Genomic DNA, 57,671 nt, shown 5'->3' on the forward strand with positions numbered 1-57,671 from the left:
AGTGCAGCAATGCATGGAGCTGACCAGTACTAATCGGTCGAGGGCTTATCCTACAAGCTTGCCGGAGACATCCGGTAAGCAGCTAGATCGCATGTTTGTTTCGGATCCAGTTTTCAAGGTGCAAAACCTTGTTATTCGTTTGGTGGCGATAGCGGAGGGGTTCCACACGTACCCATCCCGAACACGACCGTTAAGCCCTCCAGCGCCGATGGTACTTGGACCGCAGGGTCCTGGGAGAGTAGGACGTTGCCAAGCATATGAAAACCACTGTTGAGTGATCGACAGTGGTTTTTTTGTTGTTTAAACTCTCTAAGCAGCCGGTTTCGTAATTCCTAATACCTTAAATTAAAGTAACAGTTTTGTTACGGTTAATGGACCTATAACCGATATAATAAAAGGAGGTAAGAACTAATTTTCTGAGATCTAAAGTTGCATTTTTACACACAATGAGTTGTAAGAAGAACTATAGAGTTTATTTTAGATCTGGATGAATGAAGGGAGGAAGGTTATGCAGCGATTGAAATGGCTGTTCCCGGGATTCCTGCTATGTATGATTATGCTAATCCTGGCCGGCTGTAGCGACACGAAGCCTTCATGGACTTCATTCGAAGGAGCCCTGAATGAGAAAAACTTTCCGGTTCCGAAGGAAGCGAACAAGACCGACCGAACAGCTGACAATCCTGAGATGGATTATGTCCGGTATGCGCTGCCAGGTATTAAAGAGAATCAGGACATTCCTGAGGTGTACCTAAATGAAATTGCGGCCTGGGGTTGGACAGAAGAAACAAAGCAGTCAACGCCGTCCAAACGGGTTTTTATAAAAGATCGGAAAATGGTTCAGCTGTCGGTCCATGATGGATTTTTCACTATTCTGGTCCCGAAACAGCAAAAGGCAGCGGCTGACACCAGCCTAGATATTAACTAAATAGACCTTCAGCTCCAGCAATATGCATGCAACTCTAGACAAGTCTGTGCATATGAACGAGAGCGAAGGTCTTTTTCTTTTAAACCATTAGGGTTGATAGTAAGAAACATCTTCCGTGTTAAATTTGATCATGCCACCTTTGGTCACCCTTTGGAGGCGATAAAGTACATAGATCTTAGGACTGGCCAGCCATAGATGCCAAAAAATCAAACTGAGTGTAAACGGAAGTGGAGACCAGAATAGAAATACCAGAGCAAAACATAACCCAATCCAGGAAATATGTACTTGAATCCTCTGAAAAATACGATAACCGACATGCTGGTCAGGCATATACCCCGTCCAGGGTAGATTCCAATTGTATTTCCATCGCTTGCGAACGCTGGTTCCATTGATAAACAATACGGAGTGCGAAATAACAAATTGCAGCCATGCCATAACAAGTCCGGCCAGAGAAAAAAATAAAATGCTCGACCAGTCAAATACCAATAAAAGAAGAATGAGCATCACGACAGGAAGCAATCTATAGATCCACAAAAAAGATGTGGTAATCGTTAACTTTTTAATCAGACGGTACTGATAATATGTAGCTTGTGTGCCGGTCTCTACGGGCATAGATACAGCCAGCCTCCTTCTCCAACTCTATTAAAATTTTTATGGGGTGCCCGGCGCGGCTGGACACAACATCAACCTATATATTCTAAGGTGTTATCTATGTATGTAAAGGGATTTCAATGATAACGCTTGGGGTCCTAATGGATATAATATCGGCTGATGGGTTGTTTTTGTGAAGATAGGGCAGTGTTCGTTTCAAAACTAAAGGAGTACAGACACCTGCTGCTTGCTGTGCGCATACCTATATGATTAGGGATATCCATGCACTATGAAAAGGTTTAAAATAATAGAAACTGTACCATACTGATAGCAAAACGAGCAAGGTGGGATAGTTATGGAACAAACAAGTACGCAGCGCTGCATTATCTGCAGCCAGGAGAAGCAGGAAGGAATTATGATTGTCTCTGAATTCATTTGCGAGGACTGTGAATCGGAAATGGTGCATACAGAGGCGACAGATGCGAGATATGACTTTTTTATCCATCAGATGAAGCAAATTTGGGTTCAGAAAAATGCCTGATGCTAAGATGCGGAAATTATAGAGAAGGATAAGTAGTGACATGCCAGGGCCTGATGGGCCTTTTTTGTTTGAGAATTTCCATTGAGAGTTTGATTCAAGGTAAGATAGAATAGGGTAGATACCTAGACCGGAAGGAAAGTATAGCAATGACTCTCGAGAAAACAAGCGCACCTCTGTATGAAGCTCTGCTTCATTATCGCGAGGGGAAGAAGAAGTCCTTTCATGTGCCAGGTCATAAAAATGGCCAAGTATATGCGGATACGCAGGAGGCAGAGCTACTGCGTGACGTCATGATGATCGATGCAACCGAGATAACTGGGTTAGATGATCTTCATCACCCCGAAGGGGCGATCGAAAAGGCTCAAACATTGGCTGCAGACTGTTTTGGTGCAGCGGAGAGCTTCCTGTTAGTCGGGGGGAGTACAGCTGGAAATCTGGCGATGATCCTGTCTGTATGCACCGAACCAGGTGACATCCTGCTAGTTCAGCGGAATGTGCATAAGTCAGTAGTGCATGGGTTAATGCTGTCAGGAGCCCAAGCTGTCTTCCTGACGCCACACGTGGATGAATACAGTGGACTTCCTGTCGCGCCTCTGACTACGACTATAGCGGCTGCTTTATCAGCTTATCCGAATGCAAAGGGTGTATTGCTGACTATGCCTAATTACTATGGAATGGGCAGTGATCTGACGCCGGCAGCTGAGCTGTGTCATCAGTACGGAGTCCCGCTTCTGGTTGATGAGGCGCATGGAGCTCACTATGGACTGCATGCAGGGCTGCCTGCCTCTGCGTTATCCTGTGGAGCAGATGGCGTGGTGCAATCCACCCATAAGATGCTGCCGGCAATGACGATGGGCGCCATGCTGCATGTACAGGGGGATTACCTGGACCGGACGCTCATCCGTCAGCGGTTAGCCATGCTCCAAAGCTCAAGCCCCTCTTACCCGCTCATGGCTTCCCTGGATCTAGCGAGAAGGCACGTGCATGTTTTAGGGGCAGAGGCATTTGAAGAAGGACTTCGTGCCGTAGAGGCGATGAAGGAGGGCCTTAAACAGCTTCCGCGTTTTGGCTTCATTGAACCGTCACCATCAGATGGACAAAGAGGCTATACTTCTCAAGACCCTTTCAAAATATCAGTCTATGACCGGGAAGATGTATGGAGCGGTTATGAGCTGCAGAATCAACTGGAGCAGGCAGGGTGCGTACCCGAGATGAGCGATGACCGTTACGTAGTGCTGTTATTTACTCTTGGCTCTAAAATGGAGGATACGATTCACCTGTTACAAGCCTTGACGCATATACATGCACAAATGGTAAAAGCCCGGGTCTTCACCGAAGAGAGCAAAACAGTAGAAGAGGAGACAGGGCAGGCTCCGAACCTAATATTTTCCACGTGGAACAATACAAGCGTCTCTAATTACTCTCTACCTGTACGCTTTAGTATACAGCCGCAGAACGCCGCATATATCGAGGCAATTCCTGTGGAACAGGCAGCAGGCCGTATTTCAGCGGAAATGGTCATTCCCTACCCGCCAGGAATCCCTATCTTGTATGCAGGGGAGAAAATCTCTGCAGGTATGGTAGCCCAGCTTCTGAGGCTGTCCCACCACCGCGTCAAATGCCAAGGCTGTGCTGATGCGTCCCTGCATACAGTCAGAGTCATGCAGCAGCAGATATAAGCACTTAAAATAGTTACGTATCTTCTTATAAAATCATTATGGCAAAATTAGCTAATCAAAAGGTTCCTCTATATTCTGTATAACTCTCACCGCGATAAGAGGCATACGGAAGAAAATGTGGATTGGAAAGCAGGTAGATTCATGCAGGCAAAAGGTAAATTCATCACGTTCGAGGGAGGAGAGGGAGCCGGGAAAACGACAATGCTTCAGCGGCTGGCCGGTTATTTCGAGGATCAGCATTTGCCCTATATCCTGACACGGGAACCAGGCGGTATTGATATTTCGGAGCAGATCCGGTCTATCATCCTCAATCCTGCCCATACTTCTATGGATGGACGTACAGAAGCCCTGCTGTATGCAGCGGCCCGCCGTCAGCATTTGGTGGAGAAAGTGGAGCCGGCTCTGGAAGAAGGCAGTATCGTCATCTGTGACCGGTTTGTGGACAGCAGTCTGGTCTATCAGGGATTTGCTAGGGGACTGGGTATGGAAGAGGTGTGGAGCATCAATCAATTTGCCATTGACCAACGGATGCCGGAATTGACGTTATATCTTGATATTGAGCCTGAGGCTGGCCTGGCCCGCATTGCGGCACATCGTGGTCATGAAGTGGACCGTCTGGATATGGAGGGGCTTGATTTTCATCGTAAAGTGAGAGAGGGATATCTGCTGCTGGCTTCCCGCTATCCCGAGCGGATCAAGGTAGTCAATGCGGATCAGAGCATAGAGGAAGTAGAAGCAGATCTGATTAAACAGATTGAGATGTGGATTTTAGAGGATTTTCGCAGAGAAATGTCAAATCATTAAAGAACGGAGTTTGCTCCGTGGTATGATTAAGAGGAGGGGTTAGGATGAAACTGATTGTAGCGATAGTACAGGACAAAGACAGTAACCGACTTTCCAGTGGACTGGTCAAAGCAAACTTCAGAGCAACGAAGCTGGCCAGTACCGGCGGATTTCTGCGCGCAGGAAACACAACCTTCATGATCGGTGTTGACGACAGTCAGGTAGAAGCGGTTATGAACGTCATCCGGAGCAGCTGTAAAGTACGTGAGCAGCTGGTCACGCCAGTTACTCCTATGAGTGGAACAACCGATTCCTATCTGCCGCTTCCTGTTGAAGTTCAAGTTGGTGGAGCGACTGTGTTCGTAATGCCAGTTGAACGCTTCGAGCACTTTTAATTACATTATATATTAACACTCCTGCATGGGATTCCGATATTGTAGTTATAATGGAAGCAGAGTGCAGTCTGGAGTGAGATCAGCTGATCAGACGGCTTTGTAAGGAAAGCAGGGAATCGCATTGAAAATTAATCCGGGCTATCGTCCGCTGCAGAGCGGACTAACCCACAATGATAATAGTACCAAGACCGTACAGCCCAAAAATTTCTCCGATATCATGCAGCGGCATGGTGAACAGGCGTCGCAGGATGAGCTGAACCGCCGCTTCAAGGAGATTCAGATGCAGGGAGACCGTCTTGCCCGCTCTATGACCGTAAGAGAGCTGAAGGCTTACCGGATGCTGGTCAAACGTTTTCTGGAGGAAACGGTTCGCCGCGGGGTATCCATGAAAGATACGAAGGGATGGGATCGGCGCGGACGCAGCAAGAGGTATAAGCTGATCGATGAGGTCGATGCTGCTTTGCTCTCCATGGCGGAGGAACTTCTGGATACTGAGGAAGGCCGGATCGATCTGCTGCAGCGGATGGGTGAAATTCGCGGGATGCTGATTAACCTGGCGTTCTGAGGAGTACGGCAGGAAAGTGAGGAAATATGTCTTTTCAGGATATTATGGGGCAGGATGCGGCGAAACGGCTGCTGCAAAATTCGCTGCGCAAAGAGGCAATCAGCCATGCGTACGTATTCAGCGGTCCGGCAGGCAGCGGTCAGATGAAAACCGCCCTGACGTTTGCAGAAGCCCTTTTTTGTCAACAATTGAAGGATGATGCCTGCGGTGAATGTCTGGAGTGCCGCAAGGTAGCGCACGGTAACCATCCGGATCTTCACATTGTGCATGCAGAAGGAGCCAGTATCAAAATCGATCAAATCCGGGAACTGCAGCGTATCTTCACCTATCGGTCGGAGAGCGGCAATCCCAAGGTATATATCATTGAGCAGGCTGATAAAATGACGGTACAGGCCGCGAACAGTCTGCTTAAATTTTTGGAAGAACCTCAAGTGCCAGCCGTTGGCATTCTAATTAGTGATAATGGACAGGCTCTGCTCCCAACAATCCAGTCAAGGGCTCAGTGGGTACCGTTTACCCCTCTCAATCCGGATATGATGATGCAGGAGTTGTCACATGAAGGATATCCCGCAGCCTTGTCACGCTGTGTAGTTCATTTGGCTTCTGGACTTGATTCCTGTAGAGAAATTCTCCAGCAGAATTGGTTTGCAGAAATTAGAAACGTAGTGTTACAATTAGGGAAGGAGTCCATGGAGAGGGGCAATTCTTCTCTTATTCTTGCGCAGCAAAAAGTGTTCAAGACAGGACTCGCCGAGCATCTGGACACCTTGTTTCATTTGTTTCACTTGTGGCTGAAGGATATGCTGCATTTCCAGTATGGAAGGCACGAGAGCATTATTTTTATAGATCAATTGGATACCATATCTAAATTGGCCGTCACCCGCAGCACCGAGCAGTGGGTCTCCTATATGGATTTGGCCGTGGAGTGCAGGAAGAAGCTTCGTTACAATGTGAATGGCCAGCTCTGTGTCGAGCAGTTTCTGATGGGTTTGGCCCGTGCATAGCTTGACATAACTCCTTTGGGTGAATAATTGATTATGCGGCTAAATCAGGGTCTTGATATATAAAGAATACTGCTGCGGTACACTTGCAGGTCATGATTGGCAGACGATGTACCTTCATATGCTTCCTCTGCTGAATCTCCATATAGAGGTTACAGGCATAAGGGGGTAAGTTTTTGTATAGTGTAGTAGGTGTCCGTTTCAAAAAGGCGGGCAAAATATATTACTTCGATCCGCTGGATCTTCCAATCGAGAAGGACAACTGTGTCATTGTTGAGACAGCACGCGGAATTGAATATGGTAAAGTTGTGATCGGCCGGAAGGAAGTCGAGGAATCAGACGTGGTTCTGCCGCTCAAGAAAGTGATCCGCATCGCGGGAGAGCAGGATGCCCAGGTGGTTGAGGAGAACAAACAGGCTGCCCGTGACGCTTTTGGTACATGCTTGAACAAGATCAAGGATCATGATCTGAAGATGAAGCTGGTAGATGTCGAATTCACATTTGACCGCAACAAGATTATTTTTTACTTTACGGCAGAAGGCCGGGTGGATTTCCGTGAGCTTGTGAAAGATCTGGCCAGTATTTTCCGGACAAGAATTGAGCTGCGTCAGATTGGTGTACGGGATGAGGCCAAGATGCTCGGAGGGATCGGCCCATGCGGGCGGGTATTATGCTGCAGCTCCTGGCTGGGTGATTTTGAACCAGTGTCCATTAAAATGGCGAAGGATCAGAGCCTGTCACTAAATCCGACCAAAATCTCCGGCTTATGCGGACGGCTTATGTGCTGCCTAAAATTCGAACATGATAACTATGAGAGCAGCCGTGAAGAAATGCCGCAGGTGGGCAAGCTGGTCGTCACCTCTATGGGTGATGGCAAAGTGGTAGGGATCAATGTCGGAAGTCGTTCGGTCCATGTTCAGCTGTTTGAAATCAGTAAAGTCAAGGAACTTCCAATGGACGAAGTAGTCGTTAAGTAGACCATTTTAGGGTTGCTTTCGGGGTGGAAACTTGGATAAAATAAATATTTTTGCGCGCATTCATGAAATGGAAACACAAATGGGGCAGCTGCACAGTGAACTGGGCGAATTGAAGCTGGCAGTGAAGGAACTGCTGGAAGAGAACCAGCACTTGAGTATTGAAAACGAACAGCTGCGCAAAATGCTTAAACGTGATACTGCTGCCGAGGAGCAAGCCGAGAAGGCGCCCAAGGCTTCAACCAAGGTCCAGGAAGAGCAGAGGCCGGCTGAAGAGGTAGTTAGCGAGGGCTACGATAATCTGGCAAGGCTGTATCATGAAGGATTTCATATATGTAATGTTTATTACGGGCATTTAAGAACAGAAGGCGATTGCCTGTTTTGCCTGTCATTTTTGAATAAATAGACAACCGTAGGTCTTGAGCCTACGGTTTTTTTTCAAGTCTGCATAGATAGAAAGAGGATGAATATGAACGTTAAGCTGTATCCATCTGAACGGACGGATGACCTGTTAACCCACGATTTGCGTATCATTCAAAGTGATGAAGTATTCAGCTTCTCCATGGATGCTGTCCTGCTGGCACGATTTGCGGGAATACCGCCCAAGGGTAAAATACTGGATTTGTGTACGGGGAATGGGGTTGTACCCTTGCTTCTGACAACGCGTACTCAGGCGGCTATTGAAGGCATTGAGATTCAACCGCGGCTGGCTGATATGGCCCGCAGAAGCGTGGTTCTGAATAGTCTGGAAGACCGGATTTTGATCCGGGAAGGAGATCTACGCGAACTGGTGCAGGTAACAGGTCATGGACAGTATGATGCCATTACGGTGAATCCCCCGTATATGCCGCTGAATGGCAGTGACATCAAACAAAACACCCATCACGCGATGGCAAGGCATGAGTTGGGATGCACACTGGAAGAGGTAGTCCAAGCCTGCACCAGGCTGGTCCGCAGCGGCGGTAAAGTATCCATGGTACACCGCCCGCAGCGGCTGGGAGAAATTATTTCACTGATGCGGGAGTATCGTCTGGAGCCGAAGCGTATTCGTTTTGTTCACCCCAAGGCTCATTTGGAGGCCAATATGGTTCTGATCGAAGCCCTGCGTGACGGCAAACCGGATGTTCGCCTACTGCCTCCGCTGATTGTCTATAATGATCAGGGAATCTACTGCACCGAGTTGATGAGCATTTACTATGGGGAGGCTCCTGCATCGGCAGAAAAGAAGGAGAATGGAGTATGAGCATAAATGTGCAAAAAAGCTACGGCAAAGAGAACCAGGGAGCTGGTACGCTGTATCTGGTCGCAACCCCGATTGGCAATCTGGAAGATATGACTTACCGGGCAGTGCAAACTCTTCAGCAGTGTCAGATCATTGCCGCCGAGGATACGCGCCAGACCCGCAAGCTCCTAACCCACTTCGACATTACACCTGAGCAGCTGTTCAGTTATCATGAGCACAACAAAGCTGCCAGCGGCCCGGAATTAATACGATATATAATAGAAGGAAAAAATTTGGCGCTGGTTAGTGATGCCGGTCTGCCGGCGATCTCTGACCCGGGATCTGACCTTGTGAAGCTGGCTATAGCGGAGGGGATTGCTGTAGTACCGATCCCCGGAGCCAATGCAGCATTGTCGGCCTTGATTGCATCAGGGTTGTCAACAGAACGGTTTACATTCGCCGGGTTCCCGCCCCGGGAAAAGAAGGATCTCTCAGCTCTGCTGTCTTCATTCACAGCGGCTAATGGGACACTGATCTTCTATGAATCTCCCCATCGGGTGGCGAAGACCTTGACGGTTCTGCAAGAGACATTAGGTGAGCGTCAGGTGGTATTGGCGCGGGAGCTGACTAAGCTGCATGAAGAATTTGTTCGGGGTACGGTAAGCGAGTGCCTGCAGTGGCTGGAGGAGCACCCGCCTCTCGGAGAGTACTGTCTGCTGGTGGAAGGCAAAAGTGCAGTCATCGAACACCAGGAGCAGCAGGGGTGGTGGCAGCAGCTGTCCTTGGAAGAGCATGTATCCAAATATGAAGCAGAAGGAATGAATCGTAAGGAGGCCATGAAAAAGACAGCCTCAGACCGTGGCTTGGCCAAACGGGACGTCTATAATGCCCTGCTGTAATTGAACATGTCAGGTTAACCTGACATGAAGTACATATAGGAAAACCATAACGTTTGATTCCCCCCTGTCACGGGTACAAACTGAAGTACAAAGGCAAAAAAATACCTTCCAGCGATTGCAAGCAATCGCGGAAGGCTCAAAGGAGATATGAAAAAGGTTAGAATTAACAAATAAATGATTACTAGTATTATATACTACTTTTCTTATTTTGTCACAGGTGCAGGGATTTCAGAGATACATTCGTGACATACAATTTTACCTTTGAAATATGTAACATTCTCGGCATTGCCGCAGAAGATACAAGCTGGCTCGTATTTCTTGAGCATGATGCGCTCGCCGTCTACATAAATTTCAAGGGCGTCTTTCTCACCGATTCCCAGAGTACGACGCAATTCAATTGGAATTACGACACGACCGAGTTCATCGACCTTTCTAACAATACCTGTTGATTTCATCATAACTGATTCAGGCTCCTCTCGCCACCAAAATTATAAGTGTCAATATTCGACATTATTTTATGTTTTATGATAATTACTATACCAACGATTCCCAAATCAGTCAACACGAAAAATAATTGTATACAAAATTCGTTTTTCCTTATAGGGCTTGAGGTTGCGTCACTATAGGATATTGTTATAATTGTACCTTTTTGCTGAAAATGTCGATTTGGAAAACAAGGATTACTCAATATTCGACATTGTTCGACATTAAATGTCGTAAACTTGTTGAAAACCGACAAAGTCACGCTTACATAAGTTTAAAAAGGAGTGAATGGAAATGCAGCAGCAGCTGACGGAAGAAAAAGTATTCAAAGACCCGGTACACAATTATATTCATGTTCAGGATGTGGCCATTTGGCGGTTAATCAATACAGTCGAGTTTCAACGGCTGCGGCGCATTCGCCAGCTGGGTACCACCTATCTGACTTTTCACGGTGCTGAGCACAGCCGATTTTCGCATTCTTTAGGGGTTTATGAGATTACCCGCCGGATTATCTCCCAATTTGAGCGCAGTAAGGACAGCGGATGGCCTAAGGAAGAGCGGATGGTCGCTTTATGTGCAGCGCTGCTGCATGATCTTGGCCATGGACCTTTCTCTCATTCCATAGAAGAGGCTTTTCAGATGCATCATGAGGAGTGGACCTGCCGCATTATTTTGGGAGACACCGAGGTCAATGCTGTACTGCGTCAGATCGAGCCAGATTTCCCTGAGAAGGTCGCAGCTGTAATCTGTAAAACCTATGATAAGCCTATCGTCATTAATCTGGTATCCAGCCCGCTCGATGCGGATCGTATGGACTATCTGCTGCGTGATGCTCATTTTACCGGTGTAAACTATGGAACCATTGATATGGACCGTATTCTTCGCATGCTCCGACCTCATGATGGACGTATTGTGGTCAAAGAATCCGGCATGCATGCCGTTGAGGACTATCTCATGTCGCGCTATCAGATGTATTGGCAGGTTTATTTCCATCCGGTAACCCGCAGCTCTGAAATTCTGCTGCGACAGATCTTCCGCAGGCTCAAAGAACTGGTTACTCAAGATTATGAATTTAAATTCATGTTGGATCCAATTCCGGGCCTATTGGCGGGAAATTTGTCAGTAAAGGAATATTTGATGCTGGACGAGGCCTTAATTCAAACTTCATTTGCTCAGTGGCGAAATGAAAAGGATTCGGTATTGAGTGACTTGTGCAGCCGATTTCTGGATCGGAGATTGTATAAATATGTAGAAATAGAGAATATGGACATGGGAATGATCGATGAGGTCCGCGAGGCTTTCCTGGCGGTGGGGCTCCATCCTCATTATGATATGGAAATTGATTTTCCAACGGATCTTCCGTATGATGTGTTTCGACCGGATGGCCATTCCACCGAGAAGCAGATCTTACTGCTGGACCGGCATCAGAATGTGAGGGAAATATCTGAAGTTTCTGATATTGTCCGTTCCATCAGCGGGATTCACCGCGGGAAGTATCATATGTATTTTCCGCACAATAAAGTTGAGGCTGTGAAGTCCCGTCTTCCTGCCGAGATTCGACAGCTGTTCGATAAATAGGCGATTAACATAGATACTCAACGAATAACATAGATATTCAACGAAAAAAGGAGAATTGAAACATGAATCTGTTTGATACCCATACCCATCTGGATGCTTCCCAGTTCGATGAAGACCGTGAGGAGGTCATCCAGCGTGCTTATGACTCTGGTGTGACACGCATGGTCAATGTCGGTTTTAACCGCGAAACGATTCCAAGTACGATGGAACTCGCAGAAACCTATGACTTTATTTATGCTGCTGTTGGCTGGCATCCGCAGGATGCCATTACGATGAAAGAGGGGGATCTGGAATGGATCGCATCTCTGTGCAGTCATGACAAAGTGGTGGCGATCGGCGAGATTGGTCTGGACTACTACTGGGATACTTCACCGAAGGAAATTCAGCATGAAGTTTTCCGAAAGCAGATTGGGTTGGCCCGTGAGCTGAAGATGCCGATCGTGATTCATAACCGGGATGCCCATGAGGATACCATTCGGATTTTACGTGAAGAAAAGGCTTCTGAGATCGGCGGGATTATGCACTCTTTCTCCGGCAGCTGGGATACAGCCAAAATGGCTCTGGATATGGGCTTTCATCTCTCCTTCGGAGGGCCTGTTACATTCAAAAATGCGAAGCAGCCCAAGGAGGTTCTGGCACAGGTTCCTATCGACCGTCTGCTGATCGAAACGGACTCTCCTTACCTCACACCACACCCCTTCCGCGGGAAGCGAAATGAGTCTGCGCATGTCCGTTTGGTGGCCGAGGCTGCAGCCGAAATCAGGGGCATGTCCGTTGAAGAATTGGTGGAAATCACAACCAAAAATGCACTGGAACGATTTGACATTCAGTGAAAACAGGAGTAAAACCAGCAAAAAATGAAGTTAGACGGAGTTAATCAAGAATTTGTTAAGGAAAAAACAAGAATATTACAAAATTTTAACCGGATATTTAGAAAAACGCTCTTGAACGCAGCTTTACAATCCGTATCCAAACAGGATATCATCTTTTCAGTGAATTGTTGTTCATTGGCATGGAGTGAAGTGTTCAGCAATTGACATCCATGAACCATTCTCGCTTAATCTCCGTTAGGAGAACGGGGGAACCGATAGGGATGATGGCTTGAAGATTGGCCGCTTCCGTATTTGATTTCTTTTGTGGGTCTTTGGGGTGAATTTAAGGGCGTCCGCCATGAGCGGGTGACCTGAGATAGGGCGACTCTCACGTCCGAACCCGACAGCTAACCCCGTAAGCGTAATAAGAGAGAAGCAACCTCGGGCATGATAACTCCGTTTGTTCAGACATTCAGGAAGCCGCGAAAGAGCTCTCTAAGCACTCTTTCTTTGGCTTCTTTTGTTTTGGAGAATGGAACTCTGCCGTTCACTCGCAGTCAGGGTGGCCGGGCAGCATGCAGCGAAGAAGGGTTCAAGGTGCAGGGCAGTCTGAGGTTTGGGCAGGTCCTGTAGAAAATTTGTTATAGTCGCGTCAAATCCTATCATGCGTTACTCTTGACGGCGGGGCTATGGAGGAGGACGGAGGAAGTGGGCAACTTTCAACCAGAGGATACCCATGAGTCACGATCATCCAGCAAGTCTTACGCGTTGCGATGGAAGCATGAGAAAATGCGTCAACTTACACTGGCCGCTGTCTTCTCAATCGCACTTACAGTCTTGATCTTGTTAGTTATCAATGGTCAAGGAAAAAAACAGGTGTCCTTTGTTATCGATGGTCAACCAACGACTGTTGAGACTCGTAAATCGCTGCTTCAGGAAGTGCTGGCTGAACAGTCGATTGTCATCAATCCTCACGATAAGGTATCGAAGCCGTTGAACGGCGCGCTGCTGGATGGTGATCAGGTCGAAATTACGCGTGCTGCACAGATTCGTGTTATCGCGGACGGCCAAACGAAGACACAATACACGACAGAAAATACGGTTAAGGATGCCATTGGCACGCTGGGCTATCAGGTATCCGGTAACGATAAAGTATATCCTGCCAAATCTGCGGCTGTGACGGCCAACATGGACATTCGTATTGTCCGTGTGGAGAAGCAAACGGCCCAGAACAAGGTCACTGTTCCCTTCCAGGTAATCAAGACAGCAGACCCAAGCCTCTATACGGGTGACAATCGGGTCATTCAGCGCGGTCAGTCCGGTGTCGTGGTACAGCACATTCAGAAGGTATTTCAGGATGGTAAGCTGATCACCAAGACAATGACCGGCAAGGAAGTTCAAGTAAGCCGTCAGGATAAGGTCATCGCTGTCGGAACCAAGAAGAAGCCGGCGCCAAAACCAGTCGTGCTTGCAGCAGTAACAACGACCAAAGAGACAAAGAAGGCGACAACAGCAGCTGCAACAACCAAGAAAACCAAAGCAGCAACGGTGAAGAAGGTAAGCAGCAGCTCTGACAGTAACGTGATCAGCAGATCTGGTGTCCAGTTCAAGTATAAAAAAGTTTTGAAAAATGTATCAATGACTGCGTACTCTTCTCAGGAGCCGGGAATTGGCACACGTACCGCATCGGGTTCCCGTGTAACGGAAGGACGAACAATCGCTGTAGATACAAGTGTTATTCCAATGGGCTGGTGGGTCTATATTGAAGGACTGGGCTTCCGCCGTGCGGAGGATACCGGCAGCGCCATAAAAGGCAACAAAATCGATGTGTATTATGAGTCTTTGTCAGCTGCGCGTAATTTTGGCCGCAAGTCCGGACGGACGGTCTATGTGATCGGGCCGGTCAAACCAGAACTGAACTAATTCATTTTACATTACTGCATGAATGCTATAATATAATGATCATCAAAATGCGATGCTAAGAAGAGGCGATGTCCTCTTCTTTTTGTTTGGATATAGGAATAAGAAGGGAAGACCGATTGTGATTAAGGAAGTCATTGTCGTCGAAGGCCGGGATGATACAGTAGCGATTAAGCGTGCAGTTGATGCGGATACGATTGAGACCGGCGGTTCAGCCATTAATGCAGCAACCCTGCGGAAAATCGCGTTGGCGCAGGAACGCCGTGGGGTTATTATCTTTACCGACCCGGACCACGCGGGTGAGCGTATCCGTAAAATTGTGGCCAACAAAGTGCCCGGCTGCAAGCATGCTTTCATACCTGAGAAGGATGCGACACGTAAGGGCGATATCGGGGTAGAGAATGCTTCACCGGATGCTATCCGCCACGCATTGGCACATGTTCACTCGACCTATGAGAGAGCCCCTGAATTGATCGACATGAGTGATCTGGTTCAGGCGGGTCTGCTGGTGCACCCGCAGGCATCTGAACGCCGTATGAAGCTGGGTAATGTGCTCGGTATCGGATACTGTAATGGTAAGCAGCTCCATAAGCGTCTGATGACTTTCCAGATCAGTCGTGAGGAATTTGCTGCTGCTGTAGAGCAATTGGAACATGAAGGATGGTGAGCGGTTTGAAAAGCATGGATGATATCGCCACACCGCGGCGAACGAAGGAAATTATTCAGCGGCACGGGTTTTCCTTCAAGAAAAGCCTGGGTCAGAATTTCTTGATCGATCAGAATATACTGAACAAAATTGTAGCAGCTGCAGGCCTGGATGAAACCAAGGGAGCTTTGGAGATCGGCCCGGGTATTGGCGCGCTAACCGAGAAGCTGGCGCGTACGGCTGACCGCGTAACAGCTGTTGAGATTGACCAGCGGCTGCTGCCGATTCTGCAGGAAGTGCTGGAGCCTTATTCTAAGGTTCATGTCCGGCATGGCGATGTGCTTAAGCTCGATTTGCAGGAGATCTTCAGGGAGGACTTTGCCGGCCTCGATAAAGTGAGTGTGGTTGCGAACCTGCCTTATTATGTAACGACCCCTATTCTGATGCGTTTGCTCGAGGAGAAGCTGCCGCTGGAGAATATTGTGGTCATGATCCAGAAAGAGGTTGCGGAGCGGATGGCAGCCTCACCGGGCACCAAAAATTACGGCAGCCTTAGTATCGCCGTTCAATACTACAGCATGCCGGAGCTGGTATGTGTCGTACCGCATACGGTGTTTATTCCTCAGCCGAATGTGGAATCTGCCGTCATCCGTCTCCAGGTCCGGGAAACACCGGCTGTTCAGGTGCAGGACGAGCAGCATTTCTTCGAAGTCGTACAAGCCTCATTCGCCCAGCGGCGCAAGACCATCTCGAACAACCTGAAAAGCCGCTTTTTCACCAAAGAAAACAAGGATCAGCTGGACCCTCTGCTGCAGCAGGCAGGCATTGAGCCTTCCCGCCGCGGCGAGACGCTCAGTCTAGAGGAATTCGCACGGCTCAGCGATGTACTGCTGGCTGCGGGAATCTCCTGATTCTTCATAATTACATTTCGATAAGCCGCCTTCGGGCGGTTTTTTGGCGTTAAGGCAGGTTAGGATGAACCAAAGTGGTTATGGGCCCATACCATAGGGGAGAGGTGATAATCGTTGATGAACATTGGAGACCTGGTCGTCCGGAAATCTTACGGCGCTGATGTAACCTTTCGGGTCGAAGGCATTCAGCACCAGCAGGCCGTAATTAAGGGTACAGAGTTTCGGCTGCTGGCCGATGCCCCCGTGGAGGACCTGATTCAGGTCCCTGCAGACCCCATGAGTGGTAAAACCAAACGCGCACAGATCAAAGCGCATCAATCCCTGTCTTTGCTGCAGCAGGACCGTGAAGAGCAGGTTCAGCGGAATAGAGCTCTGTTGGAGAATGGAGAGTGGCAGGGCACGAAGGAGCTTTCTTATTTTGAAATGCCGGGCAAGGTACTGCATCTGGATGGTGACGCTGCTTACCTGCAGAAAAGCATGGCGCTCTATGAACAGCTTCGCGTACCAGCGGAAGGCCACCATGTGCATGAGTCGGCGATGGCAGACACCCTGTACCGACTGCTCCCGCGGGTAAGGCCTGATATTGTGGTAATTACGGGTCATGATGGTGTACTTAAGCAGCGCCAGCCTTACGACCTTTACAGCTTGAGCAGCTACAAGAACTCACAGAATTTTATAGCGGCGATTCAAGCGGCAAGACAGTATGAGCGGAGTCTGGATGCGCTAACGATTGTAGCAGGGGCCTGCCAGTCGCATTTTGAGGCTCTGCTGCGTGCGGGGGCTAATTTTGCCAGCTCACCGGGGCGGATTCTCATTCATGCCCTGGATCCTGTGTATGTGGCAGCTAAGGCGTCATTTACCTCGATTCGGGAGATGGTCAATCTAGGTGATGTTCTGCACCATACGATTAGCGGCAGTCAAGGTGTAGGCGGTGTAGAGACACGGGGAAGCCACCGGATCGGCCTGCCCCGCTTGAATGATCTGTCTACGTTAAAAGTAACCCCTTCAGCTATATAATGCTGTGCTGCATTCGCCAGGCATCCTTTACAGCCCTCTAATCGAGGGCTATTTTGTTTTGGCAGAAAGGATAGGAATGGCTCCTAAGGTTCATACTAAAGTATCAATCCAGGGCAATCCGAATAGGAGTGAAAAAATATATTGACAATCGTTTTTCGTTGTTGATATAATATTTCATTTGATTTGACAATTGCCCTCCTGTTTGGTATAATGGATGAGAAAAGAGGTGGTCGTTAGCAATGGCTAAAACTACGCTGTTGGAGATTAAACGCAGTCTCGACGAACATGTTGGTGAGAAAATCTTATTACGTGCAAATGGTGGACGTCGTAAGACGATTGAGCGAACTGGAGTCTTGGAAGAAACGTACCCTTCTGTTTTTATTGTAAAGCTCGATCAGGAGCAGCAAACATTCAAGCGAGTATCTTACAGTTATGCGGATATACTGACAGAATCAGTGGAAGTGATGGTCTGCAATGCAGATCTTCAGCTGCCTTTGGAGTATATGGAGTCATAACGTTTGGACAAGCAGTTCTGCACGTCAGTGCAGGGCTGCTTTTTTTATACATGCAGACGAGAACAGCTGACAGGAAAAGGCGGAATGACTCTGCGGCAGGACGGCATACTAGTGAGGAAGGCCGTATTAACCAATGACGAATAAGGGGGCATATTTCATGAGCCGCAGAAGACGAAGCGTGATGTCGGAGGAACTGAAATACGAGCTGGCCAAGGATCTCGGCTTTTATGACACCGTTCAGCAGGAAGGCTGGGGCGGAATCAAGGCGAAGGATGCCGGTAATATGGTGAAACGTGCCATTCAGCTGGCTGAGCAGGCTGCTTCCCGTAAATCGTAAATGCTGCGGGCAAAAGGCGGAAAGGGAGCTTGTCTCCTTTTTTCGCTTTTTCCGTATACGCCCAATCCCGCAAAATGACTTGACACCGTAGGTCTGATATAATATGTTAAGTTGTCTTGACGCATACATAAGGGTGGGTGAACGCCTTGAAGATATATGAGAAAGCACCGGCTAAAATCAATTTAATGCTGGACGTATTACATAAACGGAGTGACGGGTACCATGAAGTTGAAATGATTATGACGATGGTTGATCTGGCAGACCGGTTGGAAATGTCTGAGCTTCCACGCGACAGCATCATCATCTCAAGCCAGGCCGGCTATATTCCGCTGGATGAGAAGAACCTTGCCTTTCAGGCTGCGAGGCTGATTAAGGAACGCTACAATGTGCGAACTGGAGTCTATATTCATCTGGATAAAAAAATACCGGTTGCCGCCGGTCTGGCTGGCGGCAGCAGTGACGCTGCGGCCGCACTGCGCGGTCTGAATCGTCTGTGGCGGCTGGGCATTCCGGATGCCGAACTGCGTGAGCTGGGAGCCGAACTCGGCTCAGACGTGCCTTTCTGTATTACAGGCGGGACAGCGCTCGCGAGCGGGCGCGGCGAAATGCTTACACCGCTGCCGAATCCGCCGCAGTGCTGGGTCATCCTGGCCAAGCCACCGATCAATGTATCTACGGCGGAGGTATACGGCAGAGTCCGGGCGGACCAGATCACTGTTCATCCTTCTGCCCGGCGGATGGAGGAGGCAATTCGAAATCAATCCTTTGCTTCGGTCTGCCATGAGCTGGGCAATGTGCTGGAGGACGTAACCCTGAAGCTGCACCCAGAGGTACAGCAGCTTAAGGATGCGATGCTGAGACTGGGAGCAGATGGTGTACTGATGTCAGGCAGCGGTCCAACGGTATTCGGGCTTGTGTCAAAGGAGTCCAAGGTTGCACGGATTTATAACGGATTGCGCGGTTTTTGCAAAGAAGTATACGCTGTGCGGCTTTTGACCTAATAATAGTAAAAACATTCCAACCCAAACATCTTCTATTGTATATTTACGTACATAGATGTTATATTTACTTTAGAATATTCGGATTTAGACATCCATGGCATTGGGTCGTTAGATGAGTGTGGTTCCGTGGACAGTAATTGTGACCATTTCCGTTACTGGGCTGCGGCGACCTGATGTGGGTGTTCCAGAGGATCGTGAGGAATTTTGGTGAAAAAATTAAAAAGAAGCGCACGTCTGGTGGAGATGACTCAATTTCTGCTATCCCGTCCCCACACCCTAATCCCATTGACCACGTTTGCTGAACGTTACGGAGCGGCCAAATCCTCAATCAGTGAGGATCTGGCAATCATCAAGGAAGTGTTCGAGGACGAAGGCACGGGTGAACTGCAGACGCTGGCCGGTGCAGCCGGAGGCGTGAAGTATATCCCGCATCTGGCGAAGGAGCATGCCCTGGAGTTTATCCATGGACTCTGTGAGCAGCTGGCACAGCCGGATCGTATATTACCTGGCGGCTATCTGTATATGTCTGATCTGCTGGGTGAGCCTGGTATTATGAACGAAGCAGGTAAAATGATAGCTACAGCGTTCCGCAATCAGGATATCGATGTAGTAATGACGGTAGAAACCAAAGGGATACCGCTGGCCTATGCTACAGGAGCTCAGCTCAATCTTCCGGTCGTGCTCGTGCGCCGTGACCATCAGGTAACCGAAGGGTCGGCAGTAAGCATTAACTATGTATCAGGCTCACACAAGAGTCTGCATACCATGTCACTGTCGCGGCGGGCCATGAAGGAGAAGTCACGGGTGCTGATTGTGGACGATTTTATGAAGGCAGGGGGAACGATCCAGGGGATGGTGGATCTGCTGGCGGAATTTAATGCCACCGTTGCGGGTGTTGGTGTTCTGGTAGAGTCCGGATCGGTTGATAATGATGAGCGTCTGCTGCATGATTATGTCTCGTTGGCGAACCTGACCGTGGTGGATCCGCGGAGCAAACAGATCGCCGTGAAGCCGGGAAACTACTTTGATCTGTAAAACTTTGGACAATTATTTGTCGGATGGAAAAGAATTGTTGGCAATTGTGTCGAAAGTCACAGGTTCCAAAAAAAATTCCTGATTTTAGGAAGTTTTTATAACCGAAAAAGAAGGAATTCTCTGCAGATATGTGGAATTATACACCAAGTCTCGAATGAGAAAAGGTGGTGAATACACACATGCAGATTACGGATGTCAGACTCCGCCGGGTTAACTCAGAGGGGAGAATGAAAGCAATTGCATCCATTACCATCGACGAAGAGTTTGTCGTTCACGACATTCGCGTCATTGACGGGAACAATGGAATGTTCGTTGCTATGCCAAGCAAACGGACTCCGGATGGAGAATTCCGTGACATAGCACACCCTATCTCCTCCGGTACACGCGAGAAGATCCAAGCCGCTGTTTTGGCTGAATATGAACGCGCTGCAACCGAAGAAGTAGCAATTGAAGAAGGTGCCTAAGAACTATTGGGGTTCAAAGGAAAAGAGAGCCATAAAACTGTGGCTCTCTTTTCTTTTCCTCTGGAATGATATATATTCTTTAATGAGTTATTAGAGAGACGGCAGGGTTCCAGCGGTTAGCACAGGAACACAGATGCCCATCGTGATGATACGAACACAGGTAAATCAGGTATAATATGATATAGACAGATATTACAGTATCGAGAATAAGCAGATCGTTGCTTGTTGGACTAGGAGGTCAGATTCTTGAAAAGGTTGGCTGTTGTTCTTGCCGCAGGTCAAGGGAAACGAATGAAATCGAAGCTGTATAAGGTGCTTCATCCTGTATGCGGCAAACCGATGGTAGGGCATGTGCTGAGTACGGTGCAGAACGTGGGTGTCAGCCGCAGTATTGTGGTGGTGGGCCATGGCGCCGAAGCGGTACAGGCCTATTTGGGCGCTGACGCTGAATATGTATTGCAGGAAGAGCAGCTGGGAACCGGACATGCGGTGAAACAGGCGAAAGCTCTGCTAGGCAATGAGGAAGGAACGACGATTGTCATCTGCGGCGATACGCCGCTCGTCACATCCGAGACACTTGAAGGACTGATGCAGCTGCATGAAACCCGCGGTGCGGCGGCCACTGTACTGACAGCCCAGATGGAAAACCCGACCGGTTACGGGCGTGTCATTCGGGATGCCGGCAACGGCGGCGTACTGCGTATTGTAGAGCAGAAGGACTGCAGTCCGGAAGAGCAGGCAGTAACCGAAATTAATACCGGTACGTACTGCTTTGACAATGCCAAGCTGTTCGCTGCGCTGGAGAAGATTACAAACCAGAATGCTCAACAGGAGTATTACCTGACAGATGTCATCGGTATTTTCCGCAGTGAAGGAGAAGGTGTTGAAGCCTACCTGACCAAGGATGTGTCGGAGTCCATCGGTGTTAATGACCGTGTGGCCTTATCGGAAGCAGAAGGGTATATGCGTGAACGCATTGTGAAGAAGCATATGCTGAATGGAGTTACCGTCATTGATCCGTCCTCTACCTACATTGGAGCAGACGTACAGATCGGTTCTGATACGGTTCTTTATCCGGGGACTGTGCTGAAGGGCAAGACCGTCATTGGCGAATCCTGTATCATTGGGCCTTCGAGCGATATTGAGGATTCTGAGATTCATAATGAATCAGAAGTCAAACATTCTGTTCTGAGCGGAGCCATCGTGGGCGCCCATACAACAGTAGGTCCATTCGCTTATCTTCGTCCGGGTGCGAAGCTTGGTGAGCACGTGAAGATCGGTGATTTTGTAGAAGTCAAGAATGCCAGCATTGACGATCACTCCAAGGTCTCCCATCTGAGTTATGTAGGAGATGCCAGAGTGGGCAAGAACGTGAATATCGGCTGTGGTGCGATAACCGTCAATTATGATGGATATAATAAATCTGTTACCGAAATTGAAGATGATGCCTTCATCGGCAGTAATGTGAATCTGGTGGCCCCGATTAAGGTCGGTAAAGGTGCTTTTGTAGTGGCAGGCTCCACGATTACTCATCATGTCGCTGACAATGATTTGGCCATCGCGCGGACACGCCAGGAGAACAAAAGCGGCTATGCCAGCAAAATCCGGGCACGTGCCAAAGCCAAAAAGGACAAAGACCAATCTTAATCGTTTAACAATGAACGATACAGTGTGCCTTACGGCATGCAGTGTAATAAATGGCGGATTACAGTAATCGTCCTGCGGGACGGTGCCGACAAGCAAGCGGGCTTAACGATTCCAATTGAATGAACCAGCACGGAGGGCATTTATCTTATGACTTATTTTGATTCCAAATTAAAAATATTTACTTGTAACTCCAACCCCAAGTTGGCTCATCAGATTGCCGATTATATCGGAATTCCAATGGGCGAATCCCATACCACCTCGTTCAGTGACGGTGAAATTCAGGTAAAGCTCTCTGAGAGTGTACGCGGCTGTCATGTCTACATCGTGCAGTCCACCTGCGCCCCGGTGAATGACAACCTCATGGAACTACTCGTGATGGTGGATGCCCTGAAGCGTGCTTCAGCCAAGAGCATCAATGTGGTAATTCCTTATTACGGTTATGCACGTCAGGACCGCAAAGCGCGCTCCCGTGATCCTATTACGGCGAAGCTGGTCGCGAATCTGATCGAAAAAGCCGGCGCCCACCGCGTGATCTGTATGGACCTGCATGCCATGCAGATTCAAGGTTTCTTCGACATCCCGGTGGACCATCTGCTTGGCGTACCGATTCTGGCTCAGTACTTCCGCTCCAAACAAATTGAGAATCCGGTTGTTGTCTCCCCGGACCACGGGGGTGTGGTTCGTGCGCGTAAATTGGCAGATTTCCTGAACGCGCCGCTTGCTATTATCGACAAGCGCCGTCCAGAGCCGAATGTGAGCGAAGTCATGAACATTATCGGTAACATTGAAGGTAAAACAGCGATCCTGATCGATGACATCATCGATACCGCGGGTACTATTGTGCTGGGTGCCAATGCCTTGATGGAAGGCGGCGTTAAAGAGGTATATGCCTGCTGTACCCATCCGGTACTGTCCGGACCAGCCATGGAGCGCCTGGAGAATGCACCATTGAAGGAAGTTATCGTAACGGATACCATTCCAATCACACATCCAAACCCGACCAGCAAACTGAAAGTCCTGTCGGTCGCGCCGCTCATGGGTGAAGCAATCATCCGTGTTCATGAGGAATTGTCAATCAGTAAGCTGTTTGAAATTGAATAGTTCGACTTGATTACAAAAGGGGTTACATTTCCGTCGCCGGATAATGTAACCCCTGTCGGCGTGCTGCGGCACGCAACGTAGATACAGGCATCGGGACCGTCGGCAGCCGGTTAATAGCCGGGTCTCGATACGAAAGTGAATCGTTTGCGATTAAACAAGGTCTGGCCAATTTCTACAAAATGATCGTTAAAGCGGGCAATTTGCCCGACTTCCACATGAAGCTCCCCTTCATAAACCTGGACAGGGACGCGGTGCTTCAGATGGAACAGAAATTGGCTGTCATAGATTAGAATATCGCCCAGATCACGCAAGGTGGCTTCGCCTTCCCTCTGTCACAAAATATGCATTCCTAAACATAGTTATCTACTATTCTATCAAAAAAAACCGCTCTTGAAAGGAAGTATTGCACATGAAGTGGATTGTAGGCCTGGGTAACCCCGGCCCTCAGTATGCAAAAACAAGGCATAATATCGGTTTTATGGCTATTGATGACCTGGCCCGCCGCCATGGTATTTCGGTCACGCAGAGCAAATGCAAAGCATTGGTGGGTGAAGGGAACGTCGGCGGTGAAAAGATCGTGCTGATCAAACCGATGACATTCATGAATCTGTCGGGCGAATCCATTCGGGCCTATATGGACTATTATAAAGCAAGCCTGGATGATCTAATCGTTGTCTATGATGATATGGATACAGAGATCGGCAAGGTGCGCCTTCGTTATCAAGGCAGTGCTGGCGGCCACAATGGCATCAAGTCGATCATCCAGCATACGGGCACCCAACAGTTTAATCGTGTACGTATGGGTATATCCCGGCCGGAGCCAGGTCATGCGATCATTGATTATGTTCTGGGTACTTTCCCGAAGAAAGACCAGGATCTGCTGGAAAAGACCATCGAGAGCACTTGTGATGCACTTGAATTCAGCCTGAAGCATACGTTTGAGCAGACGATGGCCAAGTTTAACGGTTAATGTAACCGGGCAGAGCAGCGGCTAAAAACATCCTTACAAGGGCATACTAAAGGTATATTCTATGTCAGGAGGCATACTTATGGCCGTAAACTATGTATGCAGGCACTGCAATACCTTTCTGGGGCGGATTGATGCCCCTCATGTGACCGAAGCCCAGCTCGGTTTCCATTTCTTGACCCCTGCCGAACGGAGAGATATAATAGCCTATAATTCGAATGGAGAAATGACCGTCCGGGTGACCTGCGATTATTGCAGAGAATATCTGGAGGTCTATCCCGAATTAAGTCTGCTGGCAAATCCGCTGCAGTAACTGATTATTTTTGTGTGCTGCGAAGCCTGCGTATAGGTCCTTTGCTCAGCACATCATATGGCAGCAGACGGAAATTATGACACAATGAGATAACGACAGGTCAACAGGAAGCAGCGGGAACGCTGCCTGATCAGAGCCTTGGCAGTATATATGCTGAGGCTTATTTTGCGGTTGTGCCTGTCATCGATAAAGTCAAGATAAGAGAGGTGCCTTTTTTTGTTACAAGCACTTATTCAAGCTTTTTCCAAAGATCCCGATTTCGGGTCCATCACTGCCGGTATCGCGTCGGGGATGAAAGAGCAGCTGATCTCAGGTTTATCCGGTTCCTCCAGACAGGTGCTCATGGCGGCGCTGGCTGAGGAATCTACCCGACCGCTGCTTGTCATCACACATAATATGTTTGCCGCCCAAAAGATTGCAGATGATCTGCAGGAAGCGCTTTCACCCGATCGCGTTTTTCTTTATCCTGCCAACGAGCTGGTAGCTGCCGAAGCCGCAGTATCCAGCCCGGAGACACTGGCCCAGAGAATTGATGTACTGACACAGTGTGCCCAAGGCTTCCGCGGTATTGTGGTAGCGCCTTACTCCGGTGTGCGGCGCTATCTGCCCCTTCCAGAGGTCATGGCATCCGCGCCGTTCACGCTCAAGCATGACGATACCCTCGAAGTGGAATCGTTCCTTCTGCGCATGGTAGAGCTCGGTTATGAGCGCGTAGAGCGTGTAGAATCACGCGGCGAGATGAGTGTCCGGGGCGGTATCATTGACTTTTATCCTGTTACCGCCGAATTAGCCTACCGTATTGAGCTGTTCGACGATGAGATTGATTCCATCCGTACCTTTGATCCGGTGGACCAGCGCTCCATCGAGAAAATTCAGGAGGCTGTCATTACGCCATGCAAGGAACTCATTGCCGATCATGCACGGATGGACCGTGCAGCAGAGCGTGCTGCGTCAATGATGGAAGAGCAGCTGGCCAAGATGACGGACCGTCAGGCGAAACAGCGTCTCCGGGAAGAATTGGAGCGGGAGTTTGAGCTGCTGCGGGAGCATGTCTATTTTGCTGAAATTTATAAATATATTGAAGTTTTGTATCCGGAACAGAAAACGCTGTATGACTATATGCCGGAGGATACCATCCTGATCATCGATGAGCCTGCACGGATGCTGGAGACAGCGAAGCAGCTGGAACGGGATGAATCAGAATGGAACCTTCACCTGCTTCAGAACGGCAAGACGCTGCCGCAGCTGCATTTGTCAGCAGACAGTGACGCTGTGCTGTACCGCCGTCCGTTCCAGACCCTTTTCATGTCTGTCTTTCTGCGTCAGGTTCCCCATACTCAGCCGCAGAATATCCTGAATTTCATCGCAAGGGGCATGCAGGATTTCCACGGTCAGATGAATGTATTGAAGTCCGAAATGGAGCGCTGGCAGAAAGCAGGAACTCACGTTATGATGCTGGCCAGCGGGGAAGAACGTCTGGAACGGATGCGCCGGGTGCTTGAGGATTATGGCATTGAGGAGCCTACCATGGCGATCGGTAATCTGCAAAGCGGATTTGAGATGCCTTCGATACACCTTGCTGTCATTACAGAAGGTGAGATGTTCTCACAGAAGCAGCGCAAGGCCCGTAAATCCGGCCGCAACGTGGATAACGCCGAAAGAATTAAGAGCTATACCGAGCTGAAGGTGGGTGACTATGTCGTTCACCAGAACCATGGTATTGGTAAATATATGGGCATTGGTACGCTGGAGGTCGGCGGAATCCACAAAGACTACATGCATATTATGTATGCCGGCGGCGACAAGCTGTCTGTACCGATTGAACAGATTGATCTGATTCAGAAATATGTGGGTTCCGAGGAGAAGGAACCGAAGATTTACAAGCTGGGCGGTAATGAATGGACACGGGTGAAGACCAAGGTGCGCAGCTCGGTTCAGGATATAGCGGATGACCTCATCAAGCTGTACGCTGAGCGGCAGTCAGCGCCTGGGTATGCTTTTGAGAAGGATACTACCGAGCAGCAGGAGTTTGAGGGAATGTTCCCTTATGACGAGACACGTGACCAGATGCGTGCAATTGAGGAGATTAAGAAGGACATGGAGCAGAGCCGTCCAATGGACCGTCTGCTATGCGGAGACGTGGGATACGGCAAGACAGAGGTCGCTATTCGTGCTGCTTTTAAAGCGGCGATTGAGGGCAAGCAGGTTGCGATCCTGGTTCCAACGACCATCCTTGCCCAGCAGCACTATGAGACATTCCGTGAACGCTTCTCCGGTTATCCGTTTAACATTAGTGTTCTCAGCCGTTTCCGGACTCGCAAGGAGCAGAATGAGACGACGAAGGGGCTTCGCAACGGCACAGTTGATATCGTAATCGGTACTCACCGGCTGCTCTCTCAAGATCTGGTATTTAAGGATTTGGGTCTGCTGATTGTGGATGAAGAGCAGCGTTTTGGTGTCACTCATAAAGAGAAGCTGAAGCGGCTGAAGACCAACGTTGATGTGTTGACCCTAACGGCGACACCTATTCCGCGTACGCTTCATATGTCCATGCTGGGTGTAAGGGACCTGTCGGTCATCGAGACACCGCCGGAGAACCGCTTCCCGGTACAGACCTATGTGGTAGAGCACAGCCAGGCACTCGTACGGGAAGCAGTAGAGCGGGAGCTTGCGCGCGGAGGCCAGGTCTATTACCTCTATAACCGCGTACAGGGCATTCACGAGATGGCCGCTGAGATTTCTGCGCTTGTTCCTGAGGCGAAGGTTGGCGTGGGCCACGGACAAATGTCCGAGACAGAACTCGAGAAGACGATTCTCGATTTTCTGGATGGGGAATACGATGTCCTCGTCAGCACCAGTATCATTGAGACCGGGGTCGATATCCCGAACGTAAATACATTGATTGTGCATGATGCGGACAAAATGGGCTTGTCCCAGCTGTATCAGCTGCGGGGCCGGGTAGGACGCTCCAACCGGATTGCATATGCCTACTTCACTTATAAACGCGATAAGGTGTTGACAGAAGTAGCGGAGAAGAGGCTGCAGTCCATTAAGGAGTTTACGGAGCTGGGCTCGGGCTTCAAAATTGCGATGCGGGATCTGTCGATCCGCGGAGCTGGTAATTTGCTGGGGGCGGAGCAGCACGGGTTCATTGCCTCTGTCGGCTTCGACCTATACTCGCAGATGCTCGCGGAGGAGATCAACAAACGCAAAGTTTCTATGTTGGGCGAAGCCGTGCCGGTGCAGCACTGGAATACAACGATTGATTTGGGTATAGATGCCTATCTGCCTGCAGATTATATCTATGACAGCATTCAGAAAATTGAAATCTACAAGAAGGTCGCAGCCATTTCAACCTTCGATGATGCCGTTGAACTTGAAGAGGAGCTGCTGGATCGCTTTGGCGAACTTCCTGCAGCAGTGCTCCACCTGCTTGCTGTAGCAAGATTCAAAGTTTATGGACGCCTGTACGGCATTGACAGCATCAGCCAACGCGGTGATGACGTTACCCTGAAGTTCTATGAAGGACGTGAGAAGGCGGTAGACGGCGCCAAATTATTCGAGATTGGCAATCGCTTCGAAAGACGTGTACAATTTGAACAAGGGTCTGTATTGGCAATCCATTTGAAGGGCAAAGGATTGAACGAAGGTCAGCTGATGGAGCTGATTGAACATTTCCTGGATGCCATCAAGGATGCATTTAATCTGAAGGGAGAATTACAAGATGTTATCAAATAGCAAGAAATCGTGGAAGGTCCTGCTGCTGACACTGGTGGCGGTCCTGACCGTTTCCGTGCTGGCGGCCTGCGGCAGTGACGACAGCAAAAAGAGCAGTTCGTCGTCGGATACCAAGACGGAGTCGCCGGCCAGCAAAGATACAAGCAAGGTGGTAGCCACTTACCAAGGTGGACAGGTCACAGAGAATGAATTTAACCTGGAGCTCAGCACCATTAAATTCCTGTATCCGCAATATGCGGATGTAGCCGCACTCGACGACTTCAGAGAATACTTGGTGAAGCAGGAGATTGCTACGAAGATTCTGGCTGCCAAGGCAACCGATGACCAGAAGAAAAAAGCAGCAGAGTCCTCAGAGAAGCAAATCAGCCAGCTGAAGCAATCCGTCGGCGATGAGCAGTTCAAGAAGCTTCTGGGTGAACAGAAGCTGACAGAGGATAATGTAAAATCCTATCTGACACGTGTGAATACCGTAAATGAGACTGAAGCTGCAGCGGTTACTGACGATCAGATGAAGAAGGAATTCGAAACCAACAAGGATCAATTTACAACGGCGTCAGTACGTCATGTTTTGATCAACTTCACGGATCCGAAGACCAATAAAGAACGTACCAAGGAAGAAACCCTGAAGAAGGCCAAAGAAATCAAGGCCAAGCTGGATAAGGGTGAAGACTTTGCAGCCATTGCCAAAAAATATTCTGAGGATCCAGGCTCGGCAGAAGATGGCGGCCTGTATAAAGACGCTCCTGTAGCCAATTGGGTAGATGCGTTCAAAGAAGCAGCTAAGACGCTGCCGTTGAACAAAATCAGTGATCCGATCGAAACGGAATACGGCTATCACATCATCCGTGTGGAATCGCGTACGGTTGCTGACTACAGCAAGCTGACAGATGAGCAGAAGACAAGTCTGCGCAACTCTGTTGCGAACACGGAAGTACAGAACTTCATTGAGAAGGACCTTCCAGGCATGATTACGAAGCTTGATCTGCCGAAGGCGCCTGCTGCATCGACGGACAAAGGTACAGGCACAACGGGTACTGAAGGTACAACCGGCAGCGAAGGCACCAGCACAGACAGCAGTAAAACAGACAGCAGCAAGACGGACAGCACGAAGGACACCACTTCCAGCGAATCAGGTACAACAGGCAAGTAATTGGCCGGATCACCTGAACAGGCTTTACGGAGAGAGGCGCGGGCAACCGCGCCTTTTGTGGTGCCGGTGCCTGCTGCGGCGAATGAGGAAGTTGGACAAAGATGTATAAGGAACTGGGAACAGTTGAATACTATGGTCAGATATATGAAACGCCTGCCGGCCAGTAAGCTGCCGGGCCATCACGGTTGGATCAAGGAATACATGCGCTCGGCGCTACCTGTTCCTGAACCCGGATGTGCTGCCGAAACCAACCGTGAATGGCGGGGAACGGCCATGAACCGGCGTTTATACCATCTGTTTCAAGACCGCTGGGTAGAGCTTAGTACGGTATCAGACTTCCTTGGATCTCAAAGATCTTCAGTCTGATGCTCGCATTGAGCCCGACTCATGGACAGTAGTTGACTAAATCTTCTGAGAAAGTGAGGCAACATGTGAATGAAAGCTACTGGAATCGTTCGTCGAATTGATGATCTTGGGCGTGTTGTTATACCAAAAGAAATCAGACGCACCCTGCGGATCCGTGAAGGAGATCCATTGGAGATCTTTGTGGACCGCGATGGTGAAGTTATCCTTAAAAAGTATTCCCCTATTGGTGAACTCGGCGATTTCGCTAAGGAATATGCCGAATCATTGTATGAGAGCACAGGCCACGTGACGATGATCTCCGATCGGGACAGTATTATTACTGTAGCTGGTGGCTCCAAGAAGGAATACCTGGACAAGCAGGTCGGTGAAATGGTCGAGAACTGCATGGACAGCCGTAAGACGCTGCTTGAGACAACAAGCGGAACCTACGAGATCAGTAAGGATAATGAGGAAGCTTTGTCGTCATTCGTGATTGCTCCGATTATTGCAGGCGGAGACCCGATTGGCACCGTTATTTTGTTCAATAAGGACGAATCAGTGAAAATGTCGACCCTGGAAACCAAAATGGCAGAAACGGCCGCAGGCTTCCTGGGAAAACAAATGGAACAGTAAAAGGTTTTCTCCCGAATCAAACTCCCTTCTCCAGCCAGGCCCTTATCGGGGGCTGCGGCAGAGGGGAGTTTTTTAGTGTGTGCCATAACGGGTATAATGAATGGTAATGATTATGGGGAAAAGTAGGGAATGACATGAATAATAGCGATACCGGCTCCAGGATGCTGCGGGGGGCTCTTATTCTGACGGCGGCAGCGGTGCTGTCCAAGCTGATCGGGACCCTTCAGAAAATACCACTGCAAAATATCGGCGGAGATGGTGTTTTTGGCATTTATAACACTGTTTATCCTTTTTATACGCTGCTGATTACAGCTGCTGTAGTCGGACTGCCGGCAGCCATCTCCAAATTCGTCGCAGAGGCTGAGGTTGCCGGTGACCGGCGGCAGGGTGAGGAAGTGCTTCGCCTATCTACACTCATGTTGGCAGGAATCGGCTTCATCACAGGGCTGTTCATGTACTTTGGGGCACCTTGGATTGCAGGATGGATTGATAACTCCCATGTGATTCCCTCCATCCGCAGTGCCTCGTTTGCTTTTCTGGTCGTACCGGTCATGACCGGATTACGCGGGTACTTCCAGGGGCTGCAGAACATGCTGCCCACGGCAGTCTCCCAGGTTGCCGAGCAGAGCGTACGCGTAGCGACCATGATGGTGCTGCTGTTCCTGCTGCTGGGTCAGGATGCGTCGTTTGACCAGATTTCTGCGGGAGCCGTCTTCGGATCGGCCGCAGGCGGGGCTGCCGGTCTGCTCATCATGCTGCTGTACTGGCATCGTCAACGCCGAATGAACCGGCTGTTGCAGACATCAGCCGGAACGGCCCGGGCAGAGGCAGCGGCGGCAGGCTCTATGCCGGCAGTCCGGAACCGCTGGCAGCTGTCACGCCAGCTGCTGCGTTACGGCATACCGGTCTGTCTCAGCACACTATCTGTTCCGCTGATGAGTCTGGCCGATACGTTCACCGTACCGCGGCTTCTCAAGCATGATGGCTTTAGTGAGGCGGGGGCTATGGTCCAGTTTGGCATTTATAATCGTGGCATCCCGCTCGTCCAGCTGGTCACGATGATTGCTACCTCGCTCTCGGTGCTGTTCATTCCGGCCATGGCTGAGGCGAGGATGAAGGGCGGAGATGAATGGGTACGCAGACAGGCCTCAGCCTCTCTTCGCTGGTTCTGGCTGATCGGCCTGGCTGCAGCGGCCGGACTGGCTGTTCTGGCACAGCCGGTCAATATCGCGCTGTACCAGGATGATCTGGGCAGCGGCGTGATGCAATGGATTGCCGTGACGGCTGTCGGCGGCACGATCAGCATCATTACCGCTGCCCTGCTGCAAGGGCTCGGTTCCGTACGCGCGCCGGCCCTGTTCATGCTCGCAGCCACGGCAGCCAAGGTGCTGCTGAACGTGCTGCTCGTCCCGCGCCTCGGCATTACCGGCGCAGCCGTCTCCGGCGCAGCCGCCTACCTGCTGTCAGCGCTGCTCAATGCAGCGCTGCTCGCCCGGCTGGTCCGGCTGCGATTGGCCTGGCGCGCCGCCGTGCTCAAGCCGGCGCTGCTGATCGCCGCCATGAGCGCAGCTGCGGCGGCGGTATCACACGGCACCGGCATGCTGCTCGGTGCTGCCGGGCTTGCGGCCGGAAGCCGGACGGCCGCGCTGGCACAGAGCCTGCTGGGCGCAGCGGCAGGCTCTGGGGTAGTGCTGTTCGGAGCCGTGCTGCTCCGGCTCCTTACGGCAGACGAGCTTGCGGCGCTGCCCAAGCTCGGAGTGCCCCTGGCGCAGCTGCTTCGCCGGCTGCGTGTCCTGCGCTAGGCTTCACGAAAGGGAAGCCGCTTTGGATATGCGGGACGGATTTCAGTCCCGCGGGAGTTTCATGCTATAGTGAGAACAGCATGATACCGACAAAAGATAACGGATGCAATGCCTTCGGGCATGACGATAAATAAGCGGTACGGCAAGGCTGACCGCTAAAAGTTAAATGCTGAGACTGGAGGGTTTCGAATGAGTGCGTCATTGACGATTATTGGACTGGGATCGGGAGATCCCGACCAGCTGACTTTAGGTATGCTGAAACGAATGAAGCAGGCAGACAAAATTTATTTGCGGACAAACGACCACCCCGTGGTGGCTGTGCTGCAGGAGCAGGGGCTCGACATCTCCTCTTTTGACCATGTGTATGAAGAGAAGGACTCCTTCCCCGAGGTCTATGAGGAGATTGCAGGTTTGCTGATTAATCAAGCGCGCCTGGCAGCACAAGGTACCGAGATTGTTTATGCGGTACCCGGCCACCCTATGGTAGCTGAAGCAACCGTAGGCATTCTAAAGCGGCGCTGTGCCATTGAAGAGATCGAGCTGACGATTCTGGGCGGGGAAAGCTTCCTGGATGAAGCCTTTATACGCCTCGGATTTGATCCAATTGAAGGCTTCCAACTGCTTGATGCATCGAGCATTGGACCAGAGAGCCTGCAGCCTCGTCTGCATACCCTTATCGGGCAGGTGTATGATACGTTTACGGCTTCGGACGTTAAGCTGAGTCTGATGGAGATCTACCCTGACGATTATCATGTTATCGTGGGGCATGCCCTTGGAGTGACGGGGGAGGAGCAGATCTTCCATGTGCCTCTCTATGAACTGGACCGAGTAGAAGGCTATGGGAATTTATCCCTAGTCTATGTACCGCGCAATGAAGATGACAATCTGCGCCGCCGCTCGTTCGCCCGTCTGCATGAGATTGTAGATATCCTGCGCAGCCCGGAAGGTTGTCCGTGGGACCGGGAACAGACCCATCAGTCTATACGCAAGAATCTCATTGAAGAGACCTATGAAGTGATCGAGACGATTGATGAAGACGACCCGGATCACATGAAAGAGGAGCTGGGAGATCTGCTGCTGCAGATTCTGCTCCATGCGCAGATGGAGGAGGAACTGGGTACCTTTAGTGTCTATGATGTTATTGAAGGACTGCATGACAAGCTGATCTTCCGTCATCCTCATGTCTTCGGTGAGAATAAGGCTGCTGATGCCGAAGAAGCACTGCGCAACTGGGATCAGATGAAGGCCGAAGAGAAGAAGCAGAAGGGAATCGAAGATGGACAGGCTTCAGCGCTGGACGGCATTCCTCGCGATCTGCCCGCACTGATGAAGGCATACAAGCTGCAGAAGAAGGCCTCGAAGGTCGGCTTCGATTGGGATGAGATCAGCGGGGTATTCGACAAGATTGAAGAGGAGCTGGCTGAACTGCGTGAAGCGGTACAGCAGAGGCAGACCACAGAGGAGCAGCAGCTGGAACTGGGAGACCTGCTCTTTGCCACGGTGAATGCGGCGCGCTTCATCGGAACAGATCCGGAAGAGGCCCTCTCGCTCACCAACCGGAAGTTTATCCGCCGGTTTGAGTACATGGAAGAGCGGCTGCGCGAACAGAGTCGCGGATTTGCCGATGCCAATCTGGAGGAGCTGGAGGCCTATTGGCAGGCGGCCAAATCGTCAGAGCGCCGGGATTAAGGGGAAAATAACCGTTTTTTCGGGGATATCGGCAAAAAACATAAGAGTTAGAGCAGGAATTTTGCAGATCAGCCAGAATACATGGTATAGTGGCCAGACAAGCATCACTGGTGCTACCTGCTTGGCAGGCCCGGTCAGTCAGACCGTGTAGTATTTTATTTTTTTGAACTCGGGAGGCTTTTATTACAATGAACAAAACAGACCTGATCAACAACATTTCCACCAAAAGCGGCTTGTCCAAAAAAGACGTTGAAGCTGTGTTGAACGGATTCTTGGGAGAAATTACAGATGCACTCGCCAGCGGCGACAAAGTTCAATTGATTGGTTTTGGTACTTTTGAAACCCGCAAACGTTCCGGACGTACAGGCCGCAACCCGCAAACCGGTAACACCATTGAAATTCCTGAGTCCACTGTTCCTGCATTTAAGGCAGGCAACAAGCTCAAAGAAGCGGTTAATTAATGCGTCTTGATAAATATCTGAAAGTATCCAGACTGATCAAACGCCGTACCGTTGCCAAGGATGTGTCTGATCAAGGGCGTGTCCTGGTCAACGGACGTGAAGCCAAGCCCAGCAGCTCGGTGAAGATCGGTGATGAGATCACCGTTCAATTTGGTCAGAAGCTGGTTACCGTCAGAGTGGAACGGTTAGCAGAGAGCACGCGCAAGGAAGAGGCTAGCAGCCTGTACACCTTGGTCAAGGAAGAGCCGATCGCCAAGGATAATGGCCTGAACTGGTAAGCGTGAGATCTTGAGATCCGTCACTGAGAGCATCCTCTGCATTCGCAGAGGATGCTCTTTTTATATAGCTCTGAAGCATATATAGAATCAGCCGCAGTCGGGGTCCTGCCGGTTCTAAATCTCCTCCTTTATCCATAGTTTAGAAACAGAAGGAGGGGTACATGCCATGATCGACCAAGGAAAAGCCAAACAGCATGATCTGCGCATGCAGAATCGGAAAGGTCTTGAACTTACAGGGGTCCGGAGTGTAGAGAGCTTTGACAGCGAAGCCTTTTTGCTGCAGACCGAGCAGGGTCATCTGACTATCCGCGGCCAGAATTTACATATCAAACATCTCAGCCTGGAAGAGGGGCTGCTGTCTATTGAAGGATATGTACATTCGCTCTTTTACTCGGAGCCCGGTACCCAGAAGAAGAACGGAAAGGGCCTGCTGGGCAAGCTGTTCAAATGAACTTCTATGTCCAGTGGGTAACCCTGCTGTGGATGCTCTTTTCCGGTGCGATGATGGGAGTTGCCTTTGACAGTTACCGGGTACTGTCTGGACGGCTGCAATTTCCCAAATGGAGCATTCATGCGCTGGATATTCTGTACTGGTCCGCTTCCGCCGTGTTTGTGTTCCGTATGCTCTATGCCAGCAACCACGGCCAGCTGCGGTTTTATGTCTTTTTGGGACTGTTTTTAGGGGTTTGGCTCTATTTTTGGATCTTGAGTGTTACAACCCAGCGTTTTGTGGTAATGTTAATTGAAGGAGCACGGCAATTATGGCTGTTGTGCCGACGGATATTCCATTTACTCATCTTAATGCCGCTGAAGGGCCTTTACAGGATTCTGCGGTTATTCTTGGGTTTGGTGTGGGTAATCACTTTGTTTATAGCTAAATTGCTGTTACAGCTGCTGCTGCCTTTCTGGAAGCTGCTGCGCTGGATAGTGAGGCCGCTGTTTGCCTGGTGGGTTACGCCGCAGTGGCTGTCCCGGTTTGGCAGGAGTATGGTTGCAGTGTGGAAACGCTGGTTTTAAGGAGGAGATCCTGATGCGGGCATCGTCTGTGCGTTCACAGTCATCATCTTCAATAACCAAATATGCAGGCGGTCGCAGAAGAATTATGATTTGGCTGGTCTCTATGCTGTTGTTTGCAGGTTGGGCAGCCTGTACCTTCTTTTCCCAGTCTTCACAGCTGGAGGATAAGAAAGCCAAGCTCGCCAAACAGGAGCAGGACAAAGCGGAAATGCAGCAGGCGGTTAAGCAGCTTCAATATGAAGTAGGACGGCTCCAGGATTCGGAATATATCGGGCAGCTTGTACGAAGCAAGTACGGTATGTACAAGCCTGGTGAAGTACCTATTCTAGGCGGCAATAAATAGGCGGAGAGCGGGACAGTGCTCTGTTGACCTTGGTTTCGCCATTTTGTATAATCAAATCACCACAGCGGGATTTTTGCTATTAAAATCGGGTTGTATATTTTTAAGGGAGGATCATTTTATTCTATGGCAATTGAAGTGGGCACCAAGTTAGAGGGCAAAGTGACAGGCATCACGCATTTTGGAGCATTTGTGGATCTGTCTGGAGGTGTCACAGGACTCGTTCATATTTCAGAGATCGCTGACAACTACGTTAAGGATGTCAATGACCACCTGAAAATCAACGATACGGTGACCGTGAAGGTCATCAATGTGGACAAAGACGGTAAGATCGGACTTTCCATTAAGCAGGCTGTTGATAAGCCGGCTGAGTCTCAGCAATCCAGACCGCCAAGAGGTCCTAGACCAGAGCGTACGGGTGGAGACAGAGAACGTTTTGGCGGCGGAGGTCCGGGTCATGGACGCGGTGGCGGCGGTTCGTTTAACCGCGATCGGGGAGGACGCCCATTCAAGCCCGCAGCAAACAAGCCTTCATTTGAGGATAAAATGTCACGCTTCCTGAAAGATAGCGAAGAGCGCATTTCGTCGCTGAAGAAGAACACCGAGGGCAAGCGCGGCGGACGTGGCGCAAAACGCGTATAACAGAGGGCCGATGGCCTACTGCTGATACAGCCGATATCACCATATATAGAATGAACCGCAGGTACCTGAGGGTGCCTGCGGTTTTTTTGTCTGTTTCTGTTTTTGTCCGACATGATCCAACGAGATTCAGGAGCAATCGCTGGCAGATTGGCAGGATTTATGAACAGCTTCTGCTGCGCCAGGAGGCCCTTTTATACGTTCAACCGTTCTGAGACCTGTCCGCTCCGTGATCCCCGTCCTTTCGCGACGGCTTTCATTTTGTCGGAAATTTCTTCGGATGCCGGCTGTTGTTCTGACAAACTTTACCTGAAACAGCAGTTAACATAGACACCATCAAATTGAATCGAATGGGGTGCCTGATTTATGGAGAAATGGAATGTCGTGCAATTCCCGGGATCAAAGCTGGGTAGAGGAGAATCCAAACGCCGTTCAGCCGGCTGGCTGATCCGCATAAGAGAACGTATGATATCCTCGAAGCTGGCCCGGTCGGTCTCCGTGCACAAATGGGCCTTCATGCTGGCCTTCATGGGTTTCCTGCTCGGGAAAGCCACGATTTTGGACGAGCTTACCCCGTTCGCAGCAGCTTATTTTGCCGTTATCGTTTTCCTTCGCCGGGATTTGATTATACCTGTGGCAGTATCGCTGCTGGCCGGGAGTGTCTTTGCGCCTTATCCAACGTTGTTCATCGTTGCAGCAGAAATGCTGATCTTCTATCTGATCTTCCGTGGGCTTGAAGCCTATGAACATGCGGGAATTTCTTATGCACCGCTACTGGTATTCCTCTCCGCCTTCATGGTGAATCTATTCGGAGACCTGATGGCTGCTACGCTGACCTGGTACGACATTCTGATGACGTCAGCAGATGCAGTGCTCAGCTTCATGCTAACACTGGTATTTGTACAAGCGATTCCGTTCTTCACCCTTCGAAAAAAAGCCAGCTCTCTCAAAAATGAAGAGATTATATGCTTGATCATTCTTCTGGCCTCCGTAATGACGGGCGCTGTGGGATGGACGGTGTATTCGCTGTCAGTAGAGCATATCTTCTCCAGATATTTGATTCTGGTATTTGCTTTAGTAGGAGGCGCCCCGCTTGGTGCTTCTGTCGGAGTGGTAACCGGACTGATCCTCAGCCTGGCCGATATGTCGGCAATCATGCAGATGAGTCTGCTGGCATTCTCCGGTATGCTGGCTGGGATGATGCGGGAGGGCCGTAAGAGTGCCGTCTCTCTCGGGATGCTGCTCGGTTGTTCTATACTGGCGATTTACCTGGACGGCACAGGGGATGTATTAAAATCAACCTGGGAGAGCTGTGCAGCGATTGTACTGTTTATGCTGACACCAAAAGGCATGATCGGCTTCGTATCCCGGTATGTGCCGGGAACCCAGGATCATTCCCGGTCCCAGCATGAATATGCGCGGAGGATTCGGGATTTGACGGCAGAACGGGTAAACCGGTTTTCCAAAGTATTTCAGCAGCTGTCCCGAAGCTTCCATCAGGTACCTGGCAGGGATGAGGTGGAGCGGGAAGGGGAAATGGAACATTTTATGAATGCCGTAGCTGAGGATACCTGTGCAGGCTGCTTCAAGCAGGCCCAGTGCTGGGATGCGAAATTTTATCAGACTTACAATTATATGACGGAAATGATGGGAGCTATCGAGAACAACCCGGAGCTGTCGGCCAAGGAAATCCCTGTTCAGTGGAGCAAATCGTGTGCCAAGACAGAGGCGGTTCTCGAGGTCATGAAGAAGCAGTACAACCTATATCAACATAATATGCAGTGGCGCCAGCAGTTATACGATAGTCGTCAGCTGGTGGCCGAGCAGCTCTCTGGTGTATCACAGGTCATGGAGGATCTGGCCCGTGAAATTCAGCGGGAAGGACAGGCTATGCACCATCAGGAGGGACAGATCCGGGAGGCCCTGGAACGGCTGGGCTTGTCTATACACAGTATCGAGATCATTAATCTGGAGGCCGGCCAGGTAGAGATTGAGATTGTGCATGCCTATACCCGCGGATTTGATGAATGCCGTAAAATGATTGCCCCGCTTCTCTCTGATATTCTGGACGAGCATATTGCAGTGCTGCAGGAGGTTATGACGGACCCGCGCCAGGGGTTGGCGACCGTTACATTTGGTTCAGCCAAGTCGTTCGAGATAGCAACCGGGGTGGCAGGCGCCGCCAAGGGGGGTGGAGTACTGTCAGGCGACAGCTTCAGTACAGTCGAGCTGGGCAACGGCTCCTTTGCCGTATCGCTGAGTGACGGTATGGGCAACGGGGAGCGGGCCCGGCAGGAGAGCCGGACGGCACTCGATATCCTGGAGCAGCTGCTTCAGTCCGGGATGGATGAACGACTTGCCATTAAATCCGTTAATTCCATTCTGCTGCTGCGCTCACCGGAGGAAATTTATGCAACTGTCGATATGGCACTGATTGATCAATACACAGCCAAGACGACATTCTTGAAGATCGGCTCAGCACCTAGCTTTATCAAGCGGGGGGATGAAGTCATACCGATCTCGGCCAGCAATCTGCCTATCGGCATCATTCAGGAGATTGAGGTGGACCTCATCTCGCTGCAGTTGGAGCCGGGGGATCTGCTGATTATGATGACAGACGGCATCTATGACGCACCCGGTTATGCGGTGAACAAGGAACTTTGGATGAAACGGATGATTCAAGAGATTCATAGTGATGATCCGCAGGAGATCGCTGACTGCCTGCTGGAGCGGATTATCCGCTATCAGCAGAATCAAATTCATGATGATATGACGGTTGTTGTGGGCAGGGTGGATCATTATGTACCGGAGTGGGCTACGCTGCGGATGCCGGGAATCGACCGGATGGAGCGCCCGCGTACGGTAAGCTGACCTCGAATTTCTATCTGATATTTCTCTGATTGAACAGGACATCCTCTTTCTATTTTTCTCTTGGCTTGGCTTCATGGCGTTTGTTTTCTCTCATTGTTGGCCATGCTGATAAGAGATTTACAGAAACGGTAACCTGGGAGGTAGAGGCTTAATGAAGCAGATTCTTCTAATAACAGACGGGTGTTCCAATGTGGGAACCAGTCCGGTACTGGCGGCGGCAGAGGCTCTGAAACAAGGAATTACAGTGAACGTCATCGGTGTAGTTGACTATGGAACGATTGGCGAGCTGGGCGGTCTGGAGATCGCAGAGATTGCACGCGCGGGTGGTGGAATCAGCCGGGTGGTGGGGACCCGGCAGTTGGCTCAAACCATGCAGATGATGACTCGTAAAACGGTGGTTCAGACGATTCAGCAGGCGGTTAATAGAGAGTTAAGGCAAATTTTGGGCGGGGAGGGTGCCGGTTCTATTGATGAGCTGCCTCCAGCCCAACGTGCCCAGGTGGTTGAGGTCATGGACGAGATGTCCGAGACCAGCAGTCTGGATGTGCTTCTGCTGATTGACTGCAGTGCAAGCATGAAGCCGAAGCTTGCCGCTGTGGAGGAAGGCATCCGCGATCTGATGCTTAGCCTGCAGGCCCGCTTGGGATACAGCCGGATTGCCGTCTTTCATTTTCCGGGACAGCGCCCGGGTGTTGATGTCGTGATGGACATGGACTGGACGTCTGACATCAGCCGCATCAAGTCCTTGTTTGGCAATCTGAGTATGAAGGGGGCTACGCCGACAGGTCCTGCCATTTTACAAGTGATTGATTTTTGCCGATATGTTACACTAGATGAACCAGTCGTCTTGGAACAGGACTACGGCAAAAGGGAAGGGATGCTTGGTGACTACGTCGTCTAATCCGGGCTTTCCACCCGGAACAGTGATTAAGGGCAAGTGGAAAGCGGGACGTTATATGATCCGGCGGATTCTGGGCAGAGGGGCCAACGGAACGGTCTATCTAGTTCAGCAGGCCAAGGATGGGCGCGAGTTGGCGCTGAAGATGGGGAATGATCCAGTCGACCTGCAGTCGGAGATTAATGTTCTAACCTCGCTTCAGATTCAGGGAGCCAGCGCATCCCTGCTCCGGGATGGAGAGTCGTATCTGCTCGATGTGGATGATTTCACTGCGGGCGGGCAAGATATTCCTTTCTATGTTATGCGTTATGTTAGAGGAGAGCCTCTCCATCGTTATGTAGCGCGTCATGGGTCCGCCGGTTACGCAGCTGCAGGTCTGCAGATTCTAGAGAGGCTGTCTGAGCTGCATCAATCCGGCTGGATATTCGGGGATTTGAAGCCGCAGAATGTGCTGGTAAGTGTGCGCGGAACGGCCGAATTGATTGATTATGGCGGCGTGAGCCGGATGGGCAGAAGTGTGAAGCAGTTCACGGAGTGGTATGACCGCGGGTTCTGGAACGCGGGAGGAAGACATGCTGATGTACAGTATGATCTGTTCGCTTTTGCGCTTCTAACTATTCATGTCCTTGAATCGCCGATGCTGAAGCATGCTGCATCCAAACTGCCGCAGCTGAGGAATATCACCGACATCCATGCCATCATTCGCCGGAGTGAGAAGCTGAAGCCTTATGCTGCATGGCTGAACCGGGCGGTTAATGGTGATTTCAAGGATGCACGCCGTGCTGCAGAGAGCTGGAACGGACAGGTGTTTACAGCTGTCCGGAGAAGAGCTTCACAGAGGCGCACGCCGCGGTGGCTGCGTAATGCGTTTGCAGCTTCGCTTGTATTGCTGGTGGGGGCAGTATGGCTTGCACTGCGTCCATAATCTACTATACATTTTATTTTTTCATGGAATACATCGTACTACAATACATACAGCAAGAAGGGGAAAGCAATGGCGGGAGCAGGATGGAGTCAATTGGTGCAGCAGGTGCTGGATACGAATTTGGAGTATCAGCTCTGGTCTGCGGGTGACCGAATCGTAGTCGCAGTTTCCGGTGGGCCGGACTCTGTGGCTCTTTTGCGTGTTCTGGCAGAAATCTCATCCACGCACACCCCGCTGCAGCTGGTTTGTGCTCACGTACATCATGGGCTGCGCGCGACAGAGTCTGATCAAGAAGCTGAATTTGTCCGCAATCTGGCCTTCGAACTCGGAGTCCCTTTTGAGATGATTCGGCTGGATGTACCTGCATACCGGCTTGAGACAGGCAAGGGGTCCCAAGAGGCCGCACGTGAGCTTCGATATGCCTTCCTGCACGAGGTAGCGGAGCGCTATGGGGCGGCTTCCATTGCAATGGGACATCATGGTGATGATCAGGCGGAGACGGTGATGCTGCATCTGCTGCGCGGAAGCGGACTAAAGGGGCTTGGCGGTATAAAATATCACAGATTGCAAAAAAATGTGAAACTTATCCGTCCGCTGCTTCGTATGTACAAAACGGCACTTGTGGCGATTTGTAAAGAGCAGCATTTTCCATATGTGACTGACAGCAGCAACGAACAACGGAAGTATCGCAGAAATGCCATCCGTTTGGATGTGCTGCCTTATTTGGGGCAATATAATCCTCAGCTTCCTCAGACGCTGAATCGTCTGGCCGAATTAGTTCAGGCAGAAGATGATTATATGGAAGAGGCTGCACAGGATTTGTATGTCCGGATGGTGCATTCAGAACACGGAAGGTTAACCTTAGAGGTACCTTCCTTCTTGGGGTTACATGTCGCTTTACAACGGAGGTTGATTAAACTAATATTAAATTATCTGCCTTCGGACAGTGAAAATGTGGATTTTCACAAAATCGATGTCATCCGCCGCGGAATCCTGCAGGCTCATCCTACAACATGGAGTCTGGATTTGGGAACGGGGCTGACCTGTATCCGTGAATATGATGTGGTCGCCTTTTTTGTGAAAAAGGATACCCATCCGGCGGGCTATCAATATGAAATTCCTGTTATAACCGGGGACTGTACACTCCGAATGGATGAAATCGGCCGAACATTGAGGATTTCTGTCATTCAAGGTCATGAATTTCCATCACCTGAGACGGCATCTCCTTATGAAGCTTGGTTTGACGCCAATTATTTAGCCTTTCCACTAAGTATCCGTACATGGATTCCTGGAGATCGGATGAAAGTCATGGGATTAAAAGGGAGCAAAAAGGTCAAAGATATTTTCATCGACGGTAAAATCCCTCCATCCCGGCGTCCCCTTGTTCCACTCCTATGTGATGAGAATGGTAATATTCTCTGGATCCCCGGAATCCGGCGTTCCGAGCATGCTGTGGTTAAGGAGGCTTCAACTACGGTTATATACATGTCATTGGAAGAGACAACATAATCGGTTATTGTGCAGACACAACTTTCATAGCATACATTTAGGAGGTTCAAACCGTTGCAAAACGATATTCAAGAAGTACTGATCAGCGAAGAAGAACTCAGCACCAAAATCAAGGAACTCGGCGCGCAGCTCAGCCGGGAGTATGAAGGGAAAAACCCCCTGGTGATCTGCGTGCTGAAAGGCGCGTTTATATTTATGGCGGATTTGGTTAAAACCATTACAGTGCCGCTCGAAATTGATTTTATGGCCGTTTCCAGCTATGGTGCCTCCACCAAGTCTTCCGGTGTGGTCAAAATCGTCAAGGATCTGGATGTATCCGTTGAAGGACGAGACGTTCTGATCGTCGAAGATATCATCGACAGCGGTCTGACGCTCAGCTACCTGATTGAGCTGCTTCAGAACCGGAATGCGAAGTCCACCAAAGTGGTTACGCTGTTCGACAAACCTACTGGACGTACCGTTGACCTGAAGGCGGATTATACAGGATTCACCATCCCTGACGCATTCATCGTCGGTTATGGACTGGACTATGCCGAACACTACCGGAACCTCCCTTACATCGGGATTTTGAAACCGGAAGTTTACAGCAACTGATCATCCCGCCCGTAGGTACCTGGTATCGTTTCCAGCCTTTGTTGAGAAGGCATGACGGGCTATGGTAAAATAACTTGAGTGTCTTGAGAGGAGGTAGGGGATGAATCGGTTCATCCGGAATTCTGGTTTTTATTTGATTCTTTTTTTAGTCGTGGTGGGAATCGTTCAGTTTGTCAGCAACAGTAACGAAGCCGCCGATCTCCCTAGATATGACCAATTACGGCAAGAGGTTAAAGCCAACAATATCAAAAAGTTGACGGTTCAATTCGACGGTTACGCCTATCTCGTGACCGGTCAATATATTAACCAGCCTGCCAATGCCAAATCGTTAAATTTTTCCACGTATATTCCTCCTACGGACCAAGCCCTCGATGAGCTTGTAAACGCTAGTGAGACCAACAAATTTGAATATGTACAGAAGAAAATGGAAGGCGAGAGCATCTGGCTGACTTTCTTGACCTCCATTATTCCGCTGGTTATCATGTTCATCCTCTTCTTCTTCCTGTTCAATCAGGCTCAAGGTGGCGGTGGCAAAGTCATGAACTTTGGCAAGAGCCGTGCCCGTCTGTATAACGAAGAGAAGAAGAAGGTTACTTTCGAAGATGTAGCCGGTGCGGACGAAGAGAAACAGGAGCTTGTTGAAGTCGTAGAATTCCTGAAAGATCCTCGCAAGTTCGCCGCGGTGGGTGCCCGTATTCCAAAAGGTGTACTTTTGGTAGGTCCTCCGGGTACCGGTAAAACGCTGCTAGCCCGTGCAGTTGCAGGTGAGGCAGGCGTTCCATTCTTTAGTATTTCAGGTTCGGACTTTGTAGAGATGTTCGTCGGTGTCGGTGCATCCCGTGTGCGCGACCTGTTCGAGAACGCGAAGAAGAACGCACCTTGTATTATCTTTATTGACGAGATTGATGCCGTGGGTCGTCAGCGCGGTGCCGGTTTGGGCGGCGGTCACGACGAACGTGAACAGACGCTCAATCAGCTGCTCGTTGAGATGGACGGTTTCGGAGCAAATGAAGGTATCATTATTGTGGCTGCAACGAACCGTGCGGACATTCTGGATCCGGCGCTCCTGCGTCCGGGACGTTTTGACCGTCAGATCACAGTTGATCGTCCAGATGTGAAAGGCCGTGAAGCTGTACTGAAAGTACACTCCCGTAACAAGCCGCTCACAAAAGACGTACGCCTCGATATTATTGCGAAGCGGACTACAGGATTCTCGGGTGCAGATCTGGAGAACCTCCTGAACGAAGCGGCATTGCTGGCAGCACGCCGTAACCGCCGCGATATCTCAATGCGTGAAGTGGATGAAGCGATTGACCGCGTCATTGTCGGTACTGAGAAACGCAGCCGTGTGATCAGTGACCGTGAGAAACGGATCGTCGCTTATCACGAGGCAGGCCATACCATTGTCGGCTACTTCCTGGAGCATGCAGACATGGTACACAAGGTGACGATCGTTCCGCGTGGACGTGCCGGCGGATATGTTATCATGCTTCCGAAGGAAGACCGTATGCTGACAACCAAGCAGGAGCTTCTGGACAAAGTGACAGGACTTCTTGGCGGACGCGTAGCAGAAGAGCTGTTTATCGGCGAAATCGGCACGGGTGCCTACAGTGACTTCCAGCAGGCAACAGGGATTGTCCGCAGTATGATTATGGAATATGGTATGAGTGAGAAGCTTGGACCACTGCAGTTTGGCAGCACGCAGGGACAGGTATTCCTGGGTCGTGATATCGGGCATGAGCAGAACTACAGTGATGCTATTGCTTACGAAATCGACCAGGAAATGCAGCGCTTCATTAATGAAAGCTATGAGCGTTGTAAAGATCTCCTCATCAAGCATACGAGAGAAATGCACCTTATTGCCCAGACGCTCCTTGAAGAAGAGACACTGGATCTGGAACAGATCCGTAATCTCATTGAGACAGGATCGCTGGACGGTAAAGGCGGCAATGGTGACGGTAATCCTACTGAAGGCGGCGAGGCTACCATCGATAATATCGGTGATGTGCGCGTTCGCATTCAAGGCAAAGACGATGCACAGCCGGAGACAGGTACGATTCCGAATGATGCACCGAACCGCCAGGATCCGGATAGTAATGACGGAGAGCCTGGAAGTAACGGCGGCACACCGCCAACGTTATAATCCAGCTATCACGATACAGAAGATACAGGGAGAACCGGGAAACGAAAGTTTTCCGGTTCTTTTGCTGTTTGTTGAAGGGAATCCCATTGGCTGTATCAAGCCCACTTCATTGACAGAGCCTGGTTCGTTGTGTACATTAATTGAGAAATGAAAGCGCTCAGGCGCATACTTTAGGAAGTTGCCTGTTACGGGCGACTCTTTTTTGTTGGCTGAAAACAGCTAGTTCATATGGAAATCATGGAGGAACTGTGGGATGACCCTTAAACCGTATCTTGATATAGCTTCAAGCCTTCGGACAGGATCGGCAGCATTATGCCTTTCAGGTCTTGGAAGGGAGGGGACGTTGTGATTTTAGTTGTCGATATCGGGAATACCAACATTGTGCTTGGCATTTATAAGGGACGCGAGCTGCTCCATCATTACCGGATCAGTACGTCCAGGCAAGCAACCGTGGATGAGTATGGTGTATTGATCCATAACCTGTTCCAGATGGCCCACATCGAGGAGAACGAGATCGAGGGAGTCATTATTTCTTCCGTCGTACCGCCGCTGGTTAACGTCATAGAAGCGACATGTATGAAGTATATTCACAAGAAGCCGCTTGTGGTTGGGCCTGGTATTAAAACCGGTCTCAATCTGCGGTACGAGAATCCGCGTGAAGTGGGTGCTGACCGGATTGTGAATGCAGTAGCGGCTGTTGATCGTTATAATGGCCCGCTGGTTGTGGTCGATTTTGGGACGGCAACAACGTTTGACTGTATTGATGACAAGGGCAATTACCTCGGCGGTGTCATCGTACCAGGCATTGGAATTTCCACAGAGGCACTGTACCAACGGGCTTCAAAATTGCCGCGGATCGAGCTGGAGAAGCCTAAAAAGGTCATTGGCCGCAATACCGTCCATGCGATGCAGGCGGGAATTATATTTGGTTATGCCGGGCAGGTCGACGGAATTGTGGAACGGATCAAGGCTGAGATGGGTGCCGAGCCGCGGGTACTGGCTACTGGCGGACTGGCAGAGCTTATTGCCAGCGAGACGCGCTCTATTGAAGAGGTTCATCCCATGCTGACGCTCGAAGGCCTGCGAATTATTTATGAACGCAACCAGTAACTGACTAGCCTGGTATGGATTTGGTTTGCCATTACAATTGCTCTATACTGGAAGAGTAAGCTCGTGGAGCTAGTCTTTTTCACCACAGGGTAAAGATGATATTAATGTTGATATAGAAGAGAACTTCAAATTTCATTGTGCTGGCAGGGGTACCCCTGCTGAGGAGGATAAACATATGACAGAACAATTACAGGATCGCCTGATTCGCGGGACTGCAATGAACGGTCGGGTACGTGCTTTTGCGGTGCGCACAACTGGACTGGTCGAGGAACTTCGCCGCAGACACGACACCTACCCTACAGCTACGGCTGCATTAGGACGTACACTTACAGCTGGTGCCATGATGGGTGCGATGCTGAAAGGTGAAGAGAAGCTGACGATTCAGGTTAAGGGTGATGGCCCGGTAGGTCAAATCGTGGTCGATTCCAACGCCAAAGGCGAAGTTCGCGGATATATTGATGATCCCCATGTACATTTGCCGGCGAACAGTGTTGGGAAACTGGACGTTGCGGGAGCAGTGGGAACATCGGGCTTTCTGCATGTCACCAAAGACCTTGGTTTAAAAGAACCCTATCGCGGGAGCACACCTATCATCTCAGGTGAGCTTGGCGAAGATTTCACTTATTACTTTGCCGTATCTGAACAGACGCCGTCTGCAGTAGGACTGGGTGTGTTGGTGGATTCCGATAATTCGGTCATCACAGCTGGCGGGTTTATCATTCAGCTGCTGCCAGGATTGAGTGATGACGAGATTACAGCCATTGAGCAGGCAGTGGGTGCCCTTCCTCCAGTGACTTCGCTGCTGGACCAGGGTCTTGAGCTGGATGAACTGCTGCGCTGGATGCTTCCTGATGTACAGGTCATGGACAGTATGGATATCCGGTTCGTATGCCAGTGCTCCCGTGAACGTGTGGAGGCAACGTTGATCAGCCTTGGACAAAAGGAACTGGAAGACTTGATCGAAGAGGAAGGCGAAGCGGAAGTGGTATGTCATTTCTGCAATGAGGCCTATCATTTCAATAAGGAAGATCTGCAGACACTGTTGGAACAAGCAACATCCTAATAACCGGGGAAGAGTGATCCACATGGGGTGACGAAGCAGGAGAGAGTGTTATGGTCCGCAGTGATTGTTCTGACTGTCGGGGTGCTGGTGCTGAGCGGTTGGATCGTAAGGCAGGGACTGCTTGAGGAATCAGAAGATCGCCGTTCTTCCGATGGCGATGCCTTGTATGGAGATCAGCCTGTCGCCAGCATTGGCAATGACTCCATTTCTAACCGGGATTGGGTTCGTCAGCTGAAGAACCACTATGGTCAGGCTGTGCTGATGCAGATGCTGAACCGGAAGGCGGTAGGTCTTGAAGCCCAAGCCCGGAACCTGACCGCATCAGCAGACGAAGTTCAAGCGCAGCTGAAGCAGGCTATGGAGGGCTACAGCTCGGAGACCGATTACTACCGCGAGATGAAGACTCAGTTTGGATTAACCTCAGCCGAACTTCGGCAGGAGGCGGAATATCAGGTGCTGCTCCTCAAAATAGCCACGGCAGACATTGAAGTTAGCGACGAGGAGGTAGGCGAGTATATCGCCGAGCATGCCAGCGAATTTGATTCCCGCGTTCGTATGAATTTATCTGTCATTCGTGTTCAGGATGAAAAGACAGCAGGGCGAGTCCTTGATTCCCTGGCAGATGGGGTGCCTTTTGAAGAGGTCGCCGAAGAAGTACTTAGAGATGCTGATGTCCGGGAACAGGGCGGAGATTTGGGCTGGGTGGATGCAGAAGATCCTTTTCAGCCCAAGGAAATACTGTCAGCCGCAGCCCGGCTGCAAGCAGGGGATATGGCGGGGCCTATTGTACTTGAAGATGGGGATTATGCAGTTGTTTATGTAAAGGAAATCGAGAGGTCTCCAGCCATGAACACAACCGATGCGCGTCATAAAGCCAAGAAGGAGATCAAACTGAGCCGGGCTATGCCTTTGGAACAGGTAGAGGGTAACTTAAGAGTTAAATACGGTGCGAAGGTCATAAAATCGGCACCAGCCTCGTAACAGCAGCAAACTGGAGAATTACCTAAAATACTCTGCGATTGCCAGTAAATCGCGGAGTATTTTTTATTGTGAATATTGACAAGAATAGCGGAGATTGATAAGATTAGATCATAAAAACCTACTGATTTACTCGGGAATATAGGTATTTCGCGGGATAAGTAGGGCTATGATCTTAATAATAATTATTCATTTAGCATTTTGCATAGATTGAATCATTTCATGAATCGATCGGAAGCAGATGCCCATAGCTCGCAGCATGTACAGACCATCTTTCATTTCTCTAAGGAGGGCAATTATCATGGCTAAAGTCGTCAATAACGTTACTGAACTTATCGGGGGAACACCGCTTGTGCGCCTGAACCGGATCGTACCTGAGGACAGCGCAGAAATTTATCTGAAGCTTGAGTATCAAAACCCGGGTTCCAGCGTTAAGGACCGGATCGCAGTCAGCATGGTTGAAGAAGCAGAGAAAGAAGGCCTTCTGAAGCCAGGCGGTACGATTATTGAGGCAACGAGCGGCAACACAGGTATCGGCCTGGCAATGGTAGCTGCGGCTAAAGGCTACAGAGCCATTATTGTAATGCCTGAGACAATGAGCTTGGAGCGTCGTAACCTGCTGCGTGCGTATGGAGCAGAGCTTGTTCTGACTCCGGGATCGGAGGGCATGAACGGTGCGGTGAAGAAGATGGAAGAGCTCCTGGAGGAGAATCCTGAATATTTTGCTGCAGAACAGTTTAAGAATAAAGCTAACCTTAAGATCCACCTGGAAACAACAGGCCCGGAAATTGTAGAAGCGATCGAGTCCATTGGCGGAGGTCTTGACGCGTTCGTAGCCGGTATCGGTACCGGCGGTACAATCTCCGGCGCAGGTGAAGTGCTTAAGAAGGCTTTTCCTGAAGTGAAGGTCGTTGCTGTTGAGCCGGCAGCTTCCCCGATTTTGTCCGGCGGTAAACCAGGTCCGCACAAAATTCAAGGCATTGGTGCCAACTTTATTCCGGATATTCTCAACCAGAACATCTACGATGAAATCGTAACCGTTGAGAATGATGAAGCTTTCGAAACTGCACGCCGTGTTGCAAGAGAAGAAGGTATTCTGTCTGGTATTTCCTCAGGTGCAGCTGTATTCGCGGCACTGAAGATAGCCAAGGAACTGGGTAAAGGCAAACGAATTGTGGTCATTATTCCAAGTAACGGCGAACGCTACTTGAGCACACCGCTGTACAATTTTGAATCTTAATACCAGGAACTGATTATAGGTATAGGAATCCCTTTTCTCGGCAGCGAGATGAGGGATTTCTTGTTATTAGGGGAAAATGCTTTTAAAGCAGAGCCCGCTTTAGTATACTATCAAGCAACACAACTGTTAGCTGTAGACTAGCCAAGATAGGCTTCTCTACAGAGAAAAGGGAGATGAGACGATGATCCTTGTCATCGATAATTATGATTCTTTCACATATAACCTCGTACAATACCTGGGTGAGCTGGGTGAGGATGTTACAGTGCGTCGGAATGACGAAATTGATATTGAAGGCATTCGTGCAATGTCTCCAGACCATATTCTGCTTTCCCCGGGTCCGTGCACACCTAATGAGGCCGGCATAACGCTGGAGGTTATCCAGCAGTTCAAAGGAAAGATTCCCATCTTTGGTGTCTGTCTCGGTCACCAGGCAATCGGCCAGGCTTTTGGCGGTCATGTCGTGCGGGCAGAACGCCTGATGCATGGCAAAACATCGCCCATTCATCATCGTAATCAATCTGTCTTTGAAGGCTTGCCTTCTCCTTTCACAGCTACACGCTATCATTCGCTGATTGTGGACCGGGATACACTGCCCGATACCCTTGAGATCACGGCAGAGACAGAGGAAGGCGAAATTATGGGTCTTCGTCACAAAAAATACGCTGTCGAGGGCGTACAATTCCACCCGGAGTCCATCATTACAGATCATGGACACCAGATTTTGCGCAACTTCCTGAAGCGCAGCCAGATTCAGGTATAGTGGGGATGGGACTAGCACCTATGATGTACCGCCGCAGTTACTGCTGCGGTGAAACCACCCTAAACCTCGGCGAATCTACACTTATTATGGGTATTCTAAATGTCACTCCGGATTCGTTCTCGGACGGGGGGAAATATAACGATGTGAATCGCGCGGTCTCCCATGCGCTCCAGTTAATGGAGGACGGGGCCGATCTGATTGATATTGGCGGAGAGTCTACTCGTCCCGGTCATGAGCAGATCAGCGTGCAGGAGGAGATTGATCGGGTCGTTCCAATTATTGAAGCGATCCACAGGGAAGCTCCGCATATCCCCCTGTCCATTGATACATATAAGGCAGAGGTAGCCCGTCAAGCCCTTCGGGCAGGAGCTCATATAATTAATGACATTTGGGGGCTCAAGGCAGATGCGGATATGGCGCGTGTGGCAGCCGAGGCCGGATGTCCGGTCATTCTGATGCATAATCGCAAGGAACGGAACTACATCTCTATTGTTCATGATATGGTACAGGATCTTCAAGAGAGCATTGACATCGCTGCTCGAGCCGGTATCAGACCGGAACAGTTAATTCTGGATCCCGGGATCGGCTTTGCCAAAAATCATAAGGATAACCTGGTGGTGATGTCTTCACTTGGACAACTCTGCCGTATGGGTTATCCAGTGCTGCTGGCAACCTCCCGTAAGAGATTTATCCGTACGGTGCTGGACCTGCCTGTGGATGATGTCATCGAAGGGACGGCTGCTACGGTTGCTTTCGGGATCGCACAGGGGTGCCAGATGGTTCGGGTTCACGATGTAAGGGAAATCAAGCGAACCGTTCGTATGAGTGACGCCATGTTGTATGCTTCGCCGGATATCGTGATTAGAGACTAGAGATTTGGTTTGGGACAGAAAGGGAGATCAGCATTGGATAAGATGTCTATTCACCGTATGGAGTATTACGGATATCACGGTGTCTTTGAGGAAGAACGCAGGCTTGGACAGCGTTTTTATATTGATCTGGAATTGGAGCTTGACCTGCGCAGAGCCGGTGAGGAAGATGCGCTGGAGTACACCGTCAATTATGCTGAAGTGCATGAGAAGGTGAAGGCGGTTGTAGAAAAGGAGTCATTCCAGTTAATTGAGGCGTTAGGGGAACGTATTGCATCTTCCCTACTGGACACTTATACTAGTGTCAATGCATTGACAGTCAAAGTAACCAAGCCCCATCCGCCTTTTGATATTCATTTTCAGGGCGTTACCGTGGAGCTTCATCGCACAAGGAAGTGAGAAGTGAACATGAACGGTTATCAGACCTCTGAGAAATCAGAGGCTTATATTGCTTTGGGGGCCAATTTGGGGGATCGGCAAGCTACCTTGATGGAGGCTGTAACCCTGCTGGACCAGCATCCTGATATTCAGGTGGAACGCTGCTCCAATTTGTATGAGACCGAGCCTGTGGGCTATATGAATCAGCCTGCCTTTCTGAACATGGCATTGACCGTGAGTACGCGGCTTCAGCCAATAGAGCTGCTGCGGGCGATGCTGGAGATTGAGAATCAGCTGGGAAGGGTCCGGGATGTTCGTTGGGGCCCCCGTACGGTGGATCTGGACCTGATTTGGATGGAAGGACTGCAGCTGGATACACCGGAGCTGATGCTGCCACATCCGAGAATGCGGGAACGGGCATTTGTGCTTGTACCTCTATCCGATATAGTCAGTCCCGATACATCCGGCCTATACAATACTGTGAAGTCAGCGCTTGCTGGACTGGATGGAAGGGAAGGAATACAGCTTTGGACAACATGCAGCTGGCACAGCGGCTCCGCGCCTTCCGTAAATTAAAAGGATATACCCAACAGCAGCTGGCAGAAGAGACGGGCTTGTCGCTCACGGTGCTGGGTTCACTGGAACGCGGAAATCGTAAGGTCGAAGATCATATGGTGGAAGCCATTGCCCGAACCCTGGGCGTGTCGGTTCAGGAGATTAAGGGCATAGATAGATAACATGCTGTTGTATCGATATAGCACAACATTAAACAAAGCCGAAGATCAGAGGGGTGAACATAGGATCATGTTGAAGATTGGCGATATAGAATTGAAGAACCAGGTTGTTCTGGCTCCGATGGCAGGCGTCTGCAATCCGGCTTTCCGCCTCATCGCAAAGGAATTTGGGACAGGACTTGTCTGCGCGGAGATGGTTAGTGACAAAGCCATTATCCATGGGAATAAGCGTACGCGTGAGATGCTGTTCGTCGATGAACGGGAGAAGCCGCTCAGCCTGCAGATTTTTGGTGGGGACCGGAATTCACTGGTTGAAGCGGCCAAGGTCGTGGATCAGGAGACCAATGCGGATATTATCGATATCAATATGGGATGTCCGGTGCCGAAGGTGACCAAATGTGATGCCGGTGCGCGCTGGCTGCTGGATCCGAACAAGATTTATGAAATGGTATCAGCCGTTGTGGATGCTGTAGACAAACCGGTTACTGTTAAAATGCGTATCGGCTGGGACAATGAACACATCTATGCCGTGGAGAATGCCAGAGCGGTTGAACGCGCCGGCGCGAATGCGGTCAGTGTTCATGGGCGTACCCGGGAGCAGCTGTATACAGGTCATGCCAACTGGGACATTATAAAAGAAGTTAAGGAAGCTGTATCCATCCCGGTTATTGGTAACGGTGATGTTCTGACTCCTGAAGATGCGCGCCGTATGCTGGATACCACAGGCGTAGACGGAGTCATGATCGGCCGCGGAGCCCTTGGAAATCCTTGGATGCTGTACCGTACGATTGAGTATCTGAAGACAGGAGAACTTCACCCGGATCCTGCTCCGATGGAAAAGATTCGTATTGCGATTCTGCATATGGATCGTCTGATCAGCTTGAGGGGCGAAGCTGTTGCCGTTCGGGAGATGCGCAAGCATCTGGCTTGGTACCTGAAAGGCATTGATGGCGCAGCCCATGTAAAGGACGCTATTATGGAGGAGACCCAACGGGATGATGTCGTGCGGATTTTGGAGAACTTTGTTTTACAGCTGGATGTGAAAGAAGAGTCAACGGCGGCGGTTCATTAACCGCCGGGTCTCATTGACTTTTACTCTGCTGTACCCTATAATTTCTCAGTATAAATTTCACTTGCATAGATTTGACTTGAAGGCAACCGCTGACAGCATGAGAGAACGTTCTGTTTTCTGCATCCAGGCATATAGTGGTGTTAGACTTTTTACTGGTCCATTTTTTTAAATTATTTCCACGACAGGAGAATCGGTTGAGATGAGCGATAAAGAAGTCATTCTGACACAGGAAGGCCTCAAGAAACTGGAAGACGAGCTTGAGAATTTGAAATCGGTTAAACGCCGCGAAGTGGCGGAACGGATTAAAGTCGCAATCGGTTATGGAGATATCAGCGAGAACTCCGAGTATGAGGATGCCAAGAACGAACAGGCTTTTATTGAAGGCCGTATCATTACCTTGGAGAAAATGCTTCGTAACGCGCGTATCATTAACAGTGACGAAATCGATACCGATTCCGTTGGTGTTGGTGCTACCGTGCTGGTAGAAGACCTGGAATTTGGCGATCAAGTGGAATATACCATTGTAGGTACTGCCGAATCCGATCCGTTAAACAATAAAATATCCAATGAAAGCCCTGTAGGCAAAGCCATCCTAGGCAAACAAAAAGGTGCTGTTGTCGACGTTAACGTGCCTGCCGGCGTGATCCAGTACAAAATTGTAGACATTAAGAAATAAACACTACTGCTTACCGGGAAAAGAGATGAAGAGCTTCCTTAGGGAAGCTTTTTTCACTTCAAATATGTAAGAATTAATCAAGGAGTTGAATCGAACGATGTCAGAGGAAGTTGTAAACCCAGAGAATCAGGATTCTCAAGAGGAATTAAGTGAGCTCCTGCAGATTCGCCGTGCCAAATTGGACGAGCTTCGTGCACTTGGTATCGATCCGTTCGGACGTAAGTACATACGAACTGACGAAGCGGGTGCCGTTCTGCAGAAGTATGACAGCATGACCAAGGAAGAGCTGGAAGAGAAGGGTGTGGAAGTGAGCCTGGCTGGACGTATTATGGCCAAACGCGGAATGGGTAAAGCCAGCTTCGCTCACATTCAAGACCTTAGCGGCCGCATCCAAATTTATGTTCGTCAGGACACAGTGCCTGAGGATAAGTATGCTGCATTCAGTATTCTGGATCTGGGCGATATCGTTGGAGTGAAAGGGACGGTCTTCAAGACCAAGACGGGCGAGACTTCTATTAAGGTAAAAGATCTCGAGGTGCTGTCCAAATCCCTGTACCCGCTTCCGGAGAAGTATCATGGTCTCAAAGACGTGGAACAGCGTTACCGTCAGCGTTATGTGGACCTGATCGTAAATCCGGAGGTACAGCAGACCTTCATCGCACGTTCCCGTATCATCCAATCTATGCGCCGTTATCTCGATTCTCTCGGCTATCTGGAAGTGGAGACACCGACCCTGCACTCCATTGCAGGCGGCGCAGCTGCCCGTCCTTTCATTACGCATCATAATGCACTTGATATGCAGCTTTATATGCGTATTGCGATTGAGCTTCACCTGAAGCGTCTGATTGTTGGTGGTCTGGAGAAGGTATATGAGATCGGCCGTGTATACCGCAATGAAGGGATGTCGACGCGTCATAATCCGGAGTTTACCATGATTGAGCTGTATGAGGCTTATGCCGACTACAAGGATATTATGCAGCTGACGGAGAATCTGATCGCTCACATTGCCCAGGAAGTGCTGGGTACCCAGCATATCATGTACCAGGGTAAAGAGGTTGATCTGACGCCGCAATGGCGCCGTGTGTCCATGGTCGATGCCGTTAAAGAGGTAACGGGTGTCGATTTCAGTGTGCAAATGAGTGATGAAGAAGCGCACCGTCTGGCCAAAGAGCATAAAGTGCCGGTTGAACCGCATATGACATTTGGTCATATCCTGAATGCATTCTTCGAGCAGTTTGTGGAAGAGACATTGATTCAGCCAACCTTCATTACAGGGCATCCGCTGGAAATTTCGCCGCTTGCGAAAAAGAATGAAGAGGATCCACGCTTCACCGACCGTTTCGAGCTGTTCATCGTCGGACGTGAACATGCCAACGCGTTTACAGAGCTGAACGATCCAATCGACCAGCGTCAGCGCTTTGAGGCGCAGCTGCTTGAGAAGGAGCAGGGCAATGATGAAGCTCATGAGATGGACGATGATTTCATCCGTGCATTGGAATATGGTATGCCGCCGACAGGTGGTTTGGGTATTGGTGTAGACCGTCTGATTATGCTTCTGACGGATTCTCCATCGATCCGCGATGTGCTGCTCTTCCCGCACATGCGCAACCGTACACAGGAACAATAAGGCTGTAAAGGATATTGAATAACCAAGGGGACAGTAGGGGATGATTCATCGCCACTGCCCCTTTTTTCTTAATCAGGCTGTCTGCCTGCTGACGATCAGAATGAACTAGAAGGAGACACTGCATATGCCGGCTGGAAGCAAAAGAAAACTTCACTTTACCTCGCCTTCGTTTATTCTCGTGGCAGGCTTTATCGTAATTATAGCGATCGGGACGCTGCTCCTGATGCTGCCTGTGTCCCAGCGGCATCCCGGCACCCTGCACTGGATTGATGCCTTGTTCACATCTACCTCTGCTGCCTGTGTGACCGGCCTGGTAGTAGTGGATGTGGGTTCTACCTTTACTGTATTTGGAGAAGTGGTCATTATGCTGCTAATGCAGTTGGGCGGCCTGGGCATTATGACGATGGCGACTTTGTTTGCACTGCTTGTTGGCAGACGGCTTTCCTTGAAGGACAGGCTGATCCTGAAAGAGTCGATCAACGCAGACAGTATGGAGGGCATTGTGCGGATTGTCCGCAAAGTGCTGATTTTTTCTTTTACCATTGAAGGGGTGGCGGCGGTCATTCTAGCGCTGCGCTGGGCTGTAGAAATGCCATTCGGTCAAGCTGTATACTACGGAATATTCCATGCGGTATCGCTTTTTAATAACGGGGGCTTTGACCTATTTGGTAACAGCTTTATTCATTATCGGGGAGATTGGCTGTTTAATCTGACGGCATCCGTCCTGGTTATTAGCGGGGGGCTGGGCTTTCTCGTGTTGAGTGACCTGTTTGATTTCCGAAAAAAGCGGCGCTTATCTTTGCATTCCAAGATGGTTCTGTCCGTATCCGGAGCCCTGATCGTGATAGGTGCGGTTATCCTGTTTATCTTTGAATTTACGAATCCGCGTACCTTGGGGGCATTAAGCTGGGATGAGAAAATTTATGCATCCATCTTCCAATCGGTCTCTACTCGTTCTTCAGGCACTAGCACGGTTGATATCAGCAGTTTGCGCCAAGGCAGCCAGTTCTTTATGATTCTGCTGATGTTCATAGGTGCGTCTCCAGGATCAACGGGCGGGGGAATCAAGACGACAACCTTTCTAATTATGATTGGAGCGCTTGTGGCAATGATCCGCGGGCGAGAGGATATCATTCTGTTCCGTCACCGGGCTCCCAAGGAAATCATCATGCGTGCGTTGACCATTATTGTTATCTCTCTCATTATCTTTGGGGTCGTTGTGATGCTGCTGCTTACCGTAGAGGACCGGGCGTTCCTGCCATTGGCATTTGAGGCGGCCTCCGCTATTGGAACGGTTGGGTTATCTATGGGAGTGACCCATCAATTAACAGATTGGGGAAAGATTCTGATTTGCATCACAATGTTTATTGGCCGGATCGGCCCGCTTACGATATCTTATGCTCTGCGTCCGAAGCAGGGGAAACAGCTGTATCGACGGCCGGAGGGGCATATTGTCATAGGTTAGTTGTATAAATAAAAACAGACCTGGTTTGCAGGTCTGTTTTTATTTTGCCAGCGAGTCAGGGCTGTTTGGGCATAGGGAACGCAAATGGTAGTCAATTACAGCCTCGAGCCTGCTGGCAGGATAGGATTCTGGATTCAGCACAGCATGCAGGACTAAGCCGTCAACTAGAGCATACAACCGTTGGATTTCAATTTCGATATCGAGATCACCAGACATATAGCCAAGAGATGACAGTTGAGTGATGACATGTTCGAACATGTACCGCAGATGACCATATACTTTATGTGCAAGTTCTTTTAGGGAAGGGTCCGTTAGTGCTTGGGCAGTAAATGCCATCCATACCTC

60 protein-coding genes, 1 rRNA gene and 1 riboswitch (1 of these 62 running past the window's edge) are annotated in these 57,671 nt (G+C 49.9%); of the genes, 57 read left to right on the top strand and 4 right to left on the bottom strand.

Translation table 11 applies throughout. The annotated features are described in order from the left end of the window. The first annotated feature begins 138 nt into the window (after window positions 1–138). Together rrf and Q5741_RS19405 are read left to right on the top strand one after the other, a co-directional pair. A 5S ribosomal RNA gene (rrf, locus tag Q5741_RS19400) occupies window positions 139–255 on the top strand. 253 nt (window positions 256–508) lie between these two features. Beyond that, window positions 509–925 (top strand): hypothetical protein, encoded by a 417-nt coding sequence (locus tag Q5741_RS19405; protein ID WP_305025767.1) that lies wholly within the window; start codon window positions 509–511, stop codon window positions 923–925. An 87-nt stretch (window positions 926–1,012) separates the two neighbouring features. Here the strand turns inward: Q5741_RS19405 and Q5741_RS19410 are convergent, their stop codons facing one another. Then, window positions 1,013–1,537 carry a hypothetical protein gene (locus Q5741_RS19410; protein WP_305025768.1) on the bottom strand — a complete coding sequence of 175 codons (525 nt, stop codon included), beginning with the start codon at window positions 1,535–1,537 and terminating at the stop codon, window positions 1,013–1,015. A gap of 334 nt (window positions 1,538–1,871) precedes the next feature. Here Q5741_RS19410 and Q5741_RS19415 point away from each other — a divergent pair, with 334 nt between their 5' ends. The 10 genes from Q5741_RS19415 (at window position 1,872) to rsmI (ending at window position 9,575) form a co-directional block, all read left to right on the top strand. Further along, window positions 1,872–2,057 carry a sigma factor G inhibitor Gin gene (locus tag Q5741_RS19415; RefSeq protein ID WP_305025769.1) on the top strand — a complete coding sequence of 62 codons (186 nt, stop codon included), beginning with the start codon at window positions 1,872–1,874 and terminating at the stop codon, window positions 2,055–2,057. 146 nt (window positions 2,058–2,203) lie between these two features. Next, window positions 2,204–3,736 (top strand): aminotransferase class I/II-fold pyridoxal phosphate-dependent enzyme, encoded by a 1,533-nt coding sequence (locus tag Q5741_RS19420; RefSeq protein ID WP_305025770.1) that lies wholly within the window; start codon window positions 2,204–2,206, stop codon window positions 3,734–3,736. Between the two features lie 141 nt (window positions 3,737–3,877). Further along, window positions 3,878–4,540 carry a dTMP kinase gene (gene tmk / locus Q5741_RS19425; protein WP_305025771.1) on the top strand — a complete coding sequence of 221 codons (663 nt, stop codon included), beginning with the start codon at window positions 3,878–3,880 and terminating at the stop codon, window positions 4,538–4,540. Between the two features lie 44 nt (window positions 4,541–4,584). Continuing rightward, window positions 4,585–4,914, top strand: coding sequence for a cyclic-di-AMP receptor (locus tag Q5741_RS19430; RefSeq protein ID WP_305025772.1), 330 nt, complete (start codon window positions 4,585–4,587; stop codon window positions 4,912–4,914). 121 nt (window positions 4,915–5,035) lie between these two features. Then, complete coding sequence (locus tag Q5741_RS19435; RefSeq protein ID WP_305025773.1) at window positions 5,036–5,479, top strand: YaaR family protein; 444 nt, start codon at window positions 5,036–5,038, stop codon at window positions 5,477–5,479. Between the two features lie 26 nt (window positions 5,480–5,505). After that, window positions 5,506–6,483, top strand: a complete 978-nt coding sequence (gene holB, locus Q5741_RS19440; RefSeq protein ID WP_305025774.1) for a DNA polymerase III subunit delta' — start codon at window positions 5,506–5,508, stop codon at window positions 6,481–6,483. Window positions 6,484–6,656: 173 nt separating this feature from the next. Then, entirely contained in the window at window positions 6,657–7,457 is an 801-nt protein-coding gene (locus Q5741_RS19445; protein WP_305025775.1) for a PSP1 domain-containing protein, read from the top strand. Window positions 7,458–7,488: 31 nt separating this feature from the next. Continuing rightward, complete coding sequence (yabA, locus tag Q5741_RS19450) at window positions 7,489–7,860, top strand: DNA replication initiation control protein YabA (RefSeq protein WP_305025776.1); 372 nt, start codon at window positions 7,489–7,491, stop codon at window positions 7,858–7,860. A 63-nt stretch (window positions 7,861–7,923) separates the two neighbouring features. Further along, the gene (locus tag Q5741_RS19455; RefSeq protein ID WP_407074389.1) at window positions 7,924–8,697 is read left to right on the top strand and encodes a tRNA1(Val) (adenine(37)-N6)-methyltransferase; all 774 of its coding nucleotides are present in this window, start codon (window positions 7,924–7,926) and stop codon (window positions 8,695–8,697) included. After that, the gene (rsmI, locus tag Q5741_RS19460) at window positions 8,694–9,575 is read left to right on the top strand and encodes a 16S rRNA (cytidine(1402)-2'-O)-methyltransferase (RefSeq protein WP_305025778.1); all 882 of its coding nucleotides are present in this window, start codon (window positions 8,694–8,696) and stop codon (window positions 9,573–9,575) included. Before Q5741_RS19455 ends, rsmI begins: the two co-directional genes overlap by 4 nt. 203 nt (window positions 9,576–9,778) lie before the next feature. On the opposite strand, the gene Q5741_RS19465 is transcribed toward rsmI, so the two are convergent. Continuing rightward, the gene (locus Q5741_RS19465) at window positions 9,779–10,033 is read right to left on the bottom strand and encodes an AbrB/MazE/SpoVT family DNA-binding domain-containing protein (RefSeq protein WP_305025779.1); all 255 of its coding nucleotides are present in this window, start codon (window positions 10,031–10,033) and stop codon (window positions 9,779–9,781) included. A 319-nt stretch (window positions 10,034–10,352) separates the two neighbouring features. Here Q5741_RS19465 and Q5741_RS19470 point away from each other — a divergent pair, with 319 nt between their 5' ends. From Q5741_RS19470 to Q5741_RS19530, 13 genes are all read left to right on the top strand, one after another. Then, the gene (locus tag Q5741_RS19470) at window positions 10,353–11,636 is read left to right on the top strand and encodes an HD domain-containing protein (RefSeq protein ID WP_305025780.1); all 1,284 of its coding nucleotides are present in this window, start codon (window positions 10,353–10,355) and stop codon (window positions 11,634–11,636) included. Window positions 11,637–11,698: 62 nt separating this feature from the next. After that, a complete protein-coding gene (locus Q5741_RS19475; RefSeq protein WP_305025781.1) occupies window positions 11,699–12,469 on the top strand; it encodes a TatD family hydrolase in 771 nt (256 codons plus the stop codon). A gap of 211 nt (window positions 12,470–12,680) precedes the next feature. Further along, window positions 12,681–12,886: riboswitch (cyclic di-AMP (ydaO/yuaA leader) on the top strand. Window positions 12,887–13,156: 270 nt separating this feature from the next. After that, window positions 13,157–14,371, top strand: a complete 1,215-nt coding sequence (locus Q5741_RS19480; RefSeq protein WP_305025782.1) for a 3D domain-containing protein — start codon at window positions 13,157–13,159, stop codon at window positions 14,369–14,371. A gap of 118 nt (window positions 14,372–14,489) precedes the next feature. Beyond that, the gene (gene rnmV / locus Q5741_RS19485; RefSeq protein WP_305025783.1) at window positions 14,490–15,035 is read left to right on the top strand and encodes a ribonuclease M5; all 546 of its coding nucleotides are present in this window, start codon (window positions 14,490–14,492) and stop codon (window positions 15,033–15,035) included. A gap of 14 nt (window positions 15,036–15,049) precedes the next feature. Next, window positions 15,050–15,925, top strand: coding sequence for a 16S rRNA (adenine(1518)-N(6)/adenine(1519)-N(6))-dimethyltransferase RsmA (gene rsmA, locus Q5741_RS19490; RefSeq protein ID WP_407074391.1), 876 nt, complete (start codon window positions 15,050–15,052; stop codon window positions 15,923–15,925). A 117-nt stretch (window positions 15,926–16,042) separates the two neighbouring features. Then, on the top strand, window positions 16,043–16,942 hold the full coding sequence (gene yabG / locus Q5741_RS19495) for a sporulation peptidase YabG (protein WP_305025785.1): 900 nt from the start codon (window positions 16,043–16,045) through the stop codon (window positions 16,940–16,942). 239 nt (window positions 16,943–17,181) lie between these two features. Continuing rightward, complete coding sequence (veg, locus tag Q5741_RS19500; RefSeq protein WP_305025786.1) at window positions 17,182–17,457, top strand: biofilm formation stimulator Veg; 276 nt, start codon at window positions 17,182–17,184, stop codon at window positions 17,455–17,457. 157 nt (window positions 17,458–17,614) lie between these two features. Continuing rightward, window positions 17,615–17,794: a small, acid-soluble spore protein, alpha/beta type gene (locus Q5741_RS19505; RefSeq protein ID WP_305025787.1), complete on the top strand. Its 180-nt coding sequence runs from the start codon at window positions 17,615–17,617 to the stop codon at window positions 17,792–17,794. A gap of 146 nt (window positions 17,795–17,940) precedes the next feature. Continuing rightward, the gene (gene ispE, locus Q5741_RS19510) at window positions 17,941–18,795 is read left to right on the top strand and encodes a 4-(cytidine 5'-diphospho)-2-C-methyl-D-erythritol kinase (RefSeq protein ID WP_305025788.1); all 855 of its coding nucleotides are present in this window, start codon (window positions 17,941–17,943) and stop codon (window positions 18,793–18,795) included. A gap of 207 nt (window positions 18,796–19,002) precedes the next feature. Beyond that, window positions 19,003–19,830: a pur operon repressor gene (purR, locus tag Q5741_RS19515; RefSeq protein WP_305025789.1), complete on the top strand. Its 828-nt coding sequence runs from the start codon at window positions 19,003–19,005 to the stop codon at window positions 19,828–19,830. Between the two features lie 179 nt (window positions 19,831–20,009). Then, window positions 20,010–20,294 (top strand): septation regulator SpoVG, encoded by a 285-nt coding sequence (gene spoVG / locus Q5741_RS19520; RefSeq protein WP_305025790.1) that lies wholly within the window; start codon window positions 20,010–20,012, stop codon window positions 20,292–20,294. A gap of 246 nt (window positions 20,295–20,540) precedes the next feature. Continuing rightward, window positions 20,541–21,941 carry a bifunctional UDP-N-acetylglucosamine diphosphorylase/glucosamine-1-phosphate N-acetyltransferase GlmU gene (glmU, locus tag Q5741_RS19525; RefSeq protein WP_305025791.1) on the top strand — a complete coding sequence of 467 codons (1,401 nt, stop codon included), beginning with the start codon at window positions 20,541–20,543 and terminating at the stop codon, window positions 21,939–21,941. Between the two features lie 147 nt (window positions 21,942–22,088). Further along, window positions 22,089–23,042 (top strand): ribose-phosphate diphosphokinase, encoded by a 954-nt coding sequence (locus tag Q5741_RS19530; RefSeq protein WP_305025792.1) that lies wholly within the window; start codon window positions 22,089–22,091, stop codon window positions 23,040–23,042. 110 nt (window positions 23,043–23,152) lie between these two features. On the opposite strand, the gene Q5741_RS19535 is transcribed toward Q5741_RS19530, so the two are convergent. Continuing rightward, on the bottom strand, window positions 23,153–23,353 hold the full coding sequence (locus Q5741_RS19535; protein ID WP_305025793.1) for a hypothetical protein: 201 nt from the start codon (window positions 23,351–23,353) through the stop codon (window positions 23,153–23,155). 98 nt (window positions 23,354–23,451) lie between these two features. On the opposite strand from Q5741_RS19535, the gene pth reads away from it, so the two are divergent. The 32 genes from pth to Q5741_RS19695 all read left to right on the top strand — a co-directional run bounded on the left by pth (window position 23,452) and on the right by Q5741_RS19695 (window position 57,326). After that, a complete protein-coding gene (gene pth / locus Q5741_RS19540) occupies window positions 23,452–24,012 on the top strand; it encodes an aminoacyl-tRNA hydrolase (protein ID WP_305025794.1) in 561 nt (186 codons plus the stop codon). Between the two features lie 79 nt (window positions 24,013–24,091). Next, a complete protein-coding gene (locus Q5741_RS19545; RefSeq protein ID WP_305025795.1) occupies window positions 24,092–24,322 on the top strand; it encodes an anti-sigma-F factor Fin family protein in 231 nt (76 codons plus the stop codon). 216 nt (window positions 24,323–24,538) lie between these two features. Next, window positions 24,539–28,060: a transcription-repair coupling factor gene (mfd, locus tag Q5741_RS19550; protein WP_305025796.1), complete on the top strand. Its 3,522-nt coding sequence runs from the start codon at window positions 24,539–24,541 to the stop codon at window positions 28,058–28,060. Next, entirely contained in the window at window positions 28,047–29,210 is a 1,164-nt protein-coding gene (locus Q5741_RS19555; protein ID WP_305025797.1) for a peptidylprolyl isomerase, read from the top strand. Before mfd ends, Q5741_RS19555 begins: the two co-directional genes overlap by 14 nt. A 435-nt stretch (window positions 29,211–29,645) precedes the next feature. Beyond that, entirely contained in the window at window positions 29,646–30,188 is a 543-nt protein-coding gene (gene spoVT / locus Q5741_RS19560) for a stage V sporulation protein T (RefSeq protein WP_305025798.1), read from the top strand. Window positions 30,189–30,322: 134 nt separating this feature from the next. After that, window positions 30,323–31,990, top strand: a complete 1,668-nt coding sequence (locus Q5741_RS19565) for a putative polysaccharide biosynthesis protein (RefSeq protein WP_305025799.1) — start codon at window positions 30,323–30,325, stop codon at window positions 31,988–31,990. 189 nt (window positions 31,991–32,179) lie between these two features. Continuing rightward, on the top strand, window positions 32,180–33,679 hold the full coding sequence (yabN, locus tag Q5741_RS19570) for a bifunctional methyltransferase/pyrophosphohydrolase YabN (RefSeq protein ID WP_305025800.1): 1,500 nt from the start codon (window positions 32,180–32,182) through the stop codon (window positions 33,677–33,679). Window positions 33,680–33,867: 188 nt separating this feature from the next. Beyond that, the gene (locus Q5741_RS19575; protein WP_305025801.1) at window positions 33,868–34,140 is read left to right on the top strand and encodes an HU family DNA-binding protein; all 273 of its coding nucleotides are present in this window, start codon (window positions 33,868–33,870) and stop codon (window positions 34,138–34,140) included. Further along, complete coding sequence (locus Q5741_RS19580) at window positions 34,140–34,418, top strand: RNA-binding S4 domain-containing protein (RefSeq protein WP_305025802.1); 279 nt, start codon at window positions 34,140–34,142, stop codon at window positions 34,416–34,418. The genes Q5741_RS19575 and Q5741_RS19580 overlap by 1 nt, the downstream gene beginning before the upstream one ends. Before the next feature lie 166 nt (window positions 34,419–34,584). Then, the gene (gene yabP, locus Q5741_RS19585) at window positions 34,585–34,869 is read left to right on the top strand and encodes a sporulation protein YabP (RefSeq protein ID WP_305025803.1); all 285 of its coding nucleotides are present in this window, start codon (window positions 34,585–34,587) and stop codon (window positions 34,867–34,869) included. Further along, window positions 34,866–35,435, top strand: coding sequence for a spore cortex biosynthesis protein YabQ (yabQ, locus tag Q5741_RS19590; protein ID WP_305025804.1), 570 nt, complete (start codon window positions 34,866–34,868; stop codon window positions 35,433–35,435). The genes yabP and yabQ overlap by 4 nt, the downstream gene beginning before the upstream one ends. A gap of 13 nt (window positions 35,436–35,448) precedes the next feature. Further along, the gene (locus Q5741_RS19595; RefSeq protein ID WP_305025805.1) at window positions 35,449–35,778 is read left to right on the top strand and encodes an FtsB family cell division protein; all 330 of its coding nucleotides are present in this window, start codon (window positions 35,449–35,451) and stop codon (window positions 35,776–35,778) included. Between the two features lie 123 nt (window positions 35,779–35,901). Continuing rightward, window positions 35,902–36,417, top strand: a complete 516-nt coding sequence (locus Q5741_RS19600; protein ID WP_305025806.1) for a S1 domain-containing RNA-binding protein — start codon at window positions 35,902–35,904, stop codon at window positions 36,415–36,417. A gap of 363 nt (window positions 36,418–36,780) precedes the next feature. Continuing rightward, complete coding sequence (gene spoIIE / locus Q5741_RS19605) at window positions 36,781–39,285, top strand: stage II sporulation protein E (RefSeq protein WP_305025807.1); 2,505 nt, start codon at window positions 36,781–36,783, stop codon at window positions 39,283–39,285. A gap of 151 nt (window positions 39,286–39,436) precedes the next feature. Further along, complete coding sequence (locus Q5741_RS19610; RefSeq protein ID WP_305025808.1) at window positions 39,437–40,186, top strand: vWA domain-containing protein; 750 nt, start codon at window positions 39,437–39,439, stop codon at window positions 40,184–40,186. Then, window positions 40,170–41,108: a serine/threonine protein kinase gene (locus Q5741_RS19615; RefSeq protein ID WP_305025809.1), complete on the top strand. Its 939-nt coding sequence runs from the start codon at window positions 40,170–40,172 to the stop codon at window positions 41,106–41,108. The genes Q5741_RS19610 and Q5741_RS19615 overlap by 17 nt, the downstream gene beginning before the upstream one ends. Window positions 41,109–41,177: 69 nt before the next feature. Then, window positions 41,178–42,617 carry a tRNA lysidine(34) synthetase TilS gene (gene tilS / locus Q5741_RS19620; protein WP_305025810.1) on the top strand — a complete coding sequence of 480 codons (1,440 nt, stop codon included), beginning with the start codon at window positions 41,178–41,180 and terminating at the stop codon, window positions 42,615–42,617. Window positions 42,618–42,671: 54 nt separating this feature from the next. Next, on the top strand, window positions 42,672–43,211 hold the full coding sequence (hpt, locus tag Q5741_RS19625; RefSeq protein ID WP_305025811.1) for a hypoxanthine phosphoribosyltransferase: 540 nt from the start codon (window positions 42,672–42,674) through the stop codon (window positions 43,209–43,211). A gap of 100 nt (window positions 43,212–43,311) precedes the next feature. Further along, on the top strand, window positions 43,312–45,354 hold the full coding sequence (gene ftsH, locus Q5741_RS19630; RefSeq protein WP_305025812.1) for an ATP-dependent zinc metalloprotease FtsH: 2,043 nt from the start codon (window positions 43,312–43,314) through the stop codon (window positions 45,352–45,354). Window positions 45,355–45,699: 345 nt separating this feature from the next. Then, window positions 45,700–46,464, top strand: a complete 765-nt coding sequence (locus Q5741_RS19635; protein ID WP_305025813.1) for a type III pantothenate kinase — start codon at window positions 45,700–45,702, stop codon at window positions 46,462–46,464. A 175-nt stretch (window positions 46,465–46,639) separates the two neighbouring features. Next, a complete protein-coding gene (hslO, locus tag Q5741_RS19640) occupies window positions 46,640–47,527 on the top strand; it encodes an Hsp33 family molecular chaperone HslO (protein WP_305025814.1) in 888 nt (295 codons plus the stop codon). Window positions 47,528–47,554: 27 nt separating this feature from the next. Continuing rightward, window positions 47,555–48,508 carry a peptidyl-prolyl cis-trans isomerase gene (locus Q5741_RS19645; RefSeq protein ID WP_305025815.1) on the top strand — a complete coding sequence of 318 codons (954 nt, stop codon included), beginning with the start codon at window positions 47,555–47,557 and terminating at the stop codon, window positions 48,506–48,508. A 298-nt stretch (window positions 48,509–48,806) separates the two neighbouring features. After that, on the top strand, window positions 48,807–49,745 hold the full coding sequence (gene cysK, locus Q5741_RS19650) for a cysteine synthase A (protein ID WP_305025816.1): 939 nt from the start codon (window positions 48,807–48,809) through the stop codon (window positions 49,743–49,745). 181 nt (window positions 49,746–49,926) lie between these two features. After that, window positions 49,927–50,505 (top strand): aminodeoxychorismate/anthranilate synthase component II, encoded by a 579-nt coding sequence (gene pabA / locus Q5741_RS19655; protein ID WP_305025817.1) that lies wholly within the window; start codon window positions 49,927–49,929, stop codon window positions 50,503–50,505. A gap of 5 nt (window positions 50,506–50,510) precedes the next feature. Continuing rightward, window positions 50,511–51,377, top strand: coding sequence for a dihydropteroate synthase (gene folP / locus Q5741_RS19660; protein ID WP_305025818.1), 867 nt, complete (start codon window positions 50,511–50,513; stop codon window positions 51,375–51,377). A 33-nt stretch (window positions 51,378–51,410) separates the two neighbouring features. Continuing rightward, the gene (gene folB / locus Q5741_RS19665; RefSeq protein ID WP_305025819.1) at window positions 51,411–51,773 is read left to right on the top strand and encodes a dihydroneopterin aldolase; all 363 of its coding nucleotides are present in this window, start codon (window positions 51,411–51,413) and stop codon (window positions 51,771–51,773) included. Between the two features lie 9 nt (window positions 51,774–51,782). After that, a complete protein-coding gene (gene folK / locus Q5741_RS19670; protein ID WP_305025826.1) occupies window positions 51,783–52,328 on the top strand; it encodes a 2-amino-4-hydroxy-6-hydroxymethyldihydropteridine diphosphokinase in 546 nt (181 codons plus the stop codon). Further along, window positions 52,280–52,489, top strand: a complete 210-nt coding sequence (locus Q5741_RS19675) for a helix-turn-helix domain-containing protein (RefSeq protein ID WP_305025820.1) — start codon at window positions 52,280–52,282, stop codon at window positions 52,487–52,489. Before folK ends, Q5741_RS19675 begins: the two co-directional genes overlap by 49 nt. 67 nt (window positions 52,490–52,556) lie before the next feature. Next, window positions 52,557–53,558: a tRNA dihydrouridine synthase DusB gene (gene dusB, locus Q5741_RS19680; protein ID WP_305025821.1), complete on the top strand. Its 1,002-nt coding sequence runs from the start codon at window positions 52,557–52,559 to the stop codon at window positions 53,556–53,558. 199 nt (window positions 53,559–53,757) lie between these two features. After that, on the top strand, window positions 53,758–54,234 hold the full coding sequence (gene greA, locus Q5741_RS19685) for a transcription elongation factor GreA (protein WP_305025822.1): 477 nt from the start codon (window positions 53,758–53,760) through the stop codon (window positions 54,232–54,234). Between the two features lie 97 nt (window positions 54,235–54,331). Next, window positions 54,332–55,861: a lysine--tRNA ligase gene (gene lysS / locus Q5741_RS19690; RefSeq protein ID WP_305025823.1), complete on the top strand. Its 1,530-nt coding sequence runs from the start codon at window positions 54,332–54,334 to the stop codon at window positions 55,859–55,861. A 124-nt stretch (window positions 55,862–55,985) separates the two neighbouring features. Next, the gene (locus Q5741_RS19695; protein ID WP_305025824.1) at window positions 55,986–57,326 is read left to right on the top strand and encodes a TrkH family potassium uptake protein; all 1,341 of its coding nucleotides are present in this window, start codon (window positions 55,986–55,988) and stop codon (window positions 57,324–57,326) included. A 39-nt stretch (window positions 57,327–57,365) separates the two neighbouring features. On the opposite strand, the gene Q5741_RS19700 is transcribed toward Q5741_RS19695, so the two are convergent. Then, window positions 57,366–57,671, bottom strand: the 3' portion of a protein-coding gene (locus Q5741_RS19700; protein ID WP_305025827.1) for a TetR family transcriptional regulator C-terminal domain-containing protein. Its footprint extends 57 nt past the window's final position; only the last 306 of its 363 coding nucleotides appear in the window; the start codon falls outside the window, past its right edge — the gene reads right to left on this strand; its stop codon occupies window positions 57,366–57,368.

It is taken from the genome of Paenibacillus lacisoli, from assembly GCF_030580655.1.
Lineage (GTDB): Bacteria > Bacillota > Bacilli > Paenibacillales > Paenibacillaceae > Paenibacillus > Paenibacillus lacisoli.

What these genes read in the sequence shown, in the direction of transcription:
- Q5741_RS19405 (WP_305025767.1), top strand. Translation starts at nt 509, where the DNA reads ATGCAGCGATTGAAATGGCTGTTCCCGGGATTCCTGCTATGTATGATT.
- Q5741_RS19410 (WP_305025768.1), bottom strand. Translation starts at nt 1,537, where the DNA reads ATGCCCGTAGAGACCGGCACACAAGCTACATATTATCAGTACCGTCTG.
- Q5741_RS19415 (WP_305025769.1), top strand. Translation starts at nt 1,872, where the DNA reads ATGGAACAAACAAGTACGCAGCGCTGCATTATCTGCAGCCAGGAGAAG.
- Q5741_RS19420 (WP_305025770.1), top strand. Translation starts at nt 2,204, where the DNA reads ATGACTCTCGAGAAAACAAGCGCACCTCTGTATGAAGCTCTGCTTCAT.
- tmk (WP_305025771.1), top strand. Translation starts at nt 3,878, where the DNA reads ATGCAGGCAAAAGGTAAATTCATCACGTTCGAGGGAGGAGAGGGAGCC.
- Q5741_RS19430 (WP_305025772.1), top strand. Translation starts at nt 4,585, where the DNA reads ATGAAACTGATTGTAGCGATAGTACAGGACAAAGACAGTAACCGACTT.
- holB (WP_305025774.1), top strand. Translation starts at nt 5,506, where the DNA reads ATGTCTTTTCAGGATATTATGGGGCAGGATGCGGCGAAACGGCTGCTG.
- Q5741_RS19455 (WP_407074389.1), top strand. Translation starts at nt 7,924, where the DNA reads ATGAACGTTAAGCTGTATCCATCTGAACGGACGGATGACCTGTTAACC.
- rsmI (WP_305025778.1), top strand. Translation starts at nt 8,694, where the DNA reads ATGAGCATAAATGTGCAAAAAAGCTACGGCAAAGAGAACCAGGGAGCT.
- Q5741_RS19465 (WP_305025779.1), bottom strand. Translation starts at nt 10,033, where the DNA reads ATGATGAAATCAACAGGTATTGTTAGAAAGGTCGATGAACTCGGTCGT.
- Q5741_RS19470 (WP_305025780.1), top strand. Translation starts at nt 10,353, where the DNA reads ATGCAGCAGCAGCTGACGGAAGAAAAAGTATTCAAAGACCCGGTACAC.
- Q5741_RS19475 (WP_305025781.1), top strand. Translation starts at nt 11,699, where the DNA reads ATGAATCTGTTTGATACCCATACCCATCTGGATGCTTCCCAGTTCGAT.
- rsmA (WP_407074391.1), top strand. Translation starts at nt 15,050, where the DNA reads ATGGATGATATCGCCACACCGCGGCGAACGAAGGAAATTATTCAGCGG.
- yabG (WP_305025785.1), top strand. Translation starts at nt 16,043, where the DNA reads ATGAACATTGGAGACCTGGTCGTCCGGAAATCTTACGGCGCTGATGTA.
- veg (WP_305025786.1), top strand. Translation starts at nt 17,182, where the DNA reads ATGGCTAAAACTACGCTGTTGGAGATTAAACGCAGTCTCGACGAACAT.
- Q5741_RS19505 (WP_305025787.1), top strand. Translation starts at nt 17,615, where the DNA reads ATGAGCCGCAGAAGACGAAGCGTGATGTCGGAGGAACTGAAATACGAG.
- spoVG (WP_305025790.1), top strand. Translation starts at nt 20,010, where the DNA reads ATGCAGATTACGGATGTCAGACTCCGCCGGGTTAACTCAGAGGGGAGA.
- Q5741_RS19530 (WP_305025792.1), top strand. Translation starts at nt 22,089, where the DNA reads ATGACTTATTTTGATTCCAAATTAAAAATATTTACTTGTAACTCCAAC.
- pth (WP_305025794.1), top strand. Translation starts at nt 23,452, where the DNA reads ATGAAGTGGATTGTAGGCCTGGGTAACCCCGGCCCTCAGTATGCAAAA.
- Q5741_RS19545 (WP_305025795.1), top strand. Translation starts at nt 24,092, where the DNA reads ATGGCCGTAAACTATGTATGCAGGCACTGCAATACCTTTCTGGGGCGG.
- Q5741_RS19555 (WP_305025797.1), top strand. Translation starts at nt 28,047, where the DNA reads ATGTTATCAAATAGCAAGAAATCGTGGAAGGTCCTGCTGCTGACACTG.
- spoVT (WP_305025798.1), top strand. Translation starts at nt 29,646, where the DNA reads ATGAAAGCTACTGGAATCGTTCGTCGAATTGATGATCTTGGGCGTGTT.
- Q5741_RS19565 (WP_305025799.1), top strand. Translation starts at nt 30,323, where the DNA reads ATGAATAATAGCGATACCGGCTCCAGGATGCTGCGGGGGGCTCTTATT.
- yabN (WP_305025800.1), top strand. Translation starts at nt 32,180, where the DNA reads ATGAGTGCGTCATTGACGATTATTGGACTGGGATCGGGAGATCCCGAC.
- Q5741_RS19575 (WP_305025801.1), top strand. Translation starts at nt 33,868, where the DNA reads ATGAACAAAACAGACCTGATCAACAACATTTCCACCAAAAGCGGCTTG.
- Q5741_RS19580 (WP_305025802.1), top strand. Translation starts at nt 34,140, where the DNA reads ATGCGTCTTGATAAATATCTGAAAGTATCCAGACTGATCAAACGCCGT.
- yabP (WP_305025803.1), top strand. Translation starts at nt 34,585, where the DNA reads ATGATCGACCAAGGAAAAGCCAAACAGCATGATCTGCGCATGCAGAAT.
- yabQ (WP_305025804.1), top strand. Translation starts at nt 34,866, where the DNA reads ATGAACTTCTATGTCCAGTGGGTAACCCTGCTGTGGATGCTCTTTTCC.
- Q5741_RS19595 (WP_305025805.1), top strand. Translation starts at nt 35,449, where the DNA reads ATGCGGGCATCGTCTGTGCGTTCACAGTCATCATCTTCAATAACCAAA.
- Q5741_RS19600 (WP_305025806.1), top strand. Translation starts at nt 35,902, where the DNA reads ATGGCAATTGAAGTGGGCACCAAGTTAGAGGGCAAAGTGACAGGCATC.
- spoIIE (WP_305025807.1), top strand. Translation starts at nt 36,781, where the DNA reads ATGGAGAAATGGAATGTCGTGCAATTCCCGGGATCAAAGCTGGGTAGA.
- Q5741_RS19610 (WP_305025808.1), top strand. Translation starts at nt 39,437, where the DNA reads ATGAAGCAGATTCTTCTAATAACAGACGGGTGTTCCAATGTGGGAACC.
- tilS (WP_305025810.1), top strand. Translation starts at nt 41,178, where the DNA reads ATGGCGGGAGCAGGATGGAGTCAATTGGTGCAGCAGGTGCTGGATACG.
- ftsH (WP_305025812.1), top strand. Translation starts at nt 43,312, where the DNA reads ATGAATCGGTTCATCCGGAATTCTGGTTTTTATTTGATTCTTTTTTTA.
- hslO (WP_305025814.1), top strand. Translation starts at nt 46,640, where the DNA reads ATGACAGAACAATTACAGGATCGCCTGATTCGCGGGACTGCAATGAAC.
- cysK (WP_305025816.1), top strand. Translation starts at nt 48,807, where the DNA reads ATGGCTAAAGTCGTCAATAACGTTACTGAACTTATCGGGGGAACACCG.
- pabA (WP_305025817.1), top strand. Translation starts at nt 49,927, where the DNA reads ATGATCCTTGTCATCGATAATTATGATTCTTTCACATATAACCTCGTA.
- folP (WP_305025818.1), top strand. Translation starts at nt 50,511, where the DNA reads ATGGGACTAGCACCTATGATGTACCGCCGCAGTTACTGCTGCGGTGAA.
- folK (WP_305025826.1), top strand. Translation starts at nt 51,783, where the DNA reads ATGAACGGTTATCAGACCTCTGAGAAATCAGAGGCTTATATTGCTTTG.
- dusB (WP_305025821.1), top strand. Translation starts at nt 52,557, where the DNA reads ATGTTGAAGATTGGCGATATAGAATTGAAGAACCAGGTTGTTCTGGCT.
- greA (WP_305025822.1), top strand. Translation starts at nt 53,758, where the DNA reads ATGAGCGATAAAGAAGTCATTCTGACACAGGAAGGCCTCAAGAAACTG.
- lysS (WP_305025823.1), top strand. Translation starts at nt 54,332, where the DNA reads ATGTCAGAGGAAGTTGTAAACCCAGAGAATCAGGATTCTCAAGAGGAA.
- Q5741_RS19695 (WP_305025824.1), top strand. Translation starts at nt 55,986, where the DNA reads ATGCCGGCTGGAAGCAAAAGAAAACTTCACTTTACCTCGCCTTCGTTT.